The sequence below is a fragment of the Spirosoma luteum DSM 19990 genome (assembly GCF_000374065.1).
GTDB classification, from domain to species: Bacteria; Bacteroidota; Bacteroidia; order Cytophagales; family Spirosomataceae; genus Spirosoma; species Spirosoma luteum.
In genome coordinates, this window is sequence record NZ_KB893301.1 from 115,344 (window position 1) to 173,014 (window position 57,671).

Consider the following 57,671-nt stretch of genomic DNA (forward strand, 5'->3'; position numbering starts at 1 on the left):
GCTGAAAAAGAAGGCAATGTTATCCGGGTTGAACTCCAGCCAACTGTGGCCGTCGACTGGGCGCGGCTGGAGCGCAACACGTTTACGTCGTCCAGTTGTGGGTTGTGCGGCAAAACCTCTATCGAAGCGGTACGGTCGCTCACACCCGGCCCTGTTTTATCGGAGCTTAGCCTCTGGTCGTCGGTGTTGCATACCCTGCCGGAGCGGGTTCGGGAATCCCAGCCGGCCTTTGCCCACACGGGCGGTATTCATGCGGCTGCTTTGTTCGATGCGCAAGGGAAACTGTTGCTGGTGCGCGAAGATATTGGTCGGCACAACGCCCTGGATAAATTGATTGGTGCGGCTTTCTGGCACAACTGGTTGCCTCTTAGCAAAGCTGGTGTCTTTCTGAGTGGCCGGATTGGCGTAGAACTGGTGCAGAAAAGCTGGATGGCAGGTGTGCCGTTCGTAGCCGCCGTAGGTGCTCCGTCGAGTCTGGCGGTACAGATGGCTCAGGAAGCCCGGATAACACTGGCGGGTTTTGTTCGTAATGACCGGTTCAACGTGTATAGCGAGCCACAACGTATCCGTATAGCGGTTAATGCTTAACTGAATTGTCGGCCAATTCTTCGGTTGTACTGCCAGGCACTATTGATGCCGACTTTGGTAGTACCATCAGCAGAGCTCCCGGTTTGATAGCTGCTTTTATCTGGTTCACTTTACCCCGGTACTCACCATCTACCTGAAAATACACTTTCCGGTGTGTTTCAATGGTGATAGATGTGGCCGGGAAAATTTCGACATTCCGGGGATCGAAAGGTTTATACTGCCAGAACAACTTTACAATCTCCCACACTGACAGCCGACGGAAAATAACGACTTCAAAGTGACCATCGAAGGGAGAGCCGTCCGGATTGATAACGGCTCCGGTACCGTACATCCGGGCGTTGGCCAGTACTACCATGAGGGCCGCCCGTTCCACACAGGTGTCACCGATGGTAATGGATATCCGCAATAGCCGACGTTTTTTTAATACGTTAACGACACTCCGAAGATAGCCCAGTTTGCCACGCAGGTTATTTTTTTCGTAGTGCTGTACCAACTGGGCGTTCAGCCCTATATCGCTCAGGTGCAGGCAGATATCATCACCATTGATGAGTACCACGTCGGTCGGCCTGGTTTCCCCGTCTACCAGAACCGCCAGACTACCGTCAACGTCGGTAGGAATCTCCAGTTCACGGGCCATACCGTTGGCCGAGCCAGCCGGTAGTACGCCCAGTGGAATGCCGGTATCGAGCAGGCAGGTAGCTACAATCTTTATGGTGCCATCACCCCCTACGGCTACTACCCGGTCTGGTTTATACTGCTTAATCTGCTGGGGCAGGGTCTGCTCGTCGGTTTCTCCGTTGAGATGAAACAGGTGAAACTGATGGGGCGAATCAGCAAAGAAAGTACGGATACCCGTTTCCCACCGGGTTTTGTCTGTACCACCCGAAGCCGGGTTGATGGCGAATAAAAAAGTCAACTTATAAGAGAATTAAAAGTTGTAAATGATAGGAGTCTTTAACCTTACGAAACCTCAGCAACCCGTCAGTAATGGATAAACAAAAAACCAGCTTAAAGGATAGAATAAAACGATTTTTCCTGGCAAAACTGCGACTGAGTGATCAGCCGGTGGTGCGTGTATACCGGGGATTTGGCAACGATACCCAACTACTGATTGACGGGCATGTATTCAAACGTAGTGCTCTGGCCCGAAATCAATACCGTAATATCGATATCGTTAATCTGCTGGCCGTGCTGCGCCTTTTTTTGGTAAAGCCCTATCCCAATGCCTTAGTAAAGGTGTATTTTGGTGAGCAGGTCATTGAAACGAAGGCGGATTCCAACGGTTACTTTGCCATTACGCTAACTTTGACGGAACCTTTGCCTCCCGGCTGGCACCGCATAAAAGCACGGGTCGTGTCGCAGACAATTACGCCTGAACTACTACTTGCCGAGGATGAGGGGAAAGTGTTAATACCGGACCCAACGCCGTTTATCTGCATTTCGGATATTGACGATACATTCCTGATTTCGCACTCCTCAACCATTACCAAGCGATTACAGGTGCTCCTGACCGAGAATGCCCACAGTCGAAAGCCTTTTGACGGCGTAGTGGCTCATTACAAGCTTCTGGCCGAAGCCGGATCCAATACGCAGGCACTTAATCCATTTTTTTACGTATCCAGCAGTGAATGGAATCTGTATAGCTATATTCTGGAGTTTTCTCAAAAAAACGGGTTGCCGGAGGGTGTGTACCGGCTTAGCCCGCTCAAACGCCTGACCGAGTTGCTTAAAACAGGCAGAGGGAAACACCATACTAAATTTGACCGGATAGAACAGATTATCGGCTTATATCCAACCCGGCAGTTTGTCCTGCTGGGTGACGATTCGCAGCAGGACCCCGTTATTTATGCACGGGTAGTAGCGCAGTTTCCCGAACAGATTCGCTGCGTGTATATTCGACAAATTTACGCACCCAATAAAACGCGTACGGAAAAGATAGTAGCTACCATAGAAGCTGCGGGGGTAGCTTGCTGTTATTTTGCCCACAGTGCCGAGGCTCGCCGGCATTCGGTAGCTACTGGGTTAGTGCAGGCCTAAAAATGAATGCTATAGGCGCCTGGCTGCCGTGTGGTGGCTACGCTATATTAAAATTTAATGTTTCTGTTATTTATACTATTTTACCCCTTTTTATCCCGATATTACTTTTATTACTACTGATACTAGTGAAATAATACACGCAAGCATGATTCTTGCTTGATCGATATACGTATTTATAGCTAAAAATTATCCTACGCCGAAATAATATATAGCATGATAGTGAGAGCGAACGCAGTGTTGCTTTTGACCTTTATAGGTAGTCTTCTATGTACCTGGCAGGCGAAAGCGCAACTTAAAATTACATTTCCTGTTAGCCGGTTGGTTGTCCAGCGTAATAACAGTAACCAGGCAACGGTACAGATTGCTGGCAGCTATTCTCAACCACTGGAATCTATTGAAGCACGGGTGGTAGCGCGGGTAGCGGGTCAGGGAACATCAACGGACTGGGCACCTTTGCAGAATAATCCTACAAACGGGCAATTCAACGGCTCGCTAACGGTGCGGGGGGGCTGGTATCAGCTGGAAGTGCGAGGATTGAGCGGAGGGGGCGTAGTGGTATCGGATGTGGTGGACCGATTTGGGGTGGGGGAGGTATTTGCCATCATGGGCCACTCCAACGCGCAGGGTTCTTCCTGTTACGTTAACGGAACAGATAGATGCCCGACTACCAGCGGACCGAGTGATGACCGGGTTACCATTGTAGCCCTCGACCAGAGCAGCAGCGATTTTCAAAATTACCTCAACACGGCCGATACCCGTTATCTGCCGGGGCTGGCGTTCAGCAAACTCCTGACTAACAGCGGGATGTCGCCGTTTGCCAGTGTATCCTGGTTATGGGGACCAATGGGCGATGCACTCGTACAGCGAATCAATGTGCCGGTGCTGCTGTATAATGCCGGATTCGGTGGAACAAATATGCAGCAAACGTACTGGGCAGCCTATAATATTCCCTTTCAGCATTCATTTGTTCGCTACGACCTGCGGATGCCCTTTGCCAATGTACGTAACCTAATGAACCTGTACGTGCCTACTACGGGGTTGCGGGCTGTATTGATACAACACGGAGAAAACGACCGCGATAATTCCACCGATTCTACCGCGAAGTATTATTCCGGAGTTATCGACAAACTGCGGTCTGAGTCCAATAAACCAAATCTGGCTACTATCGTCGCTTTATCCTCATACGTTACCCATCCTTTTGATAACATCCGGGCGGCTCAGCTTCGAGTTATTGGTACGCCCAATTATTTGGCTTTCCAGGGGCCTGATCTTGACAATATCAACTCGCTGGATGACCGACCCGATCAGTTGCACTTTTCGCCTTCCGGCCAGGCGAAAGCAGGACAGGCCTGGGCTTCGGCTATTAGCGATACCTACCTGTCCACCATCACGCCTTACCTTGCCGAAACACAGCCGATTGCTACCATTGCCTGTGCGACCGCTAATCAGCTATTGCTTACCCAACCCGGTGGATTCCAGTACAGCTGGAATACGGGTAGCACCAACAATAGTGTGACGGGTGGAGCAGGAACTTACTCGGCAAGGCTGAGAAATGCGCAGAACAAAATATACTTCCCGCCCGCCATAGTAGTGCCTGGTAACGTTCAGCCCGGAACGCCAACAATAGCGACGGATAACGGTACATCGTCTATTTGCCAGAGTACGGGTCTGACCCTAACCTCGTCTTATGCCGGAGCGAACAGTTGGAGTACCGGCTCTTCCGCCCAATCCATATTGGTTACCACGCCGGGGGCCTATACACTACAAACCCGGAATCCGGTTTACGGTTGTATATCAGATGTGGTTTCGAGAACAATTAATCTGGCTCCGGCGGAGTTGGGCCTGAGTATGCAAACAGCCCGACGTATTGTGGCCGTGAACGATACAGTAAGCTTCTGGTTAACGGTACACAACAAAGGTGGCTGCGATGTGGGTCCCATAAGCATTCAGAGCCGTTTGCCCCCCAATGTCTCCTTTGTTTCTGCCAGCGGCCTGTCGGCGTTGAATAACACAGTGAGTGGCAGCGTCGGCAATATTAATGCTGGTGGGACGGTAACCCGGCAATATACTGCCCGCCTGACGGCGGAAGGAGCCTATTTTCCTACTGCCGAGCTGACAGCCAGTGTTAACCCCATCCCAGGTGTGACGCTGAACAACGGCACGGCTAACGGAGAGGAAGACGAGACGCAGACTGATTTGCGGACAACCGTAACGTCGGGGAATGTGTACATGTCGCCAAATCCTAACCAGGGGCCATTGCCGCCCGTTCAGTTGAATCAACCTGTGCCCGAACCAGACAAGGCCGATCTAAGCCTTTCCGTACAACTTAGCAGGCTGGTTGTAAAACCAGGAGAATCCCTTACTATTACGCTCACGGTACAGAATCGGGGTAGTCTGGCTGCTACCAACGTGATGTTGACAGATGTGCTGCCGGCTGGTCTTCAGTTTGTTGCTTCCCCGTCGGGCATGACCGCCAGTGGATCGTCGGTGAATGGGACGATTGGTCAGATACCCGTCGGGCAATCCGCCAGTCTGACCTTTATTGTTCAGGTAACCGGTAGTGGTACGTTCATCAACAAATCCCAGATTATGGCCACCGATCAGCCCGATTCTGATTCGACGCCGGGGAACGGGTATACCAATGGTGAAGATGATCAGGCTAATACGTATATTCGTACTACCAGCTGATTTCAACAGGACAGAAAACATATTGTTACTGGTTTACCCCCTTCATACCGATGAAATACGTACGTAATTTTTTGTTCTGTCTGGCTTTGGCTTCGTGTAGTCAGGCCCAGACCACTGTTGCACCCAAGGTTCCATCAGGGTATCTATACCCGGCAAGCCCCGGTATTCCCGGCAAAACGGTATACATATGCGGAGAGCGACCATTCAATGCCAATGGTGATTTGGTAGGAGCAGGTAATTTGACGGCGCAGACCCGGCAGATTTTCGACAACATAAAAACAGCATTGGCTACTGTCAATATGGACTTGACAAACATAAACCAGATCAAGTATTCGGTTAAAACAGGGCCTGATATAGTGGCAGTACCCGTGGCTCAGGCTCAGACATTACAGGCAGTTGAAGCTGCTTATCTGGCTACCCCACCCAAGATTACGGAAACCAAAGCCGTCACTCAGACCACCCGCGACGATGTGTTAATCGAAATAGAAGTGATCGCTATAAAGTGAGCAGGGATTGAGGTGGGGAAGCGTTACGGATGACCCTGACTACCCTGCTTGGTCAATCGGTGAATTGACATTAGGTAGGTCAGGCGGGTGCCATTAAGCATTTCGCTTTACTGCCAACCGTCAGTCTCAGACGGTGAACGTTGCCCAGCTGGACGAACGGACTGATTATCCTTTCTAACAATGCCCCGCTCTTTTCTGAGCGGGGCATTGTCTTTTGTTGTGCCAGCTTATCAGTAGCTAATAGACATGCGGGATGGATTTTAAGGCTCAACCTAACCTGTGGGGAGGGGTATGGGGTATTTGATTTAGCAAATCCACTCCCTATACAGCAGGCCATCAGCTGGAAGTCCGATAAGCTGCTGGATACGCGAATATGGTGGGACAAGAAGTAAAGACACACTGTTGCTTCCTTTGTTCTGACAGGGGAAAATACAAATTGAGGGGTCAAACCACACACAAACTACCGTAACGCTTTCCCAAATGACAGATCCGCTATTCATTTTAGCCGCCGGTGTTTTAATCGTAGTTGGTGGTATTATTGGGTTGAAGTTGCATCCTTTTTTAGCCCTGTTGCTGGGAGCGTTTGTCGTAGCCCTCATGACACCGGCTACCGCTATAGAACAGTTTGCCCTGGCAAAGGGAACAGCTCCGGCGGCTGCCGCTGCGCTGGCTAAAAAAGGCATTGGCGAACGCATTGCCACAGAGTTCGGGAATACCTGCGGCAAAATAGGTATCCTGATTGCTATGGCCGCCATCATTGGCAAAAGTATGCTGGAAAGTGGGGCTGCCGAACGCATTATCCGGTCGATGCTGCGACTCACGGGGATTGAAAAAGCACCCATAGCCTTTTTGGTTGGCAGTTTCTTTGTCGGTATACCCGTTTTTTTCGATACGGTTATCTTCCTGATGGTTCCGCTGGCAAAAGCGATGGCGCTGCGGATCGGCAAAAACTACCTGCTGCTGGTGCTTTGTGTAATGGCGGGGGCTGCTATGGCCAATTCGCTGGTGCCCCCGGCGCCGGGGCCGCTATTTCTGGTAGGCGAAATGCGCATACCCATTGGCATGATGATGATTGGCGGTACCATCGTAGGCCTTTTCACTATTACGTCTGGCTACTTTTTTTCGGTTTGGGCCAATCGCAAATGGCCGATACCTCTGCGGGATTCGCTGGATGCCCGTCTGGACGATATCAAGGCCATTGCCGCCAAAGACAATGCCAATTTACCCCCGCTGGGTTTGTCACTCCTGCCGGTGCTGATTCCGTTGGTGTTTATCTGCGTCGATACCGCTCTTGGTGCCATGACCACACCGGGCGTTCCCCTTACGGATTCGGCTTTGGGGAGTAAACTGGTGAGTCTGGTCAGGTTTTTTGGCGATAAAAACATTGCTATCGTTACGGGAGGCATAGTCGCGCTGCTCATCCTGGCCCGCCAGAAGCGGGGCAGTAAAGAAGGACTGACGGCTTTCGTACAGACAGCCCTGATGAGTGGGGGCGGTATTATTCTGATTACCGCAGCGGGTGGGGCATTCGGGGGTATGCTGCAACAGACCGGTATCAGTTCCCGTATTGCCGACTTGACTTCTGCTTACCAGATGGCGCTTATTCCGCTGGCTTTCCTGATTGCGGCCGTTGTGCGTACGGCGCAGGGGTCGGCCACGGTAGCGCTCATTACTGCCTCGGGAATCCTGTCGGGAATGGCCGGGAGTGCCAATCTGGGATTTCATCCGCTGTATCTAGGCCTGGCCATAGGGTGCGGCTCAAAGCTGATGCCCTGGATGAACGATTCCGGTTTCTGGATTATCTGCAAACTAAGCAACCTGACCGAGCAGGAAGCACTAAAAACGATTTCGCCCCTGCTGGTTGTCATGGGCCTGACGGGTTTAGTTATCATCCTGATTGCAGCCCGGTTGTTTCCCCTGGTGTAGCCCGGGAAAAAAGCTAGCGGGAGAAACCTGACGAATAATACTTTTACGTTTAGCCATTGATATTGATACTGCAGCCATGCTTATGTCCCTAAAAACTGGTCCTCGGATTAAAGAAATCCATATCACCCCCATTGCCATTGTTGACCCGCCCCTGCTGAATGCCGCCGGTTTGCACGCTCCTTACGCGCTGCGTACCATCGTAGAACTGGTAACGGACGATGGTATTTCGGGGATTAGCGAAATTCCGGGAACCAGCGCCATTGATGCCGCCCTGCACGATTCCATCGCCCTGCTCATTGGAAAAGACGTGTTTCAACTCAATGAAATCCGGCAGGTTCTCATCAACCGGTTTGGAACCGACACCGCTGCCGAACGGGGCGAAACGCCCTGGGACCAGCGCAAACTGGTGCATATTTTTAGTGCTATTGAGGTGGCCTGTATGGATATTATCGGGAAAGTAACGGGTCGCCCGATTGTTGATTTGCTGGGTGGGAAGATGCGGGACCGGGTGCCTTTTGCTGCTTATCTGTTCTACAAATATGGGGGAGCGGGGGGAGAACTGGGTTTCGGTACAGACCCGGCCGCAACGGGCTGGGCAGCCGCCCGGCAGGCAAGCGGACTAACACCAGTAGAAATGGTAACTCAGGCAAAAGCCATGTGCACGGAGTTTGGCTTCCAGTCCATCAAGTTGAAAGGGGGAGTATTTGAGCCGCAGCAGGAAGTTGATGCCATGTTTGCCCTGCACGAAGCATTCGGTCCTGATATTCCCCTTCGCCTGGACCCTAATGCCATCTGGAAGCTGGAAACGGGTATCAAATACGGTCGGCAGCTGGAACCCATCCTCGAATACCTGGAAGACCCCGTCCGGGGGCAGGAAAACATGGCCAAGGTTCGCCAGGCGCTAACTATTCCGCTGGCGACGAATATGTGTACGACATCGTTTGGGGATATTCCCAACAGCATCCGGCTGGGGGCGGAGGATATTATTTTGAGCGACCACCATTTCTGGGGAGGACTACGGGCCTCCATGACCCTGGCGGGTATTTGCGAAACCTTCGGGCGGGGACTGTCGATGCACTCCAATAGTCATCTGGGCATTTCGCTGGCTGCGATGGTGCATCTGGGGGCCGCCCTTCCCCATTTGACCTATGCGCTTGATACGCACTACCCCTGGCAATCGGACGAGATTATCACGGCCGGACGGTTTACGTTTGAGGAAGGAGCGGTAGCGGTGCCCACAGAACCAGGTCTTGGCGTTGAACTCGACCGGATAGCCCTGGCTCGGTTGCACCAGAACTACCTGAGCTGCGGACTCACAAAACGGGATGACCAGGTGGAAATGCAGAAAGTACAACCGGGCTGGACCTTTCAGTCGGTACGCTGGTAGGAAAGGGTAATTTTACGTGTAAATCATTTAATCCCTCCCGACTACCCAACTTATGTTCACGATAGATGCCCACCTCGATTTGAGTATGAATGCCATGGAGTGGAACCGCGACCTGCGCCAGCCGGTAGCCCAGCTACGCCAGCGCGAAGAAGGCATGACTGATAAACCCGACCGGGCAAAAGGTACCGTTTCCTTACCCGAATTACGCCGGGGGAATATTGGCCTGGTAGTGGCCACGCAGATAGCCCGCTACGTAGCTCCCGGTAATCCATTGCCTGGTTGGCACTCGCCGGAGCAGGCGTGGGCGCAAACGCAGGGGCAGCGTAGCTGGTACAACGCGATGGAAGATGCGGGCGAGATGGTGCAGGTTAGTGACCTGGCCAGCCTGGAGAAGCACCTGTTGCTGTGGCAGGATGGAACGCCTAATGACCAGAAACCGGTAGGCTACATGCTGAGTCTGGAAGGGGCCGACTCCATCCGAACGCTAGCCGATGTTGAAACCGCTTACAACTACGGCCTGCGGGCTATTGGCCCTGCCCATTACGGCCCCGGCCGATATGCACAGGGTACCGATGCCAGCGGTGGGGTGGGCCCTGCCGGTCAGGCATTGTTGCAGGAAATGGAGCGACTCAACATTATTCTGGACGCTACGCACCTTTGCGACGATAGTTTTTGGGAAGCACTCGATTACTTCAACGGGCCGGTTTGGGCCAGCCATACTAACTGCCGCACCCTGGTAAACCATAATCGGCAGTTCAGTGATGCGCAGCTAAAAGAATTAATTGCGCGCGATGCTGTAATTGGTGGGCCACTGGATGCCTGGATGATGGTGCCTGGCTGGGTACGGGGAAAATCCACGCCCGAAGCTATGAACTGTACGCTCTCCGTCATGATTGACCATCTGGACCATATCTGCCAGCTGGCGGGTAATGCCCGGCACATCGGCATCGGCTCCGACCTGGACGGTGCTTTTGGCAAAGAGCAGTCGCCGGTGGACCTGGACACCATTGCCGATTTGCAGAAAATACCCGACCTCTTGCGTCAGCGGGGGTACACGGAGGACGATGTCGCCAACGTCATGCACGGCAACTGGCTTCGGTTCCTGCGCCGGGTTTGGGCATAGGCTATACTGATAAAGCCGATACAGCTTATTTTGAAGCTGTATCGGCTTTATTTTTCGACGAATCTGTGTGTACTCCTTTATCCCTGAATGGGTATCATTTTTCCCCACGGCCGAACATGGGCAGCAGTAGAAACTGTTTCATCGCTTCCGGAAATCAGGCGACGAAGGCTTACTCCTTCTTCGTCGAAAACTGATAAATCGTGGTGGTTTTGTACGTTTCGCCGGGCTTCAGCGTGGTTGTCGGGAACGACGGCTGGTTAGGCGAATCGGGGTAATGTTCGGTTTCCAGGCAGAGGGCATAGCGTTTCTTGTACGGAAATCCTTCGCGGCCCACCACTTTGCCATTCAGGAAGTTGCCGGTATAAAACTGTACGGCAGGTTCTGTAGTGCTTACGTCCATTACCCGCCCGGAGGTTGGCTCATAAACCGTAGCCGCCTTTTTCAGCGAACCGGCCTCTCCGTTCAGTACCCAGGCGTGGTCGTAGCCACCACCGTATTTTATCTGTGTGTCGGTAGAGTCGTTGATGCGGGCACCTACTACCATTGGCTTCGTAAAGTCGAAGGGGGTACCGGCCACGGGCTGGAGTTTGCCGGTTGGAATCAGGGTCTCATCGACGGGGATGAATTTATCCGCATTGATGGTCACCACGTGGTCGAGTATGTCGCGTTCGGCCCCGCCCGTCAGGTTAAAATACGTGTGATTGGTCAGGTTGACCACCGTTGGCTTATCGGTCGTTGCTTCGTAATCGATCTTGAGGGCGTTGTCTTTTTGCAGGGTGTAGGTCACCGTTACAGACAGATTACCCGGATACCCTTCTTCCATGTCTTTCGATGTGTAAGCCAGTTTCAGGGCGGGTTCGTTGCCCTCCACAGGGGTAGCGGTCCACAGCACCTTGTCGAAACCTACTTTCCCGCCGTGCAAATGGTTACCCATGTTGTTGATAAACAGGTTGTAAGGCTTACCATCCAGCGTGAATTTGCCTTTGGCAATCCGGTTGCCGTATCGCCCGACTAGTGCCCCAAAGAAGGGGTTATTCTTAACGTAACTCGACAACGAATCCAGACCCAGCGTTACGTCCTCAAATTTTCCGTCTTTGTCGGGGGCGGTCAGCGCCACAAGGATACCACCGTAGTTGGTGATTTTGGCGGTCATGCCAGCGGCATTCCGCAGGGTAAACAAATCAGCTGTTTGGCCATCGGGCAGTTGGCCGTAGGCTGCTTTTTCGATTCCCGGCTTTTGTTCGTCGGCCATATTTTCTTTCTTGGAAGAGCAGGAAGTCATAGTCAGAATGCCCGTGAACAGGGCCAGCGATAAACAATGGGTCAAAGCGTTCATGAATGAGTAAGGGATTTAGGAAGTGAGCATTCGTGTAGTCAGTAAAGAGTAATTGGGGGCGTTCATACTATAAAAGAGTGAGGCTCTTTTTACTCTTCCTGCCCATAGTAAGCGTTCGGACCATGTTTCCGCTCGTAATGTTTGAGCCGGAGTGTATCCTTAATCCGGGGCGTATGGGGGTTTATCTGCAACGTCAGCTGAGCCATGCGGGCCACTTCTTCCAATACCGCCGAATTGTAAACGGCTTTGGCCGCCGTTTTTCCCCAGGTAAATGGCCCGTGATTTTGTAACAGCACCATCTCCATATCGCTTGGCGAAAGCCCTCTTTCCTGAAACGCGTTGAAAATCTGGTTGCCCGTTTCGTGTTCGTAATCGCCCTGAATCATGGCATCGGTCAGGACGGGCGCACAGGGAATATCCTGGTGGGTGTGGTCGGCGTGGGTGGTGCCAAAAATGGGAATGTCCATACCCGCCTGTGCCCAGGCCACGGCGTAGGTACTGTGCGTGTGCGCAATACCACCGATGTTCTCCCAGGTTTTGTAGAGCAGGGCGTGGGTTTTAGTATCGGATGAAGGCCGGTAAAGACCTTCGATGACGTTGGCATCGAAATCGCAGATAACGATGTCGTAGGGTGTCAGTTCTTCATAGGGCACACCACTGGGTTTGATGGCAAATACGCCCCGTTCCCGGTCAACGGCACTAACGTTGCCGAAGGTAAACAACACCAGGCCCAGGCTGGGAAGCTGCATGTTGGCCTCGTAACATTCTTCTTTTAAGGTCTGATACATAATTTAAAGAGTGAATGAGCGAAAGATGGAAAGTGTAGGAGAGGATCAGTATCGCTCTTTCACTCTTTCCTTCTTTCGCTCTTTTTCATAATTCCAATACAACGACCGATACGGGGGGCAGGGTCACCGTCAGGGTATTGCCCGATAGTTTGGCCCCGTTAAAAGCGGCTGGCTTGATGGTTTCCGGCTTTTCAAACGTGTTATGGTCCTGCACGTGTGCCGATGTCAGAATACGACCGGTCACGGCGGTGCTTTTTACGCCTTGCAGCGTCAGGGTGATGGTTTGTGGCTTGTTCATGTCGATGTTCACGAGCGAAATGTGCATCTTACCCGCTTTGTCGCGGGAGGCCGATACGGATACCGCCGGGAGTTTATACTTGTCCACCGCATAACTGCCAGATTTGATGTCGATGGGCAGGAGGGTGGCATCCTGGTGTACGCTGTACATTTCCATGACGTGGTAGGTTGGCGTCAGAATCATTTTTTCGCCCTTCGTCAAAATAACCGACTGCAACACGTTGATGGCCTGAGCGAGATTGGCCATCCGTACCCGGTCGGCATGTTTATGGAAAATATTGAGCGTAGAACCGGCCAGCACGGCATCGCGCATGGTATTCTGCTGATACAGGAAACCCGGATTCGTACCCGGCTCCACATTGTACCACGCTCCCCACTCATCCACAATGAGGGCTACTTTTTTCTCCGGGTCGTACTTGTCCATAATGGCCGCGTGCTTTTCAATGAATTCGTCCATTTTCAACGCTTCGTCCATCGTGTGGGCGTAGTCAGTTTCGGTAAAGTCGGTCGCCGACCCTTTCGCGTTTTCGCCCCAGCCAAACACCGAATAGTGGTGCATGGCCACACCCTCCAGCATATTCATGGGGATGTTTTTCATCAACGTTTCCGTCCAGTTGTAGTCATCGTCGCTGGCACCCGACGCAATCCGGAAAATCTTCTCCTTACCGACGTTTGCATTCATAAACGTGCTGTACTGCCGGTAGAGATTGGCGTAAAAATCGGGTTTCATGTTGCCGCCACAACCCCAGGCTTCGTTGGCTACACCCCAATAGCGTACGTTCCAGGGAGCGGTACGACCGTTCTCCTGCCGCAGGGTGGACATGGGACTGTCTTTCGGGAAGTTGACGTACTGTACCCATTCGCTCAACTCCTGCACGGTGCCACTGCCCACGTTCCCCGAGAGGTAAGGTTCAGTGCCCAGCAGTTCGCACATGTTCAGGAAATCGTGCGTACCGAAACTGTTGTTTTCCGTGACACCGCCCCACCACGTATTTACGATGGTTGGGCGTTTGTCTTTGGGGCCGATGCCGTCTTTCCAGTGGTAGGTGTCGGCAAAACAGCCGCCCGGCCAGCGAAGGTTAGGAATCTTCAGCTTTTTGAGCGCGTCCACCACATCCAGCCGCACCCCATTCTTGTTGGGGATTTTGGTGTTGTTTTCGCTCACGTAAAAGCCGTCGTAAATACTACGGCCGAGGTGCTCGGCGAAGTGGCCATAGATGTGTCGGCTGATGACCGTTTTGCCCTCATCGCCTTTGAGGGTAACCGTATTCTGGGCCTGAACGAACAGGCTGATACCTGACAGCAGAATGATTGTGAGTTCTTTTTTCATACAGGGTTATCGGTAATAGGATTCACTCCAGCGAAGTTCATTTTTCAGCTGACGTAGGTTTGTATCTCGGTCAATAACCACTAGTTCAACGCCAAATATGTCAGCGAGGTCTTCTACGTGGCTGGTTGTCAGGTTCTGGCTGTACACCGTATGGTGAGCACCACCGGCCAGAATCCAGGCCGCACAACCGGTTTGCATGTCGGGCATCGGTTTCCATAAGGCACGGGCAACGGGCAGTTTGGGTAATGCTTCCGATACGGCCACCGCTTCAACCTCATTGACCAGCAACCGGAATCGATTACCCATATCAATTAATGATACATTGATAGCGGGACCCGCCGGAGCATTGAACACCAGCCGGACCGGGTCGGCCTTACCGCCAATACCCAGTGGATGAATCTCACAGGTAGGTTTGCCGGCCGCGATGGATGGGCAGATTTCGAGCATGTGCGACCCCAGCACCAACGGATTTTCCGGATTGAAATGGTACGTATAATCCTCCATGAATGAGTTGCCGCCCGGCAGGCCGGAAGCCATCACTTTCATCGTGCGTACCATTGCCGACGTTTTCCAGTCGCCCTCACCCCCGAAGCCGTAGCCATCGGCCATTAGTCGCTGGGAGGCAATGCCGGGGAGTTGTGTCATGCCATGCAGGTCTTCGAATGTATCGGTGTACGCCGAGAAGCCGCCATCTTCCAGAAAAGCCCGCAGACCCAGTTCTATTTTAGCCGCATCGCGCAGGGAACTGTACTGGGCCCCGCCTTTACGCAGTGAATTCATCAGCGTGTAGGTATCGTTGTATTCCGTAATCAGCTGGTCGATGGACGCGTCGCTCATTTGATTGATAACGGCTACCAGATCGCCGATGCCGTGCGTATTGACCGACATGCCAAACGTCATTTCGGCGGCTACCTTGTCGCCATCGGTAACGGCCACCTGCCGCATGTTGTCGCCGAAGCGAACCACTTTCATGTTCTTCAATTCGAAAGCGGCCACAGCCACGCGGGACCAGGCCGCAATCTTTTCCACTACGTCGGGCTGCTGCCAGAAACCAACCACTATTTTCCGGTTCAACCGCATACGAGCCATGATGAACCCAAATTCCCGGTCGCCGTGAGCCGACTGGTTGAGGTTCATAAAGTCCATGTCGATGTTGCTCCAGGGAATGTCGCGGTTGAATTGGGTGTGCAGGTGGAGCAATGGTTTCTGAAGGACGGCTAATCCCCGAATCCACATTTTGGCGGGCGAGAATGTGTGCATCCAGGTAATGATACCTACGCAGTTGGGCGCTACGTTCGCTTCCTGACAGATAGCGTAGATTTCGTCGGGTGTTTTAACGACGGGTTTGAATACCACCCGGATTGGGATAGGGGCGGCTTTGTCCAGAAATTCCGCAATAATTTGGGAGTGCTCCGCTACCTGCCGGAGCGTTTCTTCGCCGTATAAATGCTGGCTACCGGTCACGAACCAGACTTCGTATTTTTTCAGGTCAATCATTAGACTACTAAATTTTGAGATTGGTCGGCCGACAATTAGCTGTCGGACTGTTTAGTGTACAGTTTACTTAGCTGGGTTCGGCCGTGTGCTTCTCAACAAAGGCTCCCAGGTCCAGGTATTTTTTGTAGAGGATATCATAAGTACTTACCTTGTCGGGCCGGGGCGTGTACTCCGCATCAAAGCCTGAACCCATTGCCTGCTGGGCCGCTTCCAGATTGGGGTGAACGCCGGCCGCTACGGACGCGCACATGGCCGCTCCCAGCGCACACGCCTGGTCGGCCGTGGCTACCTGAATGGGTTTGTTCAGCACGTCAGCCAGGGTTTGCATAACGAACGCTGATTTCTTGGCGACACCACCAATGGCAATTACCTTCCTGATGGGAACGCCTTCTGCGATGAATCGCTCGACAATGCTGCGGGAACCAAACGCGGTGGCTTCTACCAGTGCTTTAAAAAATTTGGGCGCATCGGTGCCGAGGTTTAGACCCGTGAGGGCCGCTTTCAGCGTGTGGTTGGCATCAGGTGTCCGGCGACCGTTTATCCAGTCCAGTGCTAGTACGTCCTGTTCGGTTACGGGTAACCGGGCCGCTTTGTCGGCTAGATGGGGAATGAGTTGCTGACTGAGTTTATCGGCTGCTTCGTCGCCCAGTAACTCTCGTACCGGACTGGTAATGAGTCGGGAAAACCAGGCGTACACATCACCGAAAGCCGACTGCCCCGCTTCCAGCCCCAGCATGCCCGGTGCTACCGAACCATCTACCTGTCCGCAGATTCCCCGGATGAGCCGATGGCCAATTTCCTCGTTGGGAGCCATCAGAATGTCGCAGGTAGAGGTGCCAATGATACGCACAAACGCGTAGGGTTCAATCTGCGCGCCGATGGCACCCATGTGCGCATCGAAAGCACCAATGCCCACCACCACATCCGGCGAAAGGCCCAGCTTTCCAGCCCATTCGGGCGAAAGGGTGCCCATTGGCTGGTCGGACGTGTAGGTTTCTGTAAACAGACGGTCGCACAGACCATCCAGCAGCGGGTCGAGCCTAGTAAGGAATTCGTTGGATGGTAGTCCATTAAATTCGCGGTGCCAGAGGGCTTTGTGACCAGCTGCACAGCGCGACCGGTGCAACGTCAGTGGGTTTGTGTTACCCGTTAGTACCGCCGATATCCAGTCGCAGTGTTCAACCCAGGAAAAGGCGTGCGGTCGAATAGATTCATCCACCCGAAGCTGATGCAGCAACTTGGCCCAGAACCACTCCGATGAATAGATGCCGCCCACGTATTTAGTGTAGTCCACATCCCAGTGGTGGGCCAGTTCATTAATTTCGCTGGCTTCGGCGTTGGCGGTGTGGTCTTTCCAAAGAATAAACATGCCGTTCGGGTTATCCAGGCAATCGGGGCGAAGGGCGAGTGGTAGACCTGTTTCGTCCACCGCACAGGGTGTAGAGCCGGTTGTATCCACGGAGATGCCAACTACCTGTTGCTTTACCTCGCCGGGTGCCTGCGCCAAAGCGCCAACAATGGATGCTTCCAGTCCTTCCAGATAGTCGAGCGGGTGTTGCCGAAACTGTGCGGTAGCGGGGTCACAGTAAAGTCCCTGTTTCCAGCGCGTGTATTCATGGACATGAGTGCCGACGGTTTCTCCTGTCAGAGCATTGGTTATCAATGCTCTGACGGAGTCACTGCCAAAATCGACACCGATAACATAGGGATTCGTCATGAAATAAGGTCAGGATAAAGTTAGTTCCGGAAAAAAACTCACGTAGTCATTCAAATAGCGCTGGTAGTTGGTGGTATCCAGCCGGTAAAGCTGTCCTTTCTTGGTGGCAGATTTACTGTCTTTCTCACCTGTACCGAGTAGTAACCCGGTAGAAATTATTTTTCGGCTGAAATTCCGCCGGTCGAGTTTTCGATTGTAAATCGCTTCGTACAGTTTCTGAAGCTGGGGAATGGTAAACTGTTCGGGTAGTAACTCAAATCCGATAGCATGCAGGGCTGCTTTGTAGCGTAGCTGCTGCCTGGCCTGTTCTACCATCTTGTTATGGTCAAAAATCAGGTTGGGTTTCTCAGACAGGCTAATCCAGTACGCATTATGCGCATTAATCGCGTTTATATCCTGTTGCTGGCTGTTGACCAGGGCGTAGTAAACAACGGAAATGGTGCGCTCAACGGGGTCTCGGTTTATGGATCCGAAGGTTTGTAGCTGTTCGAGGTAGTTGTTTTTCAAGCCTGTTAATTCGTACAAAATTCGCTGGGCAGCCGTTTCAAGGTCCTCGTCTTCTCCTAAAAAACCACCCATCAATGACCATTTACCAAGCTCCGGTTCAAAATTTCGTTTGATAAGCAACAGTTTAATATCTTCCCCATCGAAGCCAAAAATAATACAGTCGAGGGCGACCAGGATTCGATTGGAATGCGTATAGTAACTCATCGTGGCAACAAAGAAAGTACCGGAAAATTGTAATGGTGTTTATAAGACACAATTATAAGAAAAAGCATTCGTAATCCGTAAATCGTTCTAAAAAATATAATGTCCAGTACCGACAGGTATGGTGTAAGTAGGGTGATAATTGCCAATATGAATCTGACCATGGGGAAAAGAAGCGTAGAAGTAGGTAGATTTAAAATAGATAGTTATACCTATATTCGCAGGATGACACCTGAACGCAGACTTGACCAGTTAGAGCCACTGATGGCTGACGCACTCCAAAAAATTGATCGCCTGATTGAAGGTCAGGGCAAACTGATTGATATGGTTACCCGCGCCGACCAGAATGCAACCAATGCCGCTGCGCGAGCAGACTACGCTGCTGAGCGAGCAGACCACGCTGCTGAGCGAGCGGACTATGCCGCTGAACGAACAGACTACGTTGCTGGGCGAGCAGACTATGCTGCTGAAAAGGCGGATTACGCTGCTGAGCGAGCAGACTACGCTGCTAAAATGACTGATACAACAGCTAAAGGTGTGGCTAACCTCACTGTATCTATGCAGAAACAGTTTGACGAACTACGAACCGGGCAGGAAACAATTATGAATTATCTGCGGGAGAAACTTCCTTAAAATAGCGTTTGCTAGAGTTGCATCTGGTCAAAAAATCTCCCATAAAACGCCAAAGGCCGGATTAGTCCGGCCTTTGGCGTTTACGTATACTTAGTACGGTTAAGCTAACGTAGCCTCAACGGTGATTTTCGTATTGAACAACTTGGAAATGGGACAATTCGCTTCGGCATCGTCTACCAGCGACTGAAATTTATCTTTGTCAATCCCCGGTACACTTGCCTTTACAATCAGGTGCGACTCGCTAATGCTACCCGCATCGCTATCAAGTGTGATGATGCTCTGCGTATCGATTGAATCAGCGGTAAAACCGGCTTCCTGTAAGTTAAAGGCCAGTTTCATGGAGAAACAGCCCGCGTGCGCTGCGCCAACCAGCTCTTCCGGATTAGTCCCTACGCCATCGGCAAAGCGAGTGTTAAATGAATATTGTGTACCGTTCAGTACCGAACTGGCCGTTGAAACCATTCCTTTACCTTCTTTACCCGACCCTTCCCAATGGGCGGATGCTTTACGTTTAATGTTCATGCTGGAATAATTTAGTGAATGCCAACCTACGTAAGTGGCCGTATATAATAAAGCTCAACAGAGGAATTTTGTTACAAATTCGGCGAGTAGTTCTGCTATTCCGGAAAATGATTGAGTCGTACTACCGTCCCCGACAATCAGGAACAATAGTACGACTCCGCTAATCTTTGAGATGGGTGGGACTTATCTAATGCGCTAAATAAGAGGAATACAGGTTATGAAACGGTGCTGTTTCCAGTACTAATTTCCCTGATTTAGCCGATTGAGCAACATCTTGTTAAATTCCTGCTCTGTCTTGTACAATTCAGTCAGTTGGGCAGGGGTAATAACTTTTAGAAATCGGCCCATATATTCTTCGTCCAGATCGGCCAGTTTCTGCTTGGTTGCGTTCACCTCCCGAAGGCCGTTTACCAGTTGCTCTTCATTCGCACCGGAGCGGTTTGGCGCGTTGTTCAACTGACGAACCCGCCGGTTCAGCTCCTGCTTCTTGGCATTGTATTCATTATAAACCGCCCAAAACTGGGGAGCCTGATCGGTAGTCAGGTTCAGCCGGTTCGTAATCATGCCAATTTTGGCTGCTTCAATTTTCTGCCGCCCATTGCCGTCATTCTGTGCGCTGGCCACCTGTGCCGTAAACATCAGACTAACCAGCCAACCGATAAATACGTATCTCATTTTAGTAAGGTTAATCATGCTTAAATCAGGAACCCCGATTGGGAATATCCTGCACGTTATACTCTTTTATGTGTTGTTGAATATCGACCGGATTCACATTGAGAAACTCAATGGCTGTTGTATCGCTACCCAATGAATAGTGGAGCTGCTGACTATCGGCTAGTTCGTAAGCGTTTACTCCCTGTTCTTCCAGATAAGCCGCTATCATCTGATTGCTAACACCAGCCAGTGCTTCACCTGGTATTGACTCCTGACGTTGCGGTAATGTTTGCCAGACTAAAAAGGCAATCAGACTGACCCCCGCCAGTGATGCTGCCGTACGCTGCCAGGACCAGCTGATGCTTAACGCGGGCCTGGACTTTCTTGTTACGTGGGCTTGTACGCGAGAGGGGAGCGCATCGAAGTACCCATCCGGAGCCGTAAACGGCACTTGCCGTAATGGATGCTCGGGGGGTAACTCATCAAGCCTGAATTCGTTTTTGGCGTTCATTATGTTGGTGTGTATTCGATACACAATTTAATCTTGTTTCTGGGAATTTGACAGTCTGGACCGGCTGTGGTTTAATCGGTTGTATCGGTTTTCGTTAGATAATCTTCTATTTTTTTCACAGCCAGGTGGTAAGAGGCTTTCAACGCACCCACCGATGTACCTGTAATGTCCGAAATTTCTTCGTATTTCATGTCATCGAAATACTTCATGTTGAAAACCAGCCGCTGCTTATCGGGTAATTTCAATAGCGCCTTTTGCAATTTTAACTGTATCTCTTCGCCACTTAACTCGTTGCCCGATGTAACGTAGTCGGCGTTGGTTTCCAGCTTTTCCATCAACTCACCTTCCACGTCGCCAATGGGCAGAAAAAAGCGTCGGCGTTTCTTGTTGAGGAAGTTCAGGCACTCATTGGTAGCAATGCGGTAAACCCAGGTATATAACTGACTGTCGCCCCGAAACTGTTCCAGACTGTTCCAGACTTTTATGAACGTTTCCTGCACCAGATCGTCAGCATCATCGTGGTCGATGACCATTTTCCGGATGTGCCAATAGATTTTCTGCTGATACTTACGCACCAGTAGGTTAAAGGCATAGTTCCGGCTCGACGGGTCGCGGTATTTGGCAAGCAGTTCTTCGTCAGTCATTCTTCATGCAGTTTACGGTTTTTGGTTGTTATCTTAGGATTGGCTGGCACACTTATAAATTTTTGCGTCAGCAAACCGTAAACCAAAACCGTAAATCATAAATCTATTTTCTTGCTATTGCTTTTTTCACCTGTTCAACGATCTTGTCGGCTGTGAGGCCGTACTTTTCCATCAACTGGTCGGGAGTAGCACTTTCGCCAAATGTATCGTGAACGCCCACGTATTCCAGCGGGGCCGGATAGTAGCGGGCTAGTACCTGCGCCACACTATCGCCCAGGCCGCCATTGATCATGTGCTCTTCGGCCGAAACCGCACAGCCGGTTTTCTTCACCGATGCCAGAATGGCTTCTTCGTCCAGTGGCTTGATGGTGTGAATATTGATAATATCGGCTTCGATGCCCTGTTCCGACAGGATTTCACCCGCTTTGATGGCTTCCCAAACCAGGTGCCCTGTGCAGAAGATAGATACGTCTTTTCCTTCGTTCACTGTCCAGGCTTTTCCAATCTCGAACTTCTGGTCGACGGGGGTAAATACGGGAATAACCGGTCGGCCAAAACGCAGATAAACCGGACCAACATGTTCGGCAATGGCCAGGGTAGCGGCTTTGGTCTGGTTGTAATCGCAGGGATTAATAACCGTCATGTTAGGCAGCATTTTCATCATGCCCAGATCTTCCAGAATTTGGTGGGTAGCGCCATCTTCGCCGAGGGTCAGGCCCGCGTGCGAAGCGCAAATTTTAACGTTTTTGTTGGAATACGCTACCGATTGCCGAATCTGGTCATATACACGGCCCGTAGCGAAATTAGCGAACGTGGTGGCGAAGGGAATATGACCGCCAATGGTCAGGCCTGCCGATACGCCAATCATGTTGGCTTCGGCAATGCCACACTGAACGAAGCGTTCCGGATTTTCTTTAATGAATGTGTCCAGTTTGAGCGAACCCGCCAGATCGGCTGTCAGCGCGATCACACTGGGGTTCGATTTGCCTAGTTCGGCTATGCCCGCGCCGAAGCCCGAACGCGTATCTTTCTTTTCGGTATAGTCGTATTTTTTCATAGTCTCTATTAATTCGCCGAAGCGAGATTTTGCAATTTAGTTAGAAAATACTGTGCCGAGGGACAGTTTGGGTGTTTTGCTGCGTTTTCGATGGTGAAGCCATTGTTCTTCATGGCATTCGCCAGAAGAACTTTACTCTTGCGAAACCGATTGAATCGGCCTGATTGTAAGCCTAAGTTGATAATGGTTGTTATCGCGTCTCCATCCGCTTCCGGAAACTCAATAAAAGTGTCAACCCCAACAAAGTGACTCAACGTGGAGTCATCAGCCAGGTACCAGTTTTCAAATTCTTTGACGGCCACAATGACTGTTTGATCAGGGTGTTGGCTAACATCCTGTTTTGTCAGCGTTATACACAAATCTTTATCCAGATCAACTAGCACGTAAATATGCTCAGCACCTTTATCCAGCAGAATCTGACGGTGCTTGTTAATACGCTCTGCACCGTATTCTTTTTTACCACCAGCTTGCGTAACGCCAATCAACTCTATACCGAATTGAGCAATGGATGCTCTGAAGCCGACAGTATCCAGAATAATTGGTTCGGTTTCTCCTTCACAAATGATACCCAATTTTACCACGGAATCCCACCTCCGAGAGCATTGGAAAGCCAGGCTTCGTCCATGGGTAAATCGTGCAAATCCATACCTTGAATTTGTTTAGTCTTCGTTACTCCTTCCTTCTTATCGACCAAAACAATTTCTTCGGATGTCAGCTGGGAGACCAGCATATGCGAGTGCGTATTGAGCCATATGTAATGGCCAAACTCTTCGCAGGCGTATCGACAAAGATTAACAAGTTCCTTAACAACCTTAGGATTTAGACCATTTTCTGGTTCTTCAATGCATAAAAACTGCGGTTCTTGGCTTTGATAAATGGCTGTTAGTAGAGCCAAAATGTTTTTTGTCCCATCAGAGATTAAGTCTTTGGTGAAATACTGAGGTGTTGAATTTTCGAACCAGTGTAGTTCATCCCGTTCATCAACCTCAACGGCTTTAAAACCAGGAACGAATAATTCGAGCCACTCGAAGATTTCAGCCTTTAGTACCTTATTGTTAAGTAGCCTCTTTAATACCTTTTCCAGATTTTTTGCTGATAGAGAAAGTCGACGGTTATCGTCTAAGGGTAATTTTACTAGATCTTCATTCTTCACAAAGAGCCTTGAAGAATTAGCGAAATACTGTTTGTATTCCGGTGACTCTTTTTCTTGGGTTGTTAAGTTATTTTCTTCCTCTATGATTAGACCCCCGTATTCCTCTTGGAATTCTTCCTCTGAATAGGAATATTGAACACCGAAGTGATCGAAATACACATTGAAGGCGAATGTCTTAGTGGGATCTTGTCTCCTCAAAAAGTTTGCGTATCCACCAAACAAACTTGTCACAATAACTTTTGAAGTCCTATATCTTAAATTCACAAACTCTAGAGCCTCGAAAATATTCGATTTGCCCGACCCGTTGGGGCCAACAAAGACCGTGAACGGATTGGGCTCAATAAGCTCAATCCGTTCGATGGACTTGAAATTTTCGATTACTAAGGATTTGATTTTCATATCTTGTGTAGAGACGCAATACCTTGCGTCTCTACACAAGATGGTATTGCTGACGCACATGAGACGCAAGGTATTGCGTCTCTACATATCGACTAATAATCTTCCATTCCCACCGTCAAGGGCAGGCCATTCAGGGCTTGCGTTAGCTGGTCGGCGTTGGGGGCCGTGCCGTGCCATTTGTAATTGCCCACCATGTAGTCGACGCCGAAGCCCATTTCGGTATGCATTAGAATCATCGTGGGTACGTCGGGGTTTTCCTGCGCTTTATTGAGTGTCCGGATAACCTCGGCCATATCGTTCCCTTCCATTTCGTCAACGAACCAGCCAAAAGCGCGGTACTTGTCGGCCAGGCTCCGGTTATTGTTCACATTGTCGGTTGTGCCGTCAATCTGGGCGTGGTTCAGGTCGATAACGGCGGTCAGGTTGCCGAGTTTTTTGTTGGGCGCAAACTGAGCCGCTTCCCAAATCTGGCCTTCCTGTTGCTCACCGTCGCCCATGAGTACATATACATGATTTTTATCCCCATTGAGTTTTTTGGCATAGGCTGCTCCACTGGCTACCGATAAGCCCTGCCCCAGCGAACCGGAGGCAATCCGAACGCCTGGCAGGTGCTCGGCCGTAGTGGGGTGCCCCTGCAACCGGCTGTCGAGTTTGCGGAATGTTGCCAGTTCCGAAACCGGGAAGTATCCTGCCCGAGCCAACACCGAATAAAACACCGGCGAAATGTGGCCGTTGGAAAGAAAGAAAATATCCTCGTCGCGGCCATCCATATCGAAGACTGGATTACCCCGGGCATCTTTTTTTCGGTTCATCACCTCAAAATAAAGAGCGACAAAAAAATCGGCGCAGCCCAACGAACCGCCGGGGTGGCCCGAATTAACAGCTGCAACCATCCGAAGGATGTCGCGCCGAACGGCCGTAGCCGTGCCTTCAAGTTGTTCGATTTTCATAGTTTTACACTGTAGAGACGTAATACCTTGCGTCTCATGACCGGATGGTATTGCCGACTCACATAAGAAGCAAGGGATTACGTTTCTACGTTAATATCTGTTTTGCGTGTTCTTTAGTATCAACTTTTTCGATGATGTCCGTAAGGATACCCTGCTCATCAATGAGGAAAGTAGTGCGGACAATACCCATGAATTTTTTGCCGTACATGGATTTTTCTTTCCAGACATCGTAGGCTTCTACCACCTGTTTATCCGTGTCGGCAACAAGCGTGAAGGGCAAGTCGTACTTGGTTATAAACTGCTGATGCGCTTTTTGGTCATCGACACTTACGCCCAAAACGTCGTAACCCGCTGCCCGTAAGTCAGCGTAATTGTCGCGCAGGCTACAGGCCTGGGCGGTGCAACCCGGTGTGTCATCCTTCGGGTAAAAATACAGCACCACTTTTCTGCCTTTGTAATCAGACAGCCTGACAGGATTACCCTGCTGGTCAACACTCGTAAAATCGGGAGCGGGGTCGCCGATGGATAGGCTCATAGGATAGCTGGTTTATCGTCTCTTTTTCTTTCGTGTCGGGGCCACTTTCCGACGAACTGCGGGACGAGGTTCGTTTATAGTCGTACTGTCAGAACCAATATTACCCGACCGGTCTTTAACCTGAACAAGTACCTCGACTCCTTTCTCGAAAGCTTCGTCAGGATTCAGCTTGTCCGACCAAAGCAACGACCGCTTGTAATCATACTGCATCAGTACCCATTCGCCGTTGACCAGTGCCCTGAAGTCAGCAATGCCCGACAGGTCGTCCCGAATGCGGGCTGTAATGCCCTGTTCAGTAGCTGTCAGGATATCTACTTTAGGCGGGTTGGTATCCGTCATCAGTTGAAACCGACCTAATGACCGGGTTTTGAACTCAATGTGTCCCCCGCTCCAGGTACCTCCTAAATAACTCTCATTTCCGCCACTCGTCCAATACACTTTAGTACGGGCGGTGTCAATGGCAATGGGATAATCCGGAGTGTAGGAAACGGTCAGGTAATCGTTTAGGGGTATAATGGATTGGTTAATTTCCAGTCCCCCGCCCGGCAACAGGCGCGTAGCCAAATAAAGCGTGTCGAACAGGGTTCCGGTTGTAAACTGCAATCGGTTTTTACCATCTGTAACAACCTCTTTCCGCCCCGGGATTAACTTCTTCCTCAGATTTGTTCGTATGATACTATGACCAAACTCAACGGAGTCGGGCAAAGACTGACGCAAATCTATAAGATAAACCGCTTGATTAGCGTGAACATAGCTAACAGGTTGCTCAATTACAGTACGACCAACAAAGAGTTTAGCCGCCGGTGGATTGTCAATCGGTAAATTCCTGACGCTCAACTTCAGTACATTTTCGTCAGTTGTGATGGTGGCAGTAGGAGCCTGCTCAATGATGGTTGCCGCAACTGGTTTGGTAACCGGACTCTCCGCCAGTGAATCCAGCCGGAGTCCGCTCTCAGGTGCTTGTTCCGGCAGAATAGTAAACGTCAGCTGGGCAGAGTGGTCAAATGCATCGAAAAGGACCAGCGTTACCTCGTGGGGCTTTCCATCCAGCAAGGGCAAACGACCCCGGTAGGTTGCATTGTTCTGTAACTTGTACAGATTGAGGCTGTTGCCATCGGCTATATAAGCCCGGTGATAGCGCTGACCACTCGTCTGCTCAATCTCGTAGTTTTCGTGAATGTTCATGAACCGGGTTTTCTCACTCGGAAAACTGTTCATGTTATACGAAAAAACTTCCCGCCCGTCGAGTCGAACTTCCAGGCAGCTAATGCCAATACGGTAAGGCGAACCGCTGGTTTTGTCGTAGGCCAGTGCTTCTATCCCAATCAGACCCGAAGCCGTTATGGGCTGGGTAATGGTATAGGTGCCATCGGCCCGGCGCACGGGTGCGTAGCTTACCCGGTGGTACTCGCCGTTGATACGCGAGGTTGGGGTCATTGTTTTCAGGGCAATCCGCTCAAAATAGGGCGGAACGTTGTCCTGGATTTCCGGGAATCCGTACAGTAGTGGATTGATCAGGTTATCGTGGGCATCCCGAATCTCGAAGTGCAGATGCGGCCCACCCGAACCACCCGTATTACCCGATGCCGCAATAACGTCGCCCTGCTTGACCGGAAACTGCCCGGGTTTAAAGCGCAGGTCAATCTCAAAGGTTTTCTTCTGATACTGCTGCGCCTTCAGATAAATTCCCAACGTATCCCTGAGTGACTTCAGGTGGCCATAAACGGTGGTGAGGCCGTTCGGGTGTTTGATGAAGATAACGTTACCATAGCCACCGGTAAAAACGGCGATTCGGGCTATATAGCCGTCGGCAGCGGCATGAACATCGAGCCCCTCACGGCCACCCGTTCGGATATCCAGACCCGCGTGAAAGTGATTGGGGCGTAAGTCGCCCACGCCCCCCGACAATGAGTTGGCAGCACCGGGCTGAATGGGAAATATAAAATACCCGTTTATGAGGGTACCCGGTTTTATGTATCCCGTTGCAACCGTTTCCGCCAGAGGGGTCGAATCTGGCCTGACCGATTGGCCCCAGACCAGATTGAGCGAGGCCAGAAACGTAAGGAACCTAAAAAATAAGAGTCGTTTCAAAAGAAAAACTGTCGATGATTTGTCAGAGCATACCCATACACTGTGTTGACAAAATGAACTTACTTTACATCAAATGTCAGCATGGGTTTATCGGCAATAAATGCGGTTAACTTATCCCCAACCTGAACCGGTCCCACACCCTTTGGTGTGCCCGTGAATAAAATGTCGCCCTGTTGAAGCAGAAAAAAACGCGACACGAACGATATCAAATAATCAATCTGGAACAACATTAAACTGGTATTGCCCCGTTGCCGGGTTTCGCCGTTAACGTCCAGGTGAAAGTTTAGATTTTTAAGGTCCGGGAAATCCGATTTGGGCACAAAGCCCGAGATAGGGGCCGAGCCGTTGAAGCCTTTGGCCAGTTCCCACGGGAGCCCCTTCGCCTTTAGTTTACTTTGTAAGTCGCGGGCGGTAAAATCAATACCAACACCTATTTCGTCGTAGTATTTGTGCGCGAATTTCTCGTCAATATTTTTCCCTACCCGATTGATTTTGACCAGAATTTCGACCTCGTGGTGAACATCCCGGGAGAAATCCGGGTAGAAGAACGGCTCGTTTTTCAGAGGGACGGCCGTTTCCGGTTTCAGGAAGATAACGGGGGCGTCGGGCTGTTCGTTGTTCAACTCCTTAATATGCTCGACGTAATTCCGACCAACGCAGATGATTTTCATACGGGATTCTCTAGGTTTAGGCCTGATAATCAACACACGCCTGAACCGGTAGACATGAGTTTTTAAACTATTCAGATTATTGCAAATCTAAGGACTAAAGAGGGCCTGACCGCATCTGGTTTACAAAAATTTGAACAAATGCCAGCTCTGGTGAGTCATATAACGTCAGAATCTCACTAAACAAGAAAATACAAATTAATGAAAAAGACACTCCTAAGTATGTTAGTGCTGGTGGGACTCATCTCCTCCTGTGCACGGGTACCGCTAACGGGCCGTCGGCAATTACTGCTGGTGCCTAGCGATCAGATTTTGGCGCTGAGCAGTCAGCAATACAAGCAGTTCCTGGATACCAGCCGCGTGGTAAACTCCGGCGATGCCGAGATGGTACGCCGGGTTGGTGTGCGTATCCGCCAGGCTGTTGAGCAATACATGAACGCAAACGGGCTTAGTAAGCGATTAGAAGGATTCAACTGGGAGTACAACCTGGTACAAAGCCCTCAGGTAAATGCCTGGTGTATGCCCGGAGGTAAGATTGTCGTTTATTCCGGTATTCTGCCGTACACCCAGAATGAAGCAGGATTAGCCACTGTAATGGGCCATGAGGTGTCGCACGCCATTGCCGAACACGGTAATGAGCGCATGAGCGAAAGCCTCGTAGCTAATGGATTGATGCAGGTAGGGCAGGCCTATCTGGGATCGCAGGCGCAGCAGAGTAATACTACCAGGGCTCTGCTGATGCAGGCGGTTGGTGCCGGGTTGCCTGCTGCCTATCAGGTGGGCCGTGCCTTGCCGCACAGCCGGGCGCAGGAATCGGAAGCGGATCACCTCGGCCTGGTATTCATGTCGATGGCCGGATACAATCCGGAGGAGGCTGTGGCGTTCTGGTCGCGTATGGCCAAAGCGGGTTCCGGTAAGTCAACGCCTGAGTTCCTATCGAGCCACCCATCTGATGCTCGCCGGATCAATGATTTGCAGAAGTTGTTGCCCGAAGCGAAGACGTATTACGCCAAAGCTCGTTAGTTGCGACCAAGTACCAGCAAAAAGTAAAAGCCCGAACGTGCGTTCGGGCTTTTACTTTTTGCTGGTACTTGGTCAAAGTTCTTACAACGACTCAATAACCTGCCGAACCTTCTCGGCGGCTTCCTTAAGTAATACGGCTGATTGTACTTTCAAACCAGATTCGTCAATGATTTTAGCCCCTTCTTCGGCATTGGTACCCTGCAAACGAACGATAATCGGAACCGGAATATTACCGATGGCTTTGTAGGCTTCCACAACACCCGTAGCCACACGGTCGCAGCGAACGATACCACCGAAAATATTGATCAGGATCGCTTTTACGTTCGGGTCTTTCAGAATAATCCGGAAACCGGCTTCTACCGTTTTGGCATTGGCTCCACCCCCAACATCGAGGAAGTTAGCCGGTTCGCCACCGGATAGTTTGATAATATCCATGGTTGCCATGGCCAGACCAGCACCGTTTACCATACAGCCGACGTTCCCGTCCAGTTTCACGTAGTTCAGGTCATTGGCCGACGCTTCAACTTCGAGAGGATCTTCTTCGGCCAGATCACGCATGGCTTTCAGGTCGAGGTGGCGGTACAGGGCATTATCGTCCAAGTTCACCTTAGCATCAACGGCCAGAATTTTGTTGTCTGACGTTTTCAGAACCGGGTTAATCTCGAACATGGATGCATCCGTGTCCACGTACGCTTTATAAAGTGCTGTAACGAACTTCACCATTTCTTTGAAGGCTTCCCCTTCCAGCCCAAGCCCGAAAGCTACCTTGCGTGCCTGAAACGGTTGCAGCCCAACGGATGGATCGATCCATTCTTTCACGATTTTTTCGGGTGTATGCTCGGCTACCTCTTCAATGTCCATACCGCCTTCGGTACTGGCCATTATGACGTTACAGGCTTTGTTCCGGTCGAGCAGAATACCGATGTACATTTCCTTTGGTTCCGTAGCACCAGGGTAATACACATCTTCGGCAATGAGGACTTTGTTCACCTGTTTTCCTTCCGGGCCGGTCTGGTGGGTAACCAGTACGTTACCAATGAGATTTTTGGTGATGTCCCGTACCGCATCGATACTTTTGGCTAATGCTACGCCCCGTTGCTCAGAACCAACGATCTTGCCTTTTCCGCGGCCACCGGCGTGAATCTGAGATTTTACCACCACAAACTTCTGACCTGACTGGGCCATCAGGAGTTTGGCGGCTTCAACGGCTTTCTCGGGTGATTCAGCTACGATACCCTCCTGAATGCGGACACCGTACTTTTTAAGAATTTCTTTACCCTGATACTCGTGTATATTCATGGCAACTGCAACAAGGAGGATTGGAAATCGTATTTTTGTGCGGCAAGTTAACAGGAAATGATGAATGATGAATGATGAATAATGAACGGGCTTGTCGAAAATTAAGTTAATTCCCGTTTGCAATCCCATTAATTTATCATCCATCATCCATCATTTATCATTCCAGATGTCGCTTCTTCAAACCATTGATATTCGCCGGAATTACGGTAACCTGGCTGTACTGAAAGGAATTGATCTGGCTATCGGGCCGGGTGAAGTCGTTTCTATCGTTGGGGCATCAGGCGCCGGGAAAACGACATTACTCCAGATACTTGGTACCCTGGACCGGCCCGATTCGGGGGAGCTGCGGATTGCCGGCCAGAACGTTTTTGCGCTCAATGACCGGCAACTGGCAAAATTCCGCAATGAGCGCATCGGTTTTGTTTTCCAGTTCAACAATCTGCTGCCTGAATTTACAGCCCTCGAAAATGTGTGTTTGCCCGGGTTCATTGCGGGGAAAGATGAACGGGCGGTTCGCCAGCGGGCTACTGAATTGCTGGAAAAACTCAGCCTGCAGGACCGGATGAAAAACCTGCCCTCTCAACTGTCTGGCGGGGAGCAGCAACGGGTAGCCGTAGCACGGGCACTCATCAATCAACCGGCCATTGTCTTTGCCGATGAACCCAGCGGGAACCTCGATTCGCGTAATGCAGAAGGTTTACACCAGCTATTCTTTCAACTTAGGGATGAACTGGGGCAAACCTTCATTATTGTAACGCATAATGAAGCGCTTGCCGCCCTTGCCGACCGTACGGTAACCATTCGGGACGGGCTGCTTTTTAATTAATATCAGTTCATGTTTACATAGAGTTTGCCCGCCAGGTTAAGTATTTTTACCTAACTTGTTGGGCAAATCCTATACCCACTTTCTTTTACAATGTACTTATTGTCAGTTGGTTGTGCTCATGGTGGAAAAATTATTCCGGGATATCAATGAATTTTACTTAATTTTGTTTTATAATTGTGTCGAAAAGAAAAGTTTTTCATAACGTTGAGTAAATCAGAAAGCCAAGAGAGTGTCTCACTTGGCTTTTTTGTTTTCTTACACGTCAATGGAAAAGCAGAATTCGCTGCCTTGCGAAGAAAAATCGTTTTTTGAAACGGATAGCAGCGGTGAGTTATTACCCGTTATTCTTCCTTGTCTTCTTTCTTTTTATCCTTCTTCGGATCTCTCTTTATCACAAGGTCGTCATTTTTAAGTTTCTTAGAGACGGCAATAAAGGGGCCGGAAATAATCTGCTCTCCTTCTTTCAAACCCGATAAGATTTCGATGTTCTCGAAATCGCTGATACCGGTTGTTACGTTCCGTTGTACGGCTTTGCCTCCTGCATTGATAAAAACGATTTCTTTCGCCTTCTCTTTCTTCTCCACTTGTCCGGCCGGCACTTCATTAACAGTACCGTTCTGATTGTCTTTCATTTCGGCCGTGTCAATAGCAGTTGAATCGGCACTGCGCGTTGTGACAGCCGCAATGGGTACCGCCAGAACCTTGGCTTTTCGGTCGGTCAGGATTTCGACCGAGGCCGTCATGCCGGGCTTGAACGGGTAGCCTTTCTTGTCTTTCTGAGCCAGCAGGTCAGCGTAAGAGCTATTCAATATTTTTACTTTCACTTCAAACTCCGTTACGGCATCGGCCGACAGGGAAGCGGCTGCACCCCCTGAACTCGTAAGTCCGTTGGCTGTATTGGCAATTTCGTACACGACGCCTTTAAATTTTCGGCCGGTCATGGTGTAGGAGTCCACTTCAATATCGGCCGTGTCGTTGAGGTTAACCCGTACAATATCGTTCTCATTCACGTTAATGCGAACTTCCATGTTTTGCAGATTGGCAATTCGCATAATCTCGGTACCCGCCATCTGAGAGGTACCCACCACGCGCTCGCCCAATTCAATATTGAGTTTTGATACCGTACCATTTACGGGACTGTATATCGTTGTTTTACGCAGGTTTTCCGTTGCATCGCGCAGGCTGGCTTCGGCACTCTTTATATTGAAAGACGATGCCCGAACGTTGGCGTTGGCTGATTCCACTTCCTGCTTGGCGACGTTGTAATTGGCCGCGCTGGTTTCCAGATCGGCCGATGAGATGACCTTGTCGGCGTATAATTTCTGTTGCCGGTCGTAGTCTGCTTTGGCCCGTATCAATCGGGCACTCGACTGCGCTACGGAAGCTTTGGTTTGCTCTAACTGCGCCCGACTTTGATTTACCGTGGCCCGCGCCCGCGCCAGTAATGACTCATAGTTGTCAGGACGAATACGGCACAGCAACTGGCCCGCTTTGACGGGGTCACCTTCATTCACGTACAGTCCAATGATTTCTCCCGATACGTCGGGGCTGATTTTTACTTCGACCTGCGGCTGAACGCGCCCTGACGCGCTGACCCGTTCGGTTATATCGGTCCGTTTGACGGTTGCGAAATCAACTTCTGTTGCTTCTGGTTTGCCAATCAGACCAGCTTGTTTTGCCGCGACTAATCCACCTACAATCAATATAACCAGTCCACCTAATAGCCACCAAATGCGATTCGACTTTTTCTTCATGATAGGGAGTGAATGAGTGATTGAGTGGATGAGTGAGTAGAACGTCCATTGGCTATTCACTCAATCACGTCGCTTCGGCGTACCGATTCACTCAATCATTAATTAAAACTGAACGGTTTGTTTTGGTAAAAATCTAAAATTTTGGTTCTAAACACGTAATCGTACTTAGCCTGCACCAAACTGGCCCGGGCACGATCCAGGTTCGTTTTGGTGATATTGTATTCTGTTACGTTAATCGATCCGGCATTCAGTCGGCTTTCCGATGCGCCAAAAGCCGATTCCAGTGCCTGCACCTGTGCCAGCGTAGCCCGGTACCGGTTTCCCGATGCCTCCAGGTTCGCATAGGCATTTTCAATGTTCTGGCGAAGCAGCAAGCGGGTGTTATCGGCCTGTAATTCCGAGTTTTGCTTGTTCAACGTGGCCGTCTGCACCCGGTTTCGAACCTGAAACCGGTTGAATATTGGTATTTGTAAACTAAATCCAAGCGACCGGTTCAGGTTATTTTTGACTTGTTCCGTGAAGGAAAAATTTTCGTATGAAAAGTTGGGTTGCTCGATAAAAATGGTTGTCGATACGCCGTTGATTATAACCGTTTGCGGAATTTGGTTCGTGCCATTCTGGGTAGCCCGTTGCGCACCAAAGTTAGAGTAAAGCGACGTTAAACCGCCATTCACCTGCAACAGAGGATAGTAATTTCCCCGTGCCACATCTATTCCTTTTTCATCGCTCCGAACGCGCAAATTAGCGGCCTTTACATCGGGCATAGTCTCGTTGGCAATTTCAAATATCTGCTGGGGCGAAGCTTCGTATGTTACAATGCTGGGGTCCGGGACAGCTATAGGAGCTACTTCAATGGACTGGTCGCTGAATAGATTCATCGACTGAAGCAACGCTACTTTAGCCAGATCGATGTTGTTCTGTGCATTAACAATGGCCAGTTGATCCGTAGCCTGCTGCGCCCGTAAATCGAACAGGGCCGACTCGGCGGCTGCTCCGGCACTAACCAATTTCTGAGTCCGCTCAAACTGCGACCGGCTTACATCGGCCTGCCGCCGGGCAATTATAAGCTGCTCCTGGCCCGTCAGTACGTTCAGGTAATTCTGAATCACCGTCAGGATAACGTTGTTTTTGGTAGCCTCCAGATTTTTCTCATTGGACTGGAGCAGTAACTCGTTTTGTTTGATGGTATTCTGCAAAATTCCCCCGTTGAACAGGGTGGCAGAGGACGTCAGCTGAAAGTTGTTCGACTGGATGGACCGCGATACAAACTGGTTGGTAACCGGGTTGATGTTAAAACCAGCGCTGAAATTCTGCGTAGCAAAACCATTCAGGTTTGGAAGCCGGTTTAGCTTTGCCTGCTGCAGTTGTACCTCACTGTTGTTAATCTGTAACTGGCTCTGCTTTACCGTGATGTTATTTTTGAGCGCAATGTCGATACATTGTGGTAAATCCAGCCGGTTTGCCGCAGGAATCACCCCGTTTGCGGGCGATACGGCCGATGCATCCGTTCGGGTCGGCGCATTTTGTGCGTAAACGTTCGACAATCCTGTCGTTAGTAACAGGGCTATTATAACCCGCATCTGTTTCCAGGCCACTTGCATACACATAATTTTGATAGGTCAATGTTACAAACTTAGCATCGGCGCAGCTATCATTTTGGGATAAACGGCGCAAATCAAGCCTGTTTTTGGTTTATAAATCGGATATATTCCCGTAAATGAAATCAACAGGCCGGTAAATAATCACACGGTTCAACGCAGTCGTGGACTGGTTGAAACCGTTACGGTGTGAAGTAAGGCAGATTAGGTCAGGGTTCGTTGATAGCCACCCTGGCGGCCTGACCCCCTCTATTGGCCTGGGGCGCGTCAATAATAAGAGGCAATGGGTACTATCCCGTCATTGGTTGCTGTCTCCCCGCTTACTTTACAGCCTGTGCGCTCAGTTGCTGAAGGGATGATTCTTCCAGCCAGCCATCTTTTAGCCGAATGACACGGGAACCGTATTCAGCATTAACTTCGGAGTGGGTTACCTGTACGATGGTTACGCCGTCTTTTTTGTTCAGTTCTCGAAACAGTTCCATGATGTCGCGGGCCTGGTCGGAGTGGAGGTTTCCCGTGGGCTCATCGGCAAAAATAACGGTCGGTTCGGCAGCCAGCGCCCGGGCGATACCAACCAGTTGCTGCTGACCACCCGATAATTGAGCGGGAAACAAATCTTTTTTGGCGACCATATTGAAGCGGTCGAGCAACCCGGCCACGCGGCTTTTCCGTTCTGACCCGTTCAGTCCCTTGTACAGCAGGGGCGTTTCAATGTTTTCATACACCGTCAGTTCGTCAATCAGGTGATAGGCCTGAAACACGAAGCCAATGCGGGTACGGTGCAGTTCGGTCCGTCTTTTTTCGGATAATTTCTGAACGGGCTGATCATCAAAGAAGTATTCGCCCTCGGAGGGTTCTTCCAGCAGGCCCAAAATGTGCAGCAGGGTCGACTTACCGGAGCCGGAAGGCCCCATAATGGAAATGAACTCTCCCTGAGCAATGTCGAGGCTGATATTGCGAAGAACGTATACCTTGCCAAAGCCAGCGGGGTAATACTTGGAGACGTTGCGAAGTTGAATCATAATTGGTTACGTTTAAACGATTATTTTTGGCCGTACCGGTAATGGCTCAACCCTCGTGCCAGATTGTTATCGCCCTGATTTATAAGAAACTACCGATAACCCTAAGGTACGTAACGTCCGTTAGCGGACAAAGTCATTTGTAAAACCGGACACCTCTTTTTGATTATTCGTGCAACGAAGTTCTGCTTTTTTTCATCTTGTAGGTAGCCTGTCACTAAACCAGAAAAGCTATGAAAGGACTACTACTATCCATTACGTTATTCGCTGCCGCTCTTAACACCTCCAGTGACGACTGGAAAAAAGACCGGCCCGTATCGGGGTTTACCGGCCTGAGTGTCAGCAACGGTATTGTTGTTTATCTAACCCAGGGCAATGCCGAAAAACTAACCCTGGAAGCCAAAGGGGTAGACGAAGACCAGGTTATTTCGGAAATACGGAATGGCACCCTAAGGCTTTACATCGAGCGGAAAGGATTCGGTGGCTGGGCCTGGGGACGAAACACATCCGTAAAAGCGTATCTGACATTCCGGCAACTACAAACCATACGGGCCGGGGGCGGGGCCAATGTGTTTGGGCAGGGCCGCCTTTCGTTCAATGACCTGAGCCTGGAGGCATCGGGCGGCTCCAATATGCAGTTAGACTTCAAGGCCCATGACCTCAGCGCATCCGCATCGGGTGGGGCCGATGCGCGCTTGCAGGGGTCGGCCCGGATGTTCAATGCCAACGGCTCCGGCGGGTCTAACCTCGATGCCCGAAAGCTAACGGTAGAAAGTTGTAACGCCAGCTCGTCCGGCGGCTCTAATGTGTATGTCAATGCCCAAAACGAGTTGAGAATGAAGGCGTCGGGCGGCTCGGATATTTATTACTACGGCTCAGCCAGCGTGGTGGCCAGAAGCGAATCCGGCGGCTCGGATATCATCCGGAAGAATTAAAAATGAGGGGAAGTGTGAAAGAGCGAAACAGCGAATCACTAATTTTGCCTGTTCAATCTGCTTCGGTAGTTCAATTTCGCTCTTTCACTCTTACGTTCTTTCACGCTCTTGACACATACTATTGGTATTCTTGGCGGGGGCCAGCTTGGTCTGATGCTGTTGCAGGCATCCATCGACTGGAATCTCCGCGTCCATATTCTCGATCCTGATGCCGAAGCACCCTGTCGACACCTGTGTGCGCAGTTCACAACGGGTTCACTCACCGATTATGATACGGTCTATCAGTTCGGGCAATCGGTTGATGTACTGACTATTGAGATTGAACGCGTCAACGTAGAAGCCCTCGAAGCGCTGGAACGGGAAGGAAAACGGGTGTTTCCGCAGCCGTCCGTGATCCGGATTATTCAGGATAAGCGGCTACAGAAACAGTTTTACCGCGCCAACAACCTGCCCACTGCCGATTTTATCCTGACCGACAACCGCGCCGATGTGGCCATGATCGAAATTGATAGACCGGACTTTTTTCCGGCCTTCCACAAACTCGGTCGGGATGGGTACGATGGGAGGGGGGTTCAGCGCATTAGCTCCGTTGCCGATGTGGGCAAAGCGTTCGATGCACCTGGTATTCTGGAAAAAGCGGTTGACTTCACTAAAGAACTGGCTGTAATCGTGGCCCGCAACGAGCGGGGAGAGGTAGAAACCTTTCCCACGGTGGAAATGGTGTTTCACCCCGAACTCAATCTGGTCGAATACTTGTTTGCCCCGGCCGAAATTTCGGTTGAAACCGACCGGCAGGCGCAGGCCATTGCCCGACGAACTGCCGACGCCTTCGGCATTGTTGGGTTACTGGCGGTGGAGTTGTTTCTGGATAAACAGGGGAACGTCCTCATCAATGAAGTTGCGCCCCGTCCGCATAACAGCGGGCATCACACCATCCGGGCCAACGTAACATCGCAGTTCGAGCAACACTGGCGGGCTATTTTGAACTACCCACTCGGCAATACTTCCGCCTACAAACCAGCCGCTATGGTTAACCTCCTCGGCGAAGATGAACACACCGGCCCCGCCGTGTACGAAGGGTTGGAGAATCTGCTCGCTATGCCTGGCGTGTTCCCTTTTCTGTATGGTAAAGCCATCACGAAACCCTTCCGTAAAATGGGCCACGTAACTGTCATGGATGGTTCGCTGCATGCGCTGCGGGAAAAAGTGTCGGATGTGAAAGCGGCCATTCGGGTGATTTCCTGAGCGTTAAATTGTTAATTTTCAGGTAAATAGCTAAGAGGATTCTCCCTGGTAAATTGCCCTGTAGCCAGCAATTGAAACGGGGCATAAGTGACTGTGTAGCCACTTATGCCCCGTTTCGCTGCACTACGATTACTTAGTGTTTCCCTGTACGAACGTTGACAAAAGCACCGTTGGCATCGAACAGCAGGAAGTATCTGGTACTGTTCTGCGTAATCATTACGGCGTATACCGTTACACCGTCCCGCGTAGTAGCCTGGTATGCCTGCCCGAAGGTATAACCGCTATAGTTGGTTGTCAGGTACGTGGTTACGGTAGCGGGTAGCTGAGCCGCCGTTAGCGAGGTGCCCATTGGTTTTCCTCCGCCGGGTCCACCATGACCTCCTTTACCTCCACCCCCTTTCAGCAGGTTGCCCGCTGGGTCGAAGTTAAGCTGGAACGTTTTGCCGTTGGCCGTAATAACCGTTTCGTAATAAATCACCACCCCGGCCGAATCCGCAGCCTGTTCGGCCTGAACCAGTACGTAGCCGGGGTAAGTGGTGGTCAGGTAGGTAGTAATGGCGGCTGGCAACGCATCGGCCGTAATTGTGGTTTCGTTCGCATCGTTCATACCGGGACCGCGTCCGCCTTTGCCAGCCACAAAAGCCCCGTTGTCGTCGAAGTGGAGATGATACCGAATGCTGTTCTGCTCGATCACTACCGCATAAAAGGTAGCCCCCGTCCGGTCGGTGCCCTGCATGGCCTGTATGAGGGTATAACCTGCATAGGTGGTCGTGAGGTAGGCGGTAGCCGCAGCAGGCAACTGGTCGGCGGTGATGGTTATGCCTTTTCCGTACGAGTCAGTGGCAGCCCGCCCCGCTCCTGCAACAGCCGATGCCGTTGTTGTGGGCGTTACGTTACTGTTCTGGTTACAGGCCCCCAGCGTTGCTGCCAGTACCAGGCCAAGCATAATTTGTTTTTTCATGGTTTTAGTAAAGAAAGAAAATGAACAGATTGAAACACGTACCAGGTACACGTTTATGCATGAACAAGGGGTTTTATTCTTTCTTACGTAGTCGTTTACCCAAACGTGGCAAAGGCACGATTAAATAGTAATAAAAAAGTAAATAGTGACCCGTTGTGCGTCACTGCCAATCAGTTGCTCCCGTATTGCCGCTTCATTCAGAACAATGGTTTGCCAGACAGGTTAATACCCTATACCTGCGCCCGGATGATTTTTAGCAGCGTATGCCCGGATAAATTAGCTAACCTTCTGCTCGACAACTTATGAACTTTGATATATTGGTAGTCGATGATGACGATGATGATTTAATGCTGCTGGCCAGCCACATTAAGCAGTGTAATGAACGGGTAACATTAACCCATGTGCGTGACGGGATTGAGGCTACGCAAAAACTTACCGGAGGCTTCCAGCCAAACCTGATTATGGTGGATGCGAATATGCCTCTCATGGATGGGTATGAACTACTGGTGTGGGTTATGCATTCCGAAAACTGTTGCCATATCCCCGTGGTAGTCTGGACGGGAGCCATCTCCGATAGTGAGGTTGTTCGTTACTACAGGGCGGGTGCCAATTCACTCATGTTAAAACAGGATGCGCTGCGGGATATGGAATCCTTCTGCCATCACTGGTTCAAACTGGTCCAGTTGCCTAAACTGACGTCAACCCCTAATTAGTAAAGGAACTGGTACGCTGACGCTGACTACCTGCTGGGTCAGGGCTCAGGGCAGCGAACTAGTTTGGTCTGCTCAGGTTGATATTGCCCCCTGAACCTGCCTGCCACAATCAGTTTCCGAAACCATAGGAGAGCCACTATGGATGGGGATTTTGGGAAGCTTTAAACTGTTTCTTTCACTGAATACGCCCAGGCCGCAGGGAGCTACTGTAGCGGAATAAGTGCGTTTTTCTCTCGGCTTAACTTATCGTTGGGTTACATCATGAGAAACGCACAGCGCCAAAAAATATAGAAATTTTACTACTTATACCGTCCTGATAAACCCGGCATTAGACTGGGTTTATGGTGGCTATTTCTGATCCATCCGGGCGAGAATCCGTTTCATCTGGGCTATTTCCCGTTCCTGAGCGTCAATGATCGACTGCGCCAGTTCTTTTACTTCAGGATCTTTCAAATCGGCATTTTTGCTGACCAGAATGGCAATGGAGTGGTGCGGAATCATCGACTGCATGAAGCGTTTATCGTCAATGAAGACCTGATTTCTAACAAAGAACAGGGCCAGCGCAAATAGGGCAACGCTTCCGGCAATGATGATTGTGTTCATCCGACTATCCTGATACATGGAACGCATGAACAGGAGCATAACAACTGCCATTGTCGTAATCATCAGCGTGGTCATATAAAAGCGGTTGGTACTGAAATACAAATGGCTGGCTTTCTCAGTGTTCAGGTACATCGTAAGATGCATGATAACGAAGGAAACGGCGAGCATCAGGAAGAATTTTTTATAGTTTCCTTTGCCCATATTCGAGTGATTAGTTGCTTGTGAATCCATAGGAAGTTTGTTGACTAACGATTGAGTAGTTACTCCGTTTGGCGATTAACCCCTTCTCGCATAAGACTGTTTGGATAAGCTATAATTCTGTACTAGAGCGCTTGGATTGTGTAAAAAGTTACCATAAACGTAACCTATCCAATCCTGATTTTACTTACGATAAGCGTAACGAGCGCGGGTGGCGGCTGGACCGCTTCTGGGCGCACTTCTTCGACTAGGGAACGCAGTTATTGATCCGTGAGTAAGTCTGTAAAGTCATTCGAATTGGCTTAGGCCTCCCATGAGACCAATAGCAATATAGAAGTTAAGTCGCTTTACGGACTAATTCACGGGTCGATAACCCAAAGCTACTCAATCTGTCATACTACGCCAAAAAGCTATTTTGTAACCTTGTGAGTAGCTTTTTTATGATAGGTGCAGAACTGACCAAAGCGGAGAAAACGCCGATAAACTCGATAAATTTATGGATCACCTGCTGCACCGGCTACCGCTAGAGCCCAGAGAGCACGAAACGCTGGAGAAGTAATGAAGGTGCTTTGCCCGATGGAATAAACTGTTTTCGCCCTGGCAGGTGGTGAACATGAGGAGTGTAGAATGAGGAAGGCTTGCCCTAGAGACCCCTGCTAAAACGAAAAATGCTCAAATCAAGCTGATTTGAGCATTTTTGTTTGTGACCACGGGGAGACTCGAACTCCCAAGCCTTGCAGCACCACCCCCTCAAGATGGCGTGTCTACCAGTTTCACCACGTGGCCAGTTCCGTAGAGCGGGTGCAAAGATAGCTGTCTCCTTTTTTTTTCCAAAACCCCACCCGGAATCTTTTGCTTTTTTAGGGAATTATAGCCCGGAATCGGGCAAAATTTCGTACTTTTATGAGTCTAAATCACGCTTAAATAGTCCTGGTCGCATGGCAAATGAAATAGTAGGAAAACTGATAAAAGTACTGCCCGAAGTAACGGGACAGGGTAAAAATGGTCCCTGGAGCAAACAGGAATTTGTTATTGAAACAATGGATAGTCAATATCCAAAAAAGGTGTGCCTGACCGCCTGGGGGGATAAAGTAGCTGACCTAAAGCAGTTTGCCGATGGCGATACGCTTAAGGCAACCTTTAGTGCTGAGTCGAGGGAATACAACGAACGCTGGTACACCGAACTGCGGGCTTTTCGCATCGAATTAAGCGAAGGAGAAGCAAGTCCGGCTCCCGGTCGGAGTGCTGCCCCTCAGGCGCAGTCGCGCCCGGCCGCGCAGAGTAGTCAACCAGCGCCAATGTCATTCAACGCTGCCTTTGATGAGGAAAGCAACGACCTGCCGTTTTAAGGACGGCTGCCCAGAAAAAAAGCCGCCCACCAGCGGCTTTTTTTGTTTCGATTCAATAAACGTGTTTTGTCCGTAAAACTGACGGGGACTGCAAAGGGCCTATCGGTTTGCAGTCAGGGAGGTACATCGGTTTATTTTCATCAGGTGGAAGCATAAAAAAAGGCCCTAACGTCATTGAGAATCCTTCTGCGAAACATACTGCCTTTTCTTTGTTTGCTGCCTGTTGTAGCGCTGGCCCAGCCCGCCCTGACCGATTCGCTCCGCCGGGCCGATTCGCTGTTTGCTGCTGGTGAGAAAATTCAGGCGTCGCGCCTGTACGAAGGCGTTTTGGCCGCCGGGCACACCGCCACCGACCCCATGCTGCTGAAACTGGCGAGTATCAGCGAACAGCAGCACGATGTACCCCGGCTGCTTTATTACCTGGAGGTCTACTTCGACCGCCACCCCGATGATGCTATACTCCTACGGATGAATGAGATTGCCCGGGCCAATAACCTGATCGGTTATGAAATCGACGACCTGAATTATTTCTATCTCTTTTACCGCAAATACGGCATTTACTTACAGCTTTTTCTGCTCATTCCAGCCCTGTACGTTTTTGGCATATTAGTGCTTAAAGTGGTTCGCAAAGAACCCATTCCGGGACGGCAGAAATGGGTTGTGTTTATCTACCTGCTTCTCCTGCTGATTTTTACGAACTTACCGGAAGGGGTACAATCGGGCATCACCAATCAGGATCGCGTGCTGTTGCGTACCGATCCATCGGCAGCGGCCCCCGTTGCCGAAGTGGTAGGGCGCGGCAACAAGGTCAGTATTCTGGGGACCAAAGACATCTATCTACGGGTACTCTGGCACAATGAACTCTATTTCATCCGCCGGGATAACGTGTGGATTATCTAGCGACAGATTATCAGTTTCCGGCAATACCTATGTCAGGATGGACGCCCGGTTTCCTCCGATAAAAACTCCACCGTTGTTACCCGCGCCATATCGTCCCAGAAACTGGGGTACGATTTGGCCACTACCCCCGGTTCTTCAATGATAATTTCCTGACGCATGGCTACAGGAGCAAAGGCCATTGCCATCCGGTGGTCGTCGTAGGTGGCAATGGTAGCGGGAGCACTGGGCTTTGTACTGGTTTGACGAACTTCGTACCGGTGGTTGGGTTCCAGTTCGACCAGTTCAGCCCCAATCTTCTGCAATTCGGTTTGTAAGGCCAGTACCCGGTCCGTTTCCTTTATCTTGAGGCTCTCGATACCCGTCAGGCGCAGGGTGATGCCTTTCATAGCCGCACAAACGGCCACGGTCTGTGCCAGATCCGGGCAGTCCGTAAAATCCCAGGCTAAGGAGTCACTGGCTGGCACTTTAGTCAGCCTAACGCCCGCTTCAATAAAAGTACTCTCCACCCCAAATGCCTGCATCATGTCCGCAATAGCGCTGTCGCCCTGTAAGGATTTAGCTTTCAGACCCAGCAGCGTTAGTCCAGCGGTTTCGTCCTTCGCCAAAGCGGATACACTGTACCAGTAACTCGCCCCCGACCAGTCGGATTCGATGGCGTACGTGGCAGGTGTGTATGGTTTTGGCGCTACCGTGATGAGTTTGTTGTCCCAGTCGGCCTGCACGTCGGCCCCGAAAAAGCGCATCTGTTCCAGCGTCATCTCGATATAAGGCTGTGACCCGATAGGTCCGGTTAGTGCCAGGGTTAAACCCTCGGGCAATAGCGGGGCAATCATCAGCAGGGCTGAAATGTACTGGCTGCTTACATCGCCCCGAATGCTGATTTGGTTGTTGCCGGATGCCGAAAAACCGTTGAGTTGCAGGGGTGGATAGCCCGTTTCCTTCAGGTACGTAATATCGGCACCGAGTGTACGCAGAGCATCAACCAGCATACCGATGGGCCGCTCGCACATACGGGGGGTGCCGGTCATCGTTTTTTGCTGGCCGGTAACGGCAAAATAAGCCGTCAGAAACCGCATGGTTGTACCGGCATCCAGCACGTCGGCCACCGGGTCGGTTGATTTGAGCAGCCGAATCATCGTTTGCGTATCGCGGGCGGTGGACAGATTTTTCAGGTCGCACCGGAAACCGGTCAGCGCATCGATAATGAGGGCGCGGTTGCTTTCGCTTTTTGATGAGGCCAGCGGAATGGTAGCCCGGACTAGATGGTCCTGAACAAGACCGGGCTGGGTAAGCGTGGCAGGGGGCAGTAAACGGACGGAGGACAACAGTTTTCGATTTATGGTTTTCGGTTTGTGGTTTTCGGTAGGGCAGAGGCCTCAACAGCGGATTTTGTTGAACTGTATACCGAAAACTGTAAACCGATATGGCTACTGTTCGCAAAAAAACGAAATAACTGGTAGATTTCGGTCATTTTACTCGTATCAACAAACAGGATTCCTGTTTCAATCGCATGATTCAATACAATAACGCCACCGTTTTCACCGGTGAAGAGTGGTTAACCGGAGCGTCCGTACGCGTGGCTAACGGGCGCATTCAGGAAGTGACCACAATGCCCGTAACGACGGCAGAAACAACCGTCACTGACCTGGAAGGGGACTATCTGATTCCCGGACTAATTGATTTGCAGCTTTATGGCGGCTCGGATTTGTTCCTGAACGACAAGCCCACCCCCGACACAGTCCGGCATATTTACGACACCCACGCCCGAAACGGCACCACTACTTTATTACCGACCATTCACTCTACTTCGTTAGCAGTGATGCAGCAGTCGATGGCTGCCGTACAGGTGGTACGGACCGAAAACCCATTTGGCGTACCGGGTATTCATGTGGAAGGGCCTTATTTTAACCCCATCAAACGGGGGGCGCACAGCATGGCGTACGTGCGTGTACCCGCCGAAGGTGAGCTGGAAACCCTGTTCAGCAGTAATGCCGACGTGATACGTATTCTGACGCTGGCCCCCGAAATACTGAAGCCGGGTCAACTGGATACCATCAACCGATTAAAACATCCGAACACGCTGCTATCGCTCGGTCACAGCAACGCCACGTATCTACAGGCTACGGACGCCTTCAACGGAGGCATTCCCCTGGCCACGCACCTGTACAACGCCATGCGTGGTTTCGAGAGTCGGGAGCCGGGTATCGTAGGGGCTATCTTCGATCACCCAACGGTTCGGGCCAGTATCATTGCCGACAGTTATCACTGTAATCCAACCAGTATTCGCATTGCCTACCGGCTATTGGGGGAACGGCTTTTCCTGATCTCTGATGCCTTGTTTGCCAATCCTCCCCGCCCCGCGTTTACCCTGGAGCAGTTCGTTGTCCACTACGAACCCGACTCAAATGGCCCGGGACCGGGACGCTACGTGAATAATGAAGGAAACCTGGCGGGTTCGGCCATCACCCTGATTGATTGCGTCCGAATCGCCGTGGAACAGGCGGGTATTCCATTGACGAATGCCCTGCGGATGGCGTCGCTCATTCCGGCAGAGATAATCGGTTTGGATGACCAGCTGGGCCGAATAAGAACGGGCTATGTTGCCAATCTGGTTCGGCTCGATAAGTCCCTGCACACAACCGGCGTCTGGACTTCGGGTGAAAAAATAGCGTAAGTCACTAGTCTCTACCGGGCGGTTTTGGCAATAGCTCGCTCGTAATTCTGATTCAGCATTTCCAGAAATTTGCCTGTTACCCAGCTAATGTCAGAGTCTCTGATAAAAATAAAACGTTTCGGTATTGATGTATTGGCATACGCTTTAAAAACTGATTCAAGTAACAAAGAGCCGGCAATCAATTGCTTCTCATTGAACTGGTTCTGGACATTACTGATATCTGTTTCGGCTTTCCTTTGCACTAATGGATCATTTATAGCAGTCAGATCGGGGTGGATGAGGGCTTGGTAATCGGTCAACGCTAATCGGGCAAATCGTTCCGCATCAGCTAAGGTTAGCGGAACGGCTGTTGTTCCCGCCTTTTCGGGGTGCAGATAAACCGTCATTGCCCAGGCAATACCACCGCCCAGTGCTACTGTTTTGCGTTGTTGCAAACCGGGACTGGCGGTATTGAATTCGACATTTACGGCCGTATCCGCAATCGCTTTTATCATTCGTTTCGCTTCGTCTCTGTAGGTATCAATAGCTAGCGATCGATTATTATCAATTAGGTTAGCCAGTGTTTTGGTGCCGTATGGCAGGCTATATGAGTGGAATCTACGGCCGCTGTCGTAGTAACCGCCTTTGGTATTTCCACTGCCGATATCAATACAAGATGTGGCAATCCATAACCGGCGGGGCACAGAACCAATCAGGAATAATTCTGCTTCACGGGCGGCCGTCAGGGTTGAATCAATTAGTAAACTGTCGCTTCCCGGCATACTATTGGCAATTAGCGACGAAAAAAGTTCGTACAACCTCTTTTTTTTGGCAGGCGTTTTTCCCAGTGTTTCGTTAATTCCGCTACTAAAGGCAATGTACGTGCGGTTGGCAGGAATTTTATATTTTTTGATTGAGTCCAGGTAGACCTTCATCACTTCCTGTCCATCTTGAAAAGACTGGGCCGTTCCCGAAACCAGCGTTACGTTCGGGGCAATGGGTTTAACTTTGATATTTTTCTCATAAAAACCGTTCTCATAGGTGGTTCGGAAAATGGCCAGTTTTACGCCTGAAGCGCCAATGTCAATGCCAGCGTATAAATCTTTCCCCGCCATTTCCCCAATTAGCTGGCGCATGGCAGCTTCACTTGCGCCATAATTCAATTTCCGGTATAAGTTTTGAGCTTTATGGAAATAGCTCAGTGCCGTTTGGCTACTCTCTAAATCAGTGTAAGCAAAGCCCAGATTTTCGTATGCAACGGCTTCCAGATAATCATCTTTTGATTGAACCGCGGGTAATGCTCTCAGCAGTAAATCAACCGCTTGCTGAGTGCGGTCAACCATGCGCAGCGTATTCCCTAATTTTATGAAGTGTAAGGCTTCTAACGTGTTTACGGCGTTTTGCGCCTGGGCCGACCCCAAGTTAAAAAAGATTAAGACCAGCAAGAGGTAGCTGATAAAAGTGGAGGTGCGTATCATCTTAGTTGCTATATAGGACTAGTATAATTAGGAAATCAATTATAGTAAATCATTTTGACTCTCGAGTGCTTAAGTGGATATTGTTAGGCAAAGGTGCGCCTTGAAGAAAGAATTAGTTCAACTGAAAAGCACACGGAAAACATACAATCAGACCTGGACGAATGTATAGCTATAGTCCCTGCTTAGTTTTCAGACCTATTTTTATAGATAGTCAACTCATCCTGCCCCACCATTTCCCGACTCACCAGCCTTCCTTCCACCCTGGGGGCTTTTACGGCGGTCTGACTTCTTCCAAGCATCATCGGGCTTCGTAGCACGCGCATCTCATCCCAAAGCCCGGCACCCATAAACGACTGTAGTAGCGTTGTTCCCCCCTCTACCAATACTGACTGAATTTTGCGTTGGTAGAGATCGTCTAGTGCGTGAATGAGCGAATCGGTAAATGCGTGAATGACACCTGGCTGTTCAGTCACGCTCTTAGTTTCTACCTGATGATAAACAACAGTTGGCTGAGAACCGTCAAATAAGTGCAGGTTGGGAGGCAGTGAGCGATCTTTATCGAAAACGATGCGGACCGGATTTTTACCGTTCGGCCAAAGCCGCACATTCAGGCGGGGGTTGTCGATGCGGGCGGTGTTGGTCCCTACCATAATCGCGTCTTCTTCACTGCGCCACTTGTGTACCAATCGACGGGACAATGGCCCACTAATCTGTATCGGTTGTCCCGCTTCGCCAGACAGGTAGCCATCGGTCGTTTCGGCCCATTTCAGGATAATATAAGGTCGTTTTTGTGCTATGAACGTAAAGAAACGCGCGTTCAACGCCCGACCTTTTCCGGCCAAAACACCCGTTTCTACAGTAATACCAGCCGTCCGGAGCCTGGCAAAACCCTGCCCCGACACCAGCGGATTAGGGTCATCATTGCAACAAATGACGCGTTTTACCCGGTTTTCGATGAGTAAATCGGCGCAGGGGGGCGTTTTTCCCCAGTGTGAACAAGGTTCCAGGGTGACATAAACAGTAGCTTCCGCCAATAGATGCGTATCTTGGGCACGAACCGAGCGAACAGCATTTACTTCGGCGTGCCAGTCGCCGTACTGCTTGTGCCAACCCTCGCCAATGATGCGTGGTTCCTGCCCTTCGGCATGGTGAACTAGCACACAGCCGACCATGGGATTGGGGCTAACGCTGCCCCGGCCAAGGGTAGCCAGTTCGAGAGCCCGGAGCATGAATAGGTTCATAGTTTATGGAATTCAGTTAATGGTTTACAGTGGTTTGGCTTTGGATTGTCGGCCTGCCGAAAACCACAAACCGAAAACCGTATACCATAAACTTCTTAGTTTTACGCAAAATTACTCGACCAGAATCAAATGGCTACAGCCAAACCGCTTTACGAACGAATCAGCCGGAATATTACTGCCTATCCACCCGAAGAAGCGCGGGAAATGGCGTTTATGTTGCTCGACCACTATTTTGGTCTGCGAAAAACGGATATTTTAACCGATAAGCCCCTGCCCCCGAATCGTACGGAACCCGACTGGTTTAAAATACTGGAACGGCTGAACCGGCAGGAACCGATTCAACACGTTATCGGTACCACCATTTTTTGCGGACTGGAGTTTGAAGTAACCCCCGATGTGCTGATTCCCCGACCCGAAACGGAAGACCTGGTCCGGCTCATCATGCACGACTTTGCCGACCGTACCGACGATGTACCCATTCTGGATATCGGTACGGGCAGCGGGTGTATCGCTATTACGCTGGCCCGGTTTCTCCCCCAATCGGTGGTGACGGGGTGGGATGTGTCCCCGAAAGCCCTTGACCTGGCCCGGCATAACGCCGTTAACCTGAAGGGAGCCGTGACGTTTGCTATTCAGGACATCCTGAACGTTTCGATGGATTTTACTAATCGGTTCGATTGCGTGGTGAGCAATCCACCCTACGTCACGCGGTCCGAAGCTATCGACATGGACCGGAACGTGCTTGATTACGAACCCGGCCTGGCGTTGTTTGTGGAAGATAATGACCCGCTGGTTTTTTATAAAGCGGTAGCCGATTTCTGTACGAATCACCTGACGAAAGACGGGGCCTGTTACGTTGAGATAAACGAGCGGTTCGGGGAGGCTACCCGGCAGGTATTTGCCGAACGAGGATTCACTAAAATTCAGGTGTATAAAGACATTCACGGTAAAGACCGCAGCATCCGGGCAACGTTTTGACTATAGTCAATCAGTTACTTGGTTAAATAGCCAATCAACCAGTTAACAAAACTTCATGCAATCGACTACCACCTTTTCCTACCACACAAAAATCCGTGAGGTATTTGCCGAGATGAGCCAGGTTGTGGTAGGGCAGGATCGGTTGCTCAATCGGCTGCTTATTGGGTTGTTTACGGGCGGGCACATCCTGCTCGAAGGGGTTCCGGGTCTGGCTAAAACGTTGACCATCAATACGCTGGCTAAAGTGCTGGAACTGGATTTTCAGCGCATCCAGTTCACCCCCGATCTGCTTCCCGCCGATCTGATTGGAACGATGATTTTCAACCAGAAAACCGCCGAGTTCGAAGTGAAACAGGGCCCTATTTTTGCCAACCTGATTCTGGCCGATGAAGTGAACCGCTCACCGGCTAAAGTACAGGCCGCCCTGCTCGAAGCCATGCAGGAAAAGCAAGTGACCATTGGTGAGGAAACGTTTATGCTCGACCGGCCTTTCCTGGTACTGGCCACCCAAAACCCGGTGGAGCAGGAGGGAACCTACCCGCTACCCGAAGCCCAGGTGGACCGGTTTATGATGAAAGTTTTTGTCGATTACCTGAGCAAAGAGGATGAACTGGCCGTGATGCGACGCATGTCGAACATGAACTTCGAGTACGAAGTGCGTCCCGTTTTGGGCAAGGAAGAACTGGTTGCTATTCGGGATGAAATCAATGGCATTGCTATTTCCGAAACCCTGGAGCGGTATATTATCGAACTCGTTTTCGCCACTCGTCGACCCATGGAGTACAATTTCCGCGATGAGGCCCGCTACATCCAGTTTGGCGTATCGCCCCGCGCCAGTATCAACCTGAATCTGGCTGCCAAAGCACTGGCTTATTTCGACCGGCGCGATTATGTATTGCCCGAAGACATCAAGGAACTGGCCCCGGATGTGTTCAACCATCGCATCATGCTCAATTACGAAGCCGAGGCCGATGGCGTTACAACCCTGCAGGTGATCGATTCCATTCTGCGGAAAGTACCCATTGGCCGATAACCGGTTGTGAACGGTAGACTGCTCTCCGTTGTTTTGACAGAGAAAAGCAGTTTATACGCATGAAATCAACGCTGATATTTATACTACTGGCTACCCTCCTGGGCGGAGGGATATGGTTCTACGGTACCTACGTAGCGAAGCCACGCCCACCGCATCGTCGCCCCGCAGGTGCTACGTCGCCCGGTAATCGGCGGGTCGAGAAAACGGATGCGGAGTGGAAAGCTGTCCTGACGGGTTCGCAATACAATATCACCCGGCGCAGTGGTACCGAATGGCCCAACAGCAGCGCCCTGACCCACGAACATCGGCGGGGAACGTACACCTGCGTAAGTTGCCGGAATCCCCTTTTCTCTTCCGAAACCAAGTTTGAATCGGGTACGGGCTGGCCTAGTTTCTACGCGTCCATCGTGCCCAATGCCGTTTATAACGAGCCGGACGGCGGGCGAACGGAAGTGCGCTGCGCGGTGTGTGATGCCCACCTGGGGCATGTGTTCAACGACGGACCCGACCCTACCGGATTACGGTATTGCATGAATGGCGTAGCCATGGCGTTTGAGGAGTAGAAGTTAATGAATGCCTACCAGATTTTAACTAAAAATAGGGCTCTTGTCCATAAAAAGTAATCTGTTTTTTTGTACATTTAACGTGAAATTCGCAATTCGCGAATTGCGAATTATGAAAAAGCATAATGGAATGCGCCCGCAGGATTTGCCCATTCTGCTGAAAATAGAAGCGCACAGACAGAAGAACACGTACGGGACACTTCTTGCAATAATTCCTTTATTGAAGAAAGATATTGCCACTCAGTTGGGAATCAGTGCATCTGAAATAACAGAATCACTGGCCCGGTCGGCGTTTGCGGGTTTATACGATCCGAACCAGAAAAAGGTGATGGCCCGTGCTTTACTGGAGTTCGTGCAGTACGGTTTGAAATATGTTTTTCCGCAACAACCGGGTGCCCTGGTAAGGGGTATTCCTACGGCTCATTCGGCTAAACCATTAGCTGAATTGATTCAGTCGACAGAACCGTATGTATGGCCGAGTGCCGACGGTACTATGCGCGGCCAGGCCATTGAACCACTCTATCCTACCCTTGTACAGGCAGTAAATAATGACTCACGTCTATATGAAATGCTGGCTTTGGTGGATGCTATCCGTGTGGGGAAGGCGAGAGAAGTAACGATGGCTGTCGAAGAACTTCGCAAACGGCTATCAGTACATGAATAATCACCACGTTAATTTAGTCCGGTTGCGGGTAGTTGCTTCCGCACTAGCCGAGTTGAACGAAAAAGTGGTTTTTGTAGGTGGAGCTACGGTTGGTTTATATGCCGATAATGCAGCAGCCGTAGAATCACGGCCAACCGACGACATCGACATTGTGATTGAAGTAGCTACCTATGCCGAATTGAGTGGCAAAATTGAAGAAAGACTGCAACAGTTGGGGTTCAGGAACGATCATGGGTCGCCGGTAATATGCCGATATAAAATTCACGGCCTGATTGTGGATATTATGCCTACGAACGCTGATGTCTTGGGCTTTAGTAATCGCTGGTACAAAAAGGGAGTTGCCGAATCGATGCGCTATCAAATAGGCAATCAACAGGTTATCCGCATTTTTTCCGCACCCTACTTCTTAGCCAGCAAATTTGAAGCATATGGCTCGTTTCGGCATGGTAGAGACCCACGCATGAATTCTGATTTTGAAGACATTATTTACGTGTTTGACAACCGGAATAAATTGCTGAATGAAATTAGTGAAAGCCCAGAGTCTGTTCGGACGTGTTTACAAACAGCAATAAATGGGCTACTCAATAGTCCTGCCGTTTACGAAAACGTTTATGCCCATCTGGAAAGAAACACGGCCAGTCAACGCACCCAGCGTATACTGGAGATCTGGCAGGCTATTGTTGGCAAGGCAGACAATCCATAATTCTCATAAGCTCAACTCGAACCCAGCTAATACCTCTTCTCCGGATAGCGTGGTGTTGAACGGAACGATTTGAATCTCCACGTTAGCCCGGAATATATGGATAATTTCGATTTTGGGAATCAATATCAGAACTGAAAGTAAATGAACTGATTGGAGGAGAAAACCCCGAACAGATAGGTCATGAAGGTGATTAGCCCGAACAACACCACGAAGCGAACCGTGCTTTTTGTCGGGATGGTGAGGTAGAAGTATTCTTTCAGCAGCAGGAGGGCAATCAGAAAAACGCTGAAGCCCATTTCTACCAAATTCATGGGGCTGGCCAGGGTATCCGCAAACGATAACGTACCAATTTTTTGTAGAATCAACAGCGCATCGCTCAGACTATGCGCGCGGAAAAACACCCAGGTCAGCATAATCAGCACAAACGTAAAGAGTGTGTTCCCTACCACGACTAGGGGCGATTTATGATTTTCTACCGGGCGGGTACTTCGACGGCTGGCTGGCGCCGAAACAGGGCCATAATTAGCCGGGTGAGGAGGGGTGCCGGGCTGGGCCGAAACGGGGCCCCGGTCCGGAAATTCGGCTCCCGATTGGCGGGTATCGGGAGTAGCCGAAACGGGTCGTAATGCTGGCGCAACCGAAAAGCCCAGCCGTATCAGCAATTTATCGCGCAGAACGGCCAGGACCTGGTACAGGCCGTTCAGGCCACCCCAGATAACATACGTCCAGTTGGGGCCGTGCCATAAACCACTGGCCAAAAACACGATGAGCATGTTTAGGTACTGGCGAAACTCGCCTTTGCGGTTGCCACCCAGCGGGATGTACAGATAATCCCGAAACCAGGTAGAGAGCGAAATGTGCCAGCGTCGCCAGAATTCCGATACGGATTGGGCAATATAAGGCGTTCGGAAATTTTCCATGAGCGTGAAGCCCATCACCCGTGCTGCTCCAATAGCCACGTCGGAATAGCCCGAAAAATCGCAGTAAATCTGGAAGGTATAGAAAAACGTGGCTACCAGCAACGTCATCCCGTTCTGCTGCGACGGGTCGCCATACGCATAGTCCACGAGCATAGACAGGCGGTCGGCAATAACCAGCTTTTTGAACAGGCCAAACGCCATCTGCATCAGGCCGGCCTTTACATTTTCCCTATCATATTTAAAGTAGGAGTGAAACTGCCAAAGCACGTTCTGGGGCCGTTCAATAGGCCCCGCCACCAACTGCGGGTAGAACATGACGTAGAGGGAATAGATGCCAAAATGACGCTCGGCTTTTTGGTTGCCCCGGTATACCTCGATGGTGTAACTCATGGCCTGGAACGTGTGAAAAGAAAGGCCAACGGGCAGTATGCTCATATTGTCTTTGAAGGACGAAACGCCACTTTCACCGAACAGGTGCAATACCTTGATGAATACCCTGTTTCCCAGGCTAAATACCTGGTCGGCAACGGCGGGCATGCCGATATGATCGAACAGCCACGTTATATTTTCGGTGAAAAAGCCCAGGTATTTGAAAAAGGCCAGAATGCCGATGTTAGATATCAATGACAGAATCAGCAGCCACCGGCGCGTTTTTCCGGTCGACTTTTCAATCCATATACCCGCTATGTAGTCGATAACGATGGTCAGAAACAGAATAACGATGTATTCTGGCTTGAGAACCATGTAGAAGTAGCAACTCGACAGGAGCAGCAGCACCCAGCGTCCCCGCCATTTAAGGCTAAAGTAACCCAGGGTGACTACGGTAAAAAATAATAAAAACTGAAGCGAGTTAAACAGCATTCTCAGATGATTTCGGGCTATTCAGTCCCTGTAGAGGTTGCCGCTGTTGCTGACAAATTACTTCCCGAACAACATACAGTGGACGGCCTTTGGCCTGAAAAAATATCCGCAGAACGTACTCCCCAATTAACCCCAGGGCAACGAGTTGAATCCCACTGAACAGGATAATAAAAAACAAAAGGGCCGTAAACCCCTGGGGCACGTCGTGATACACAAAGCGCTTAATGAGCGTCTGAATCAAGTACAAAACAGCAAAGCCCAGGGTAACCATACCCATCCGGGTAATGACTTTGATTGGGTATTCGCTAAAATTAAAAATACCGTTGTAGGCTAGCCGCTGAAGCATTTTGAACGAATACTTGGATTCGCCATCCACGCGGGCATCGCGCTCGTACTCAACCCCTATTTGCCGAAACCCGATCCAGCTACGCATACCCCGGATAAACCGGCTCTCTTCGGGCATTTGATTCATGATATCGGCTACCCTGCGGCTAATGAGCGAAAAGTCGCCACTGTCCAGTGGAATATCCACGTAGGAAATTGACCGCATGAACCGGTAGAAGGTGGAATAAGCTATCCGCTTAAACCAGCTTTCTTTCCGTTTTTTACGAACAGCATACACCACATCGTATCCTTCCTGGTATTTCTGATAAAATTCCGGCAACAGCTCGGGAGGGTCCTGCAAATCGCCATCAATAATAAAGAGGGCTTCGGTGGCGCGGGCGGCTGCAATACCGGCGGTCAGGGCAATCTGATGGCCGTAATTTCTGGATAGAAATACGCACTGATACCGGCCGTCAGTGAGGGCTAGTTGCTGCATTTGCAGAGCCGTGTTGTCGCGGCTCCCATCGTCGATCAGCACCACTTCAATCCGCAGGGGCATTGCCTCCATAACGGCATTTAGTCGGGCAACCAGATGGGGAAAAGCCTCGGTCTCGTTGAACAAGGGAGCAACAATGGAAATCTGCGGTTCTGACAAAGCGGTATTAAACGGACGGTTGGCAACGGACAAAAGTACGTTTTTTTGACTTTCAGGTAGCATTTGAGGCCGGTTTCTTACGGAATCGTTATTTGCCGGTTGCTGAAACGAACGGGTTGCGCCGAACCCGGCGGTGTCAGTATACCCACCCTGTATGTTCCGGGGGCTAAAACTGGATTGATTACCTCCGCCCATATTGTTTTGACGGGCCGTCTCAGGTAGAAGGCGCTGGGCCGGAAACCTGACTCTGACGGGAACAGGTAGGTTCGCTGGGCCGACTGGACAATGACGGCGGCATTGGTAATGGGCTGTGGCAACGCGCCTAAGCCCGTTTCTACGATGTAACTATACCCCCCGCCATCCACGTGCAAATCCAGGGTGGAATCGGTGGCAACTGACGTCAGTGCCGACGGACTCAGAGCTGCTTCGTACGGCGTAAAGTACCCATCCGGGTAGTGATACCAGTTGCGGCTAACGGCATCCCCCATCACCCGGCGAACCATGGTGGCGAAGGCGGACCCCCAGTTGGGCCCGAGGCCAATAGCATTATGCTTCTGGTTGTAGGCAAACGTCAGGAGCGTGTGCCTGCGCTGGGCAACCTGGGGCCAGTGTAACCCATACGAAACGACCCAGACAACAACGCCCAACGCCAGCCCGGCACGCATCCACCGGTTCAGCGTTTGTTGGGTATGCAGTTCGCTGAGGCCATTCAGGTAAACCAGCGACGTGAGCAGGGCCGGATAGATCATGTAATTACTAACCAGCATGACCTCGTAGCCGAAACGGGGTCGTAGAAAAGCCACAATGAACGCATTGATGAACAGAAAGGCATAGCTGCCCGTAAAAAAATACCGACGGCGCTGCCGGGCCATATCAGACGACCGGTGCCGCGACCAGAGCGGCCAGTTCATGCGCCACAAGAACCAGAGCACGGTAGGCACGAGCACCAGCCCAAACAGGGTAGGCAGAATGCTGCGCCTGACGATGTCATGTACGGGCATAAAATCGAGCAGTGCCCCAACGAAAGTAAAGAAGGCGGCTACGACAATATGGGGCGATTGCAGGAAAAAAGCGACGCTGCTGTCGTTCCCCTGGGCATTCTGAAAGTCGTGGAAGTAAAAAATGATCGTGGCAATGGCGACACCAACCCACAGGCCCAGGCGTTTCCAGTGCTGCGCCAGCACCAGCACCACGGCACCCGCCACCCAGCCAAACAGGCCGTTACTCATGGAGAGTGACGCCAGCATCTGCACCGCCAGTGCGCCCATGAACCGGTATTGCCCCGTTCCGGATAACAGGTAAATAGCCAGCAGGATAAGAAAGATAACCACGCTATGCTGCAACCCCGTTAACGCCCACAAACTGGTGAGGTAATATTGAGGCTGCCAGAACACAAAACAGACAGGCAAAAAGGCCAGTAGTGGCAGATTCATGGAGCGGAAAACCCGGTAGAACAGTGCAAACGTACCAAGTAGAAAGCCAAAAGCAACGAAAATGAGCCAGCGGAAGTTAACCTCGCCCGTTAATGCCCGCATGAGCACCGTCGTGAGCTTGGCCGTCAGAATCCGGTGCTCGTTATTGGGCCGGAGCAGCCAGTCGAGCTTTTCAGTCAGTGTCGTTGCGTCGCTGTAGCCCAGAATGAAACTAAGAAACGCATCCATATCGTCAACCCAGGGCACATTCACCGCGTAAGTCAACACCAGAGCGACGTAGCAGACAATTGGGATGGCTATCAACACGGGGGCCAGGCGACGAAACCCGTTCAGCAGCGTGGAGTTGGTAGACGAAACAGTGGGACTCAACATAAATGTTTTAACAGTAGTGGACTAGGCTCCCTAAGCAAGGCAATCTACGTCAATGCCGGTCAGCCGGTGCTGGATCAGTGGCGAAACAATAGCCTCATTAGCCAGCGTTACGGTAGGTTTGATGAATACGGTACAACTCATACCACATCTTGAACATGTAAGTGGGGCTAATGCGCGAATCGCTTTGCTCGATCCACTGCCGCAGCGGTACCTCGGCCGCATGAACCGGAACAGCAGCCCGCCCGTGCTGCCGGATGAGCCGGGCCAGCAGTTCGACATCGAATAGCCACGGGCTGATGAACGGCTCGGTGAACAACCCGCTTACTACGCCCCGCCGGAAGAGTTTGGCCCCGCACTGGGTATCGTACACGGGCAACTTCAGGATATTGCTGATGAAGGTGGCAATGACGCGGCCCACGTAATGCCGGAAGGCATCCCGCCGGATGTCGGCTCCCAGAAATTTAATGCGTGACCCCATAACCAGATCGAGCATGGGTTGCTGGTTGAGCACCGTCTGCAAATCGCCAATGGCATCGAGGGGGGTAGCCAGATCGGCGTCCAGATAGCCGAGGTAATCGAACGCCTGATCGGAACAGTGCAGCATACCGGCCCGCACGGCCCCGGCTTTGCCCTGGTTAGTTGCCAGGTTCAGCACCTCAATCCGACCGGGATACTGCTGCTGCAAACGCTCCAGCACAGCCTGGGTGTCGTCCTGGCTCCCGTCATTCACGAAACAGAGCTGCACCGAAGGAACCCGGTTCAGATACGCGATAAACGCATCGGCCGGAAGTCGGTTTGCTTCGTTGTAACACGGAATAATCATACAGACTAACGACATGCGGAATTAACGTTTAGCGGGAAATCCTACCGAGGATACAGGTACCGGAGCAGTTGCCGCCGTAGTAACAGTAGAGTCGAGAATGATGACTTTGTGGTTGTAATAGCCCGATTGGCAGCGGTTCCACCAGTGGGTACGATCAAGCTTAATATCTTCAACAAACAGGCTCGGCGGGTAAACACTGATGGGGGCCAGCCGTAGGGTGTCCCCCGGTTGCTGAAGTAGCCGGTGACGTTCGTTCATTTCTTTGTTGTAAACCGCAGCCCGGCCACCCAGCAAGTCGGTGTAGAGCTGATTAAGCGACGTACTGAACGCGATACTGCCAGCCAGCCAAAGAGCGGTAACCACCAGCAGGGGCGTTTTCACCTGCGTTGTTGAGAAGGTCGATACCCTGGATGCTGTTTCTGTGCTGCTAGACCGGTTGCGGCCCGCCCAGACGGTGAGCACAAAAAACCAGCCCAGCGTGAAGAATACGAACAGGACGTTCATGGTCCGGGCGAAGGGAGGCAACCCAATTCCGTAGTAGGAGGGGAAGATAGTAGCCGCCAATAACCCAACGTACACGACGGTGAGCAGGGGAGCAGGCAGGGTGAACAGAGGGGCGTTGGGCGCACCGGGTTGGGTAATGCGTCGGGCTATGGGCCAGTAAAGGAGCGATAGGGGTATAATGGGTGTCTTGATTAACCATCCCCCCACCGATTTGGCCAGCCAGCCAAACGATGAACCCATCGACTTAACCAGTTCACCACTGTGGGGGTTACCACCCATACGGACAGCATTGCCCGGT

General features: G+C 50.8%; 53 protein-coding genes and 1 tRNA gene (2 of these 54 cut by a window edge). 21 read left to right on the forward strand and 33 right to left on the reverse strand.

Features of this window, described 5'->3' with window-relative positions:
- Nucleotides 1-588 carry the 3' portion of a formate dehydrogenase accessory sulfurtransferase FdhD gene (fdhD, locus tag B156_RS0125210; protein WP_018622579.1) on the forward strand. 258 nt of this gene lie to the left of the window's left edge, so 588 of the gene's 846 nt are visible here — the last part of the coding sequence; its start codon lies off the left edge, out of view; its stop codon occupies nucleotides 586-588.
- On the opposite strand, the gene B156_RS0125215 is transcribed toward fdhD, so the two are convergent.
- Nucleotides 578-1,504: a diacylglycerol/lipid kinase family protein gene (locus tag B156_RS0125215; protein WP_018622580.1), complete on the reverse strand. Its 927-nt coding sequence runs from the start codon at nucleotides 1,502-1,504 to the stop codon at nucleotides 578-580. The two genes, fdhD and B156_RS0125215, sit on opposite strands and share 11 nt — an antisense overlap.
- A gap of 71 nt (nucleotides 1,505-1,575) precedes the next feature.
- On the opposite strand from B156_RS0125215, the gene B156_RS0125220 reads away from it, so the two are divergent.
- The 6 genes from B156_RS0125220 to B156_RS0125245 all read left to right on the forward strand — a co-directional run bounded on the left by B156_RS0125220 (nucleotide 1,576) and on the right by B156_RS0125245 (nucleotide 10,255).
- Nucleotides 1,576-2,625 (forward strand): App1 family protein phosphatidate phosphatase, encoded by a 1,050-nt coding sequence (locus B156_RS0125220; RefSeq protein ID WP_018622581.1) that lies wholly within the window; start codon nucleotides 1,576-1,578, stop codon nucleotides 2,623-2,625.
- A 234-nt stretch (nucleotides 2,626-2,859) separates the two neighbouring features.
- Nucleotides 2,860-5,313, forward strand: coding sequence for a sialate O-acetylesterase (locus tag B156_RS0125225; protein ID WP_018622582.1), 2,454 nt, complete (start codon nucleotides 2,860-2,862; stop codon nucleotides 5,311-5,313).
- Between the two features lie 50 nt (nucleotides 5,314-5,363).
- Nucleotides 5,364-5,819, forward strand: coding sequence for a RidA family protein (locus B156_RS0125230; RefSeq protein ID WP_018622583.1), 456 nt, complete (start codon nucleotides 5,364-5,366; stop codon nucleotides 5,817-5,819).
- Between the two features lie 480 nt (nucleotides 5,820-6,299).
- The gene (locus tag B156_RS0125235) at nucleotides 6,300-7,745 is read left to right on the forward strand and encodes a GntP family permease (RefSeq protein WP_018622584.1); all 1,446 of its coding nucleotides are present in this window, start codon (nucleotides 6,300-6,302) and stop codon (nucleotides 7,743-7,745) included.
- A gap of 82 nt (nucleotides 7,746-7,827) precedes the next feature.
- Nucleotides 7,828-9,132, forward strand: coding sequence for an enolase C-terminal domain-like protein (locus tag B156_RS0125240; RefSeq protein ID WP_018622585.1), 1,305 nt, complete (start codon nucleotides 7,828-7,830; stop codon nucleotides 9,130-9,132).
- 52 nt (nucleotides 9,133-9,184) lie between these two features.
- A complete protein-coding gene (locus B156_RS0125245; RefSeq protein WP_018622586.1) occupies nucleotides 9,185-10,255 on the forward strand; it encodes a dipeptidase in 1,071 nt (356 codons plus the stop codon).
- A 169-nt stretch (nucleotides 10,256-10,424) separates the two neighbouring features.
- On the opposite strand, the gene B156_RS0125250 is transcribed toward B156_RS0125245, so the two are convergent.
- The 6 genes from B156_RS0125250 to B156_RS0125275 all read right to left on the reverse strand — a co-directional run bounded on the left by B156_RS0125250 (nucleotide 10,425) and on the right by B156_RS0125275 (nucleotide 17,931).
- Nucleotides 10,425-11,591, reverse strand: a complete 1,167-nt coding sequence (locus B156_RS0125250) for an aldose epimerase family protein (RefSeq protein ID WP_018622587.1) — start codon at nucleotides 11,589-11,591, stop codon at nucleotides 10,425-10,427.
- Nucleotides 11,592-11,680: 89 nt separating this feature from the next.
- Entirely contained in the window at nucleotides 11,681-12,379 is a 699-nt protein-coding gene (locus tag B156_RS0125255) for an L-ribulose-5-phosphate 4-epimerase (protein WP_018622588.1), read from the reverse strand.
- Nucleotides 12,380-12,464: 85 nt separating this feature from the next.
- Nucleotides 12,465-14,006 carry an alpha-N-arabinofuranosidase gene (locus tag B156_RS0125260; protein WP_018622589.1) on the reverse strand — a complete coding sequence of 514 codons (1,542 nt, stop codon included), beginning with the start codon at nucleotides 14,004-14,006 and terminating at the stop codon, nucleotides 12,465-12,467.
- Between the two features lie 6 nt (nucleotides 14,007-14,012).
- Nucleotides 14,013-15,503 carry an L-arabinose isomerase gene (gene araA, locus B156_RS0125265; protein WP_018622590.1) on the reverse strand — a complete coding sequence of 497 codons (1,491 nt, stop codon included), beginning with the start codon at nucleotides 15,501-15,503 and terminating at the stop codon, nucleotides 14,013-14,015.
- Nucleotides 15,504-15,570: 67 nt separating this feature from the next.
- Nucleotides 15,571-17,220 carry a ribulokinase gene (locus B156_RS0125270; RefSeq protein ID WP_018622591.1) on the reverse strand — a complete coding sequence of 550 codons (1,650 nt, stop codon included), beginning with the start codon at nucleotides 17,218-17,220 and terminating at the stop codon, nucleotides 15,571-15,573.
- Between the two features lie 9 nt (nucleotides 17,221-17,229).
- Complete coding sequence (locus B156_RS0125275) at nucleotides 17,230-17,931, reverse strand: NUDIX hydrolase (RefSeq protein WP_018622592.1); 702 nt, start codon at nucleotides 17,929-17,931, stop codon at nucleotides 17,230-17,232.
- Between the two features lie 343 nt (nucleotides 17,932-18,274).
- Between B156_RS0125275 and B156_RS32305 the strand changes: the two genes are divergently transcribed.
- Nucleotides 18,275-18,445 carry a hypothetical protein gene (locus B156_RS32305; RefSeq protein WP_245563833.1) on the forward strand — a complete coding sequence of 57 codons (171 nt, stop codon included), beginning with the start codon at nucleotides 18,275-18,277 and terminating at the stop codon, nucleotides 18,443-18,445.
- Nucleotides 18,446-18,660: 215 nt separating this feature from the next.
- Here B156_RS32305 and B156_RS0125285 read toward each other — a convergent pair whose 3' ends face one another.
- The 11 genes from B156_RS0125285 to B156_RS0125335 form a co-directional block, all read right to left on the reverse strand.
- Complete coding sequence (locus tag B156_RS0125285) at nucleotides 18,661-19,083, reverse strand: OsmC family protein (protein WP_018622594.1); 423 nt, start codon at nucleotides 19,081-19,083, stop codon at nucleotides 18,661-18,663.
- Between the two features lie 240 nt (nucleotides 19,084-19,323).
- Nucleotides 19,324-19,776, reverse strand: coding sequence for a Spy/CpxP family protein refolding chaperone (locus B156_RS0125290; RefSeq protein WP_018622595.1), 453 nt, complete (start codon nucleotides 19,774-19,776; stop codon nucleotides 19,324-19,326).
- 7 nt (nucleotides 19,777-19,783) lie between these two features.
- Nucleotides 19,784-20,248, reverse strand: coding sequence for a hypothetical protein (locus B156_RS0125295; protein WP_018622596.1), 465 nt, complete (start codon nucleotides 20,246-20,248; stop codon nucleotides 19,784-19,786).
- 71 nt (nucleotides 20,249-20,319) lie between these two features.
- Complete coding sequence (locus tag B156_RS0125300) at nucleotides 20,320-20,892, reverse strand: RNA polymerase sigma factor (protein WP_018622597.1); 573 nt, start codon at nucleotides 20,890-20,892, stop codon at nucleotides 20,320-20,322.
- A 103-nt stretch (nucleotides 20,893-20,995) separates the two neighbouring features.
- Nucleotides 20,996-21,949 (reverse strand): transketolase family protein, encoded by a 954-nt coding sequence (locus tag B156_RS0125305; protein ID WP_018622598.1) that lies wholly within the window; start codon nucleotides 21,947-21,949, stop codon nucleotides 20,996-20,998.
- An 8-nt stretch (nucleotides 21,950-21,957) separates the two neighbouring features.
- Nucleotides 21,958-22,521 carry a hypothetical protein gene (locus B156_RS0125310; RefSeq protein ID WP_157627177.1) on the reverse strand — a complete coding sequence of 188 codons (564 nt, stop codon included), beginning with the start codon at nucleotides 22,519-22,521 and terminating at the stop codon, nucleotides 21,958-21,960.
- Nucleotides 22,522-22,523: 2 nt separating this feature from the next.
- Nucleotides 22,524-23,501 (reverse strand): AAA family ATPase, encoded by a 978-nt coding sequence (locus B156_RS0125315; protein WP_018622600.1) that lies wholly within the window; start codon nucleotides 23,499-23,501, stop codon nucleotides 22,524-22,526.
- 92 nt (nucleotides 23,502-23,593) lie between these two features.
- Complete coding sequence (locus B156_RS0125320) at nucleotides 23,594-24,451, reverse strand: transketolase (RefSeq protein ID WP_018622601.1); 858 nt, start codon at nucleotides 24,449-24,451, stop codon at nucleotides 23,594-23,596.
- Nucleotides 24,452-24,536: 85 nt separating this feature from the next.
- Complete coding sequence (gene bcp, locus B156_RS0125325; protein WP_018622602.1) at nucleotides 24,537-24,986, reverse strand: thioredoxin-dependent thiol peroxidase; 450 nt, start codon at nucleotides 24,984-24,986, stop codon at nucleotides 24,537-24,539.
- 12 nt (nucleotides 24,987-24,998) lie between these two features.
- On the reverse strand, nucleotides 24,999-27,077 hold the full coding sequence (locus B156_RS0125330) for a peptidoglycan DD-metalloendopeptidase family protein (RefSeq protein ID WP_018622603.1): 2,079 nt from the start codon (nucleotides 27,075-27,077) through the stop codon (nucleotides 24,999-25,001).
- A 59-nt stretch (nucleotides 27,078-27,136) separates the two neighbouring features.
- A complete protein-coding gene (locus B156_RS0125335; protein ID WP_018622604.1) occupies nucleotides 27,137-27,748 on the reverse strand; it encodes a fumarylacetoacetate hydrolase family protein in 612 nt (203 codons plus the stop codon).
- 198 nt (nucleotides 27,749-27,946) lie between these two features.
- Between B156_RS0125335 and B156_RS0125340 the strand changes: the two genes are divergently transcribed.
- Nucleotides 27,947-28,768: a M48 family metallopeptidase gene (locus B156_RS0125340; protein WP_018622605.1), complete on the forward strand. Its 822-nt coding sequence runs from the start codon at nucleotides 27,947-27,949 to the stop codon at nucleotides 28,766-28,768.
- An 81-nt stretch (nucleotides 28,769-28,849) separates the two neighbouring features.
- Here B156_RS0125340 and sucC read toward each other — a convergent pair whose 3' ends face one another.
- On the reverse strand, nucleotides 28,850-30,067 hold the full coding sequence (sucC, locus tag B156_RS0125345; protein WP_026261056.1) for an ADP-forming succinate--CoA ligase subunit beta: 1,218 nt from the start codon (nucleotides 30,065-30,067) through the stop codon (nucleotides 28,850-28,852).
- Nucleotides 30,068-30,233: 166 nt separating this feature from the next.
- Between sucC and B156_RS0125350 the strand changes: the two genes are divergently transcribed.
- Nucleotides 30,234-30,893, forward strand: coding sequence for an ABC transporter ATP-binding protein (locus B156_RS0125350; RefSeq protein WP_018622607.1), 660 nt, complete (start codon nucleotides 30,234-30,236; stop codon nucleotides 30,891-30,893).
- A 341-nt stretch (nucleotides 30,894-31,234) separates the two neighbouring features.
- On the opposite strand, the gene B156_RS0125355 is transcribed toward B156_RS0125350, so the two are convergent.
- The 3 genes from B156_RS0125355 to B156_RS0125365 form a co-directional block, all read right to left on the reverse strand.
- A complete protein-coding gene (locus B156_RS0125355; RefSeq protein WP_018622608.1) occupies nucleotides 31,235-32,647 on the reverse strand; it encodes an efflux RND transporter periplasmic adaptor subunit in 1,413 nt (470 codons plus the stop codon).
- Between the two features lie 98 nt (nucleotides 32,648-32,745).
- Nucleotides 32,746-34,254: a TolC family protein gene (locus B156_RS0125360; RefSeq protein ID WP_245563835.1), complete on the reverse strand. Its 1,509-nt coding sequence runs from the start codon at nucleotides 34,252-34,254 to the stop codon at nucleotides 32,746-32,748.
- 311 nt (nucleotides 34,255-34,565) lie between these two features.
- A complete protein-coding gene (locus B156_RS0125365) occupies nucleotides 34,566-35,267 on the reverse strand; it encodes an ABC transporter ATP-binding protein (protein WP_018622610.1) in 702 nt (233 codons plus the stop codon).
- A 230-nt stretch (nucleotides 35,268-35,497) separates the two neighbouring features.
- On the opposite strand from B156_RS0125365, the gene B156_RS0125370 reads away from it, so the two are divergent.
- Both B156_RS0125370 and B156_RS0125375 read left to right on the forward strand, forming a co-directional pair.
- Nucleotides 35,498-36,199, forward strand: a complete 702-nt coding sequence (locus B156_RS0125370) for a head GIN domain-containing protein (RefSeq protein ID WP_018622611.1) — start codon at nucleotides 35,498-35,500, stop codon at nucleotides 36,197-36,199.
- A 108-nt stretch (nucleotides 36,200-36,307) separates the two neighbouring features.
- Nucleotides 36,308-37,444, forward strand: a complete 1,137-nt coding sequence (locus tag B156_RS0125375) for a 5-(carboxyamino)imidazole ribonucleotide synthase (RefSeq protein WP_084757876.1) — start codon at nucleotides 36,308-36,310, stop codon at nucleotides 37,442-37,444.
- 133 nt (nucleotides 37,445-37,577) lie between these two features.
- On the opposite strand, the gene B156_RS0125380 is transcribed toward B156_RS0125375, so the two are convergent.
- The gene (locus B156_RS0125380; protein WP_018622613.1) at nucleotides 37,578-38,405 is read right to left on the reverse strand and encodes a PepSY-like domain-containing protein; all 828 of its coding nucleotides are present in this window, start codon (nucleotides 38,403-38,405) and stop codon (nucleotides 37,578-37,580) included.
- Nucleotides 38,406-38,707: 302 nt separating this feature from the next.
- Here B156_RS0125380 and B156_RS0125385 point away from each other — a divergent pair, with 302 nt between their 5' ends.
- Entirely contained in the window at nucleotides 38,708-39,118 is a 411-nt protein-coding gene (locus tag B156_RS0125385; RefSeq protein WP_018622614.1) for a response regulator, read from the forward strand.
- A 348-nt stretch (nucleotides 39,119-39,466) separates the two neighbouring features.
- On the opposite strand, the gene B156_RS0125390 is transcribed toward B156_RS0125385, so the two are convergent.
- Nucleotides 39,467-39,922 (reverse strand): DUF305 domain-containing protein, encoded by a 456-nt coding sequence (locus B156_RS0125390; RefSeq protein ID WP_018622615.1) that lies wholly within the window; start codon nucleotides 39,920-39,922, stop codon nucleotides 39,467-39,469.
- A 701-nt stretch (nucleotides 39,923-40,623) separates the two neighbouring features.
- Nucleotides 40,624-40,705, reverse strand: a tRNA-Leu gene (locus B156_RS0125395).
- 152 nt (nucleotides 40,706-40,857) lie between these two features.
- On the opposite strand from B156_RS0125395, the gene B156_RS0125400 reads away from it, so the two are divergent.
- Nucleotides 40,858-41,268: a DUF3127 domain-containing protein gene (locus B156_RS0125400; protein ID WP_018622616.1), complete on the forward strand. Its 411-nt coding sequence runs from the start codon at nucleotides 40,858-40,860 to the stop codon at nucleotides 41,266-41,268.
- A gap of 174 nt (nucleotides 41,269-41,442) precedes the next feature.
- Nucleotides 41,443-42,168, forward strand: a complete 726-nt coding sequence (locus tag B156_RS0125405) for a hypothetical protein (RefSeq protein WP_052635796.1) — start codon at nucleotides 41,443-41,445, stop codon at nucleotides 42,166-42,168.
- A gap of 32 nt (nucleotides 42,169-42,200) precedes the next feature.
- Here the strand turns inward: B156_RS0125405 and B156_RS0125410 are convergent, their stop codons facing one another.
- The gene (locus B156_RS0125410) at nucleotides 42,201-43,493 is read right to left on the reverse strand and encodes a 3-phosphoshikimate 1-carboxyvinyltransferase (protein WP_018622618.1); all 1,293 of its coding nucleotides are present in this window, start codon (nucleotides 43,491-43,493) and stop codon (nucleotides 42,201-42,203) included.
- 185 nt (nucleotides 43,494-43,678) lie between these two features.
- Here B156_RS0125410 and nagA point away from each other — a divergent pair, with 185 nt between their 5' ends.
- Complete coding sequence (gene nagA / locus B156_RS0125420; RefSeq protein ID WP_018622620.1) at nucleotides 43,679-44,842, forward strand: N-acetylglucosamine-6-phosphate deacetylase; 1,164 nt, start codon at nucleotides 43,679-43,681, stop codon at nucleotides 44,840-44,842.
- Between the two features lie 11 nt (nucleotides 44,843-44,853).
- Here the strand turns inward: nagA and B156_RS0125425 are convergent, their stop codons facing one another.
- Both B156_RS0125425 and ribD read right to left on the reverse strand, forming a co-directional pair.
- A complete protein-coding gene (locus B156_RS0125425; RefSeq protein WP_018622621.1) occupies nucleotides 44,854-46,299 on the reverse strand; it encodes a tetratricopeptide repeat protein in 1,446 nt (481 codons plus the stop codon).
- Between the two features lie 182 nt (nucleotides 46,300-46,481).
- Nucleotides 46,482-47,540, reverse strand: coding sequence for a bifunctional diaminohydroxyphosphoribosylaminopyrimidine deaminase/5-amino-6-(5-phosphoribosylamino)uracil reductase RibD (gene ribD / locus B156_RS0125430; protein WP_018622622.1), 1,059 nt, complete (start codon nucleotides 47,538-47,540; stop codon nucleotides 46,482-46,484).
- Nucleotides 47,541-47,669: 129 nt separating this feature from the next.
- Here ribD and prmC point away from each other — a divergent pair, with 129 nt between their 5' ends.
- The 5 genes from prmC (at nucleotide 47,670) to B156_RS0125455 (ending at nucleotide 51,481) form a co-directional block, all read left to right on the forward strand.
- Nucleotides 47,670-48,518, forward strand: a complete 849-nt coding sequence (prmC, locus tag B156_RS0125435) for a peptide chain release factor N(5)-glutamine methyltransferase (protein ID WP_018622623.1) — start codon at nucleotides 47,670-47,672, stop codon at nucleotides 48,516-48,518.
- Nucleotides 48,519-48,573: 55 nt separating this feature from the next.
- On the forward strand, nucleotides 48,574-49,551 hold the full coding sequence (locus tag B156_RS0125440) for an AAA family ATPase (RefSeq protein ID WP_018622624.1): 978 nt from the start codon (nucleotides 48,574-48,576) through the stop codon (nucleotides 49,549-49,551).
- Between the two features lie 59 nt (nucleotides 49,552-49,610).
- The gene (gene msrB / locus B156_RS0125445; RefSeq protein WP_018622625.1) at nucleotides 49,611-50,114 is read left to right on the forward strand and encodes a peptide-methionine (R)-S-oxide reductase MsrB; all 504 of its coding nucleotides are present in this window, start codon (nucleotides 49,611-49,613) and stop codon (nucleotides 50,112-50,114) included.
- Between the two features lie 112 nt (nucleotides 50,115-50,226).
- Complete coding sequence (locus B156_RS0125450; RefSeq protein WP_026261059.1) at nucleotides 50,227-50,778, forward strand: hypothetical protein; 552 nt, start codon at nucleotides 50,227-50,229, stop codon at nucleotides 50,776-50,778.
- A complete protein-coding gene (locus B156_RS0125455; protein WP_018622627.1) occupies nucleotides 50,771-51,481 on the forward strand; it encodes a hypothetical protein in 711 nt (236 codons plus the stop codon). The genes B156_RS0125450 and B156_RS0125455 overlap by 8 nt, the downstream gene beginning before the upstream one ends.
- Nucleotides 51,482-51,606: 125 nt before the next feature.
- Here the strand turns inward: B156_RS0125455 and B156_RS0125460 are convergent, their stop codons facing one another.
- From B156_RS0125460 to B156_RS0125480, 5 genes are all read right to left on the reverse strand, one after another.
- A complete protein-coding gene (locus B156_RS0125460) occupies nucleotides 51,607-53,262 on the reverse strand; it encodes an MBOAT family O-acyltransferase (RefSeq protein WP_018622628.1) in 1,656 nt (551 codons plus the stop codon).
- Nucleotides 53,252-54,304, reverse strand: coding sequence for a glycosyltransferase family 2 protein (locus B156_RS0125465; protein WP_018622629.1), 1,053 nt, complete (start codon nucleotides 54,302-54,304; stop codon nucleotides 53,252-53,254). Before B156_RS0125465 ends, B156_RS0125460 begins: the two co-directional genes overlap by 11 nt.
- Before the next feature lie 14 nt (nucleotides 54,305-54,318).
- Nucleotides 54,319-56,046: a hypothetical protein gene (locus B156_RS0125470; protein ID WP_018622630.1), complete on the reverse strand. Its 1,728-nt coding sequence runs from the start codon at nucleotides 56,044-56,046 to the stop codon at nucleotides 54,319-54,321.
- Between the two features lie 97 nt (nucleotides 56,047-56,143).
- Complete coding sequence (locus tag B156_RS0125475; RefSeq protein ID WP_040586338.1) at nucleotides 56,144-56,884, reverse strand: dolichyl-phosphate beta-glucosyltransferase; 741 nt, start codon at nucleotides 56,882-56,884, stop codon at nucleotides 56,144-56,146.
- A 6-nt stretch (nucleotides 56,885-56,890) separates the two neighbouring features.
- Nucleotides 56,891-57,671, reverse strand: partial view of a DUF6056 family protein gene (locus tag B156_RS0125480; RefSeq protein WP_018622632.1) — the 3' portion only. It continues 710 nt past the right edge of the window; only the last 781 of its 1,491 coding nucleotides appear in the window; its start codon lies off the right edge, out of view; the stop codon is at nucleotides 56,891-56,893.

Excerpts from the sequence above, each read along its gene's own strand:
- B156_RS0125360 (WP_245563835.1), bottom strand. The coding sequence starts at position 34,254 with ATGTGTATGCAAGTGGCCTGGAAACAGATGCGGGTTATAATAGCCCTG.
- B156_RS0125465 (WP_018622629.1), bottom strand. The coding sequence starts at position 54,304 with ATGCTACCTGAAAGTCAAAAAAACGTACTTTTGTCCGTTGCCAACCGT.
- bcp (WP_018622602.1), bottom strand. The coding sequence starts at position 24,986 with ATGAGCCTATCCATCGGCGACCCCGCTCCCGATTTTACGAGTGTTGAC.
- B156_RS0125340 (WP_018622605.1), top strand. The coding sequence starts at position 27,947 with ATGAAAAAGACACTCCTAAGTATGTTAGTGCTGGTGGGACTCATCTCC.
- B156_RS0125220 (WP_018622581.1), top strand. The coding sequence starts at position 1,576 with ATGGATAAACAAAAAACCAGCTTAAAGGATAGAATAAAACGATTTTTC.
- ribD (WP_018622622.1), bottom strand. The coding sequence starts at position 47,540 with ATGAACCTATTCATGCTCCGGGCTCTCGAACTGGCTACCCTTGGCCGG.
- araA (WP_018622590.1), bottom strand. The coding sequence starts at position 15,503 with ATGATTGACCTGAAAAAATACGAAGTCTGGTTCGTGACCGGTAGCCAG.
- B156_RS0125390 (WP_018622615.1), bottom strand. The coding sequence starts at position 39,922 with ATGGGCAAAGGAAACTATAAAAAATTCTTCCTGATGCTCGCCGTTTCC.
- B156_RS0125380 (WP_018622613.1), bottom strand. The coding sequence starts at position 38,405 with ATGAAAAAACAAATTATGCTTGGCCTGGTACTGGCAGCAACGCTGGGG.
- B156_RS0125285 (WP_018622594.1), bottom strand. The coding sequence starts at position 19,083 with ATGAACATTAAACGTAAAGCATCCGCCCATTGGGAAGGGTCGGGTAAA.
- B156_RS0125365 (WP_018622610.1), bottom strand. The coding sequence starts at position 35,267 with ATGATTCAACTTCGCAACGTCTCCAAGTATTACCCCGCTGGCTTTGGC.
- B156_RS0125250 (WP_018622587.1), bottom strand. The coding sequence starts at position 11,591 with ATGAACGCTTTGACCCATTGTTTATCGCTGGCCCTGTTCACGGGCATT.
- msrB (WP_018622625.1), top strand. The coding sequence starts at position 49,611 with ATGAAATCAACGCTGATATTTATACTACTGGCTACCCTCCTGGGCGGA.
- B156_RS0125440 (WP_018622624.1), top strand. The coding sequence starts at position 48,574 with ATGCAATCGACTACCACCTTTTCCTACCACACAAAAATCCGTGAGGTA.
- nagA (WP_018622620.1), top strand. The coding sequence starts at position 43,679 with ATGATTCAATACAATAACGCCACCGTTTTCACCGGTGAAGAGTGGTTA.
- B156_RS0125235 (WP_018622584.1), top strand. The coding sequence starts at position 6,300 with ATGACAGATCCGCTATTCATTTTAGCCGCCGGTGTTTTAATCGTAGTT.
- B156_RS0125460 (WP_018622628.1), bottom strand. The coding sequence starts at position 53,262 with ATGCTGTTTAACTCGCTTCAGTTTTTATTATTTTTTACCGTAGTCACC.
- B156_RS0125455 (WP_018622627.1), top strand. The coding sequence starts at position 50,771 with ATGAATAATCACCACGTTAATTTAGTCCGGTTGCGGGTAGTTGCTTCC.
- B156_RS0125260 (WP_018622589.1), bottom strand. The coding sequence starts at position 14,006 with ATGAAAAAAGAACTCACAATCATTCTGCTGTCAGGTATCAGCCTGTTC.
- B156_RS0125320 (WP_018622601.1), bottom strand. The coding sequence starts at position 24,451 with ATGAAAATCGAACAACTTGAAGGCACGGCTACGGCCGTTCGGCGCGAC.
- B156_RS0125300 (WP_018622597.1), bottom strand. The coding sequence starts at position 20,892 with ATGACTGACGAAGAACTGCTTGCCAAATACCGCGACCCGTCGAGCCGG.
- prmC (WP_018622623.1), top strand. The coding sequence starts at position 47,670 with ATGGCTACAGCCAAACCGCTTTACGAACGAATCAGCCGGAATATTACT.
- B156_RS0125305 (WP_018622598.1), bottom strand. The coding sequence starts at position 21,949 with ATGAAAAAATACGACTATACCGAAAAGAAAGATACGCGTTCGGGCTTC.
- B156_RS0125240 (WP_018622585.1), top strand. The coding sequence starts at position 7,828 with ATGTCCCTAAAAACTGGTCCTCGGATTAAAGAAATCCATATCACCCCC.
- B156_RS0125400 (WP_018622616.1), top strand. The coding sequence starts at position 40,858 with ATGGCAAATGAAATAGTAGGAAAACTGATAAAAGTACTGCCCGAAGTA.
- B156_RS0125335 (WP_018622604.1), bottom strand. The coding sequence starts at position 27,748 with ATGAAAATCATCTGCGTTGGTCGGAATTACGTCGAGCATATTAAGGAG.
- B156_RS32305 (WP_245563833.1), top strand. The coding sequence starts at position 18,275 with ATGCAACCAATGCCGCTGCGCGAGCAGACTACGCTGCTGAGCGAGCAG.
- B156_RS0125450 (WP_026261059.1), top strand. The coding sequence starts at position 50,227 with ATGAAAAAGCATAATGGAATGCGCCCGCAGGATTTGCCCATTCTGCTG.
- B156_RS0125315 (WP_018622600.1), bottom strand. The coding sequence starts at position 23,501 with ATGAAAATCAAATCCTTAGTAATCGAAAATTTCAAGTCCATCGAACGG.
- B156_RS0125275 (WP_018622592.1), bottom strand. The coding sequence starts at position 17,931 with ATGAGTTACTATACGCATTCCAATCGAATCCTGGTCGCCCTCGACTGT.
- B156_RS0125385 (WP_018622614.1), top strand. The coding sequence starts at position 38,708 with ATGAACTTTGATATATTGGTAGTCGATGATGACGATGATGATTTAATG.
- B156_RS0125295 (WP_018622596.1), bottom strand. The coding sequence starts at position 20,248 with ATGAACGCCAAAAACGAATTCAGGCTTGATGAGTTACCCCCCGAGCAT.
- B156_RS0125245 (WP_018622586.1), top strand. The coding sequence starts at position 9,185 with ATGTTCACGATAGATGCCCACCTCGATTTGAGTATGAATGCCATGGAG.
- B156_RS0125230 (WP_018622583.1), top strand. The coding sequence starts at position 5,364 with ATGAAATACGTACGTAATTTTTTGTTCTGTCTGGCTTTGGCTTCGTGT.
- B156_RS0125350 (WP_018622607.1), top strand. The coding sequence starts at position 30,234 with ATGTCGCTTCTTCAAACCATTGATATTCGCCGGAATTACGGTAACCTG.
- B156_RS0125370 (WP_018622611.1), top strand. The coding sequence starts at position 35,498 with ATGAAAGGACTACTACTATCCATTACGTTATTCGCTGCCGCTCTTAAC.
- B156_RS0125355 (WP_018622608.1), bottom strand. The coding sequence starts at position 32,647 with ATGAAGAAAAAGTCGAATCGCATTTGGTGGCTATTAGGTGGACTGGTT.
- B156_RS0125470 (WP_018622630.1), bottom strand. The coding sequence starts at position 56,046 with ATGTTGAGTCCCACTGTTTCGTCTACCAACTCCACGCTGCTGAACGGG.
- sucC (WP_026261056.1), bottom strand. The coding sequence starts at position 30,067 with ATGAATATACACGAGTATCAGGGTAAAGAAATTCTTAAAAAGTACGGT.
- B156_RS0125255 (WP_018622588.1), bottom strand. The coding sequence starts at position 12,379 with ATGTATCAGACCTTAAAAGAAGAATGTTACGAGGCCAACATGCAGCTT.
- B156_RS0125425 (WP_018622621.1), bottom strand. The coding sequence starts at position 46,299 with ATGATACGCACCTCCACTTTTATCAGCTACCTCTTGCTGGTCTTAATC.
- B156_RS0125290 (WP_018622595.1), bottom strand. The coding sequence starts at position 19,776 with ATGATTAACCTTACTAAAATGAGATACGTATTTATCGGTTGGCTGGTT.
- B156_RS0125475 (WP_040586338.1), bottom strand. The coding sequence starts at position 56,884 with ATGTCGTTAGTCTGTATGATTATTCCGTGTTACAACGAAGCAAACCGA.
- B156_RS0125270 (WP_018622591.1), bottom strand. The coding sequence starts at position 17,220 with ATGACGAATCCCTATGTTATCGGTGTCGATTTTGGCAGTGACTCCGTC.